Annotated in this window: 45 protein-coding genes and 1 pseudogene (2 of these 46 cut by a window edge); 35 read left to right on the forward strand and 11 right to left on the reverse strand. The window is 45.9% G+C overall.

Features of this window, described 5'->3' with window-relative positions; all coding sequences use genetic code 11:
• The 15 genes from ACL9RM_RS21400 to ACL9RM_RS21470 all read left to right on the forward strand — a co-directional run.
• Nucleotides 1-116, forward strand: the final stretch of a protein-coding gene (locus tag ACL9RM_RS21400) for an FHA domain-containing protein (protein WP_250266467.1). 433 nt of this gene lie to the left of the window's left edge; 116 of the gene's 549 nt are visible here — the last part of the coding sequence; its start codon lies beyond the left edge, outside the window; the stop codon is at nt 114-116.
• 67 nt (nt 117-183) lie between these two features.
• Nucleotides 184-711 carry an FHA domain-containing protein gene (locus tag ACL9RM_RS21405; RefSeq protein WP_069290165.1) on the forward strand — a complete coding sequence of 176 codons (528 nt, stop codon included), beginning with the start codon at nt 184-186 and terminating at the stop codon, nt 709-711.
• 35 nt (nt 712-746) lie between these two features.
• Complete coding sequence (locus ACL9RM_RS21410) at nt 747-1,577, forward strand: PP2C family protein-serine/threonine phosphatase (RefSeq protein WP_250266466.1); 831 nt, start codon at nt 747-749, stop codon at nt 1,575-1,577.
• A gap of 22 nt (nt 1,578-1,599) precedes the next feature.
• The gene (locus tag ACL9RM_RS21415) at nt 1,600-3,477 is read left to right on the forward strand and encodes a serine/threonine protein phosphatase (RefSeq protein ID WP_250266465.1); all 1,878 of its coding nucleotides are present in this window, start codon (nt 1,600-1,602) and stop codon (nt 3,475-3,477) included.
• Between the two features lie 47 nt (nt 3,478-3,524).
• Complete coding sequence (locus tag ACL9RM_RS21420; RefSeq protein WP_039272928.1) at nt 3,525-4,844, forward strand: hypothetical protein; 1,320 nt, start codon at nt 3,525-3,527, stop codon at nt 4,842-4,844.
• Nucleotides 4,841-5,530: an iron-dependent peroxidase gene (locus ACL9RM_RS21425; protein WP_103049362.1), complete on the forward strand. Its 690-nt coding sequence runs from the start codon at nt 4,841-4,843 to the stop codon at nt 5,528-5,530. The genes ACL9RM_RS21420 and ACL9RM_RS21425 overlap by 4 nt, the downstream gene beginning before the upstream one ends.
• Nucleotides 5,531-5,561: 31 nt before the next feature.
• Nucleotides 5,562-8,213: a molecular chaperone gene (locus tag ACL9RM_RS21430; protein WP_250266464.1), complete on the forward strand. Its 2,652-nt coding sequence runs from the start codon at nt 5,562-5,564 to the stop codon at nt 8,211-8,213.
• A 62-nt stretch (nt 8,214-8,275) separates the two neighbouring features.
• On the forward strand, nt 8,276-8,788 hold the full coding sequence (locus tag ACL9RM_RS21435; RefSeq protein WP_323873186.1) for an RDD family protein: 513 nt from the start codon (nt 8,276-8,278) through the stop codon (nt 8,786-8,788).
• A gap of 60 nt (nt 8,789-8,848) precedes the next feature.
• Nucleotides 8,849-9,001: a hypothetical protein gene (locus tag ACL9RM_RS21440; RefSeq protein ID WP_235308902.1), complete on the forward strand. Its 153-nt coding sequence runs from the start codon at nt 8,849-8,851 to the stop codon at nt 8,999-9,001.
• An 18-nt stretch (nt 9,002-9,019) separates the two neighbouring features.
• Nucleotides 9,020-9,790 carry a DNA and RNA helicase gene (locus ACL9RM_RS21445; RefSeq protein ID WP_235308905.1) on the forward strand — a complete coding sequence of 257 codons (771 nt, stop codon included), beginning with the start codon at nt 9,020-9,022 and terminating at the stop codon, nt 9,788-9,790.
• A 95-nt stretch (nt 9,791-9,885) separates the two neighbouring features.
• Nucleotides 9,886-10,503, forward strand: coding sequence for a hypothetical protein (locus tag ACL9RM_RS21450; protein ID WP_250266462.1), 618 nt, complete (start codon nt 9,886-9,888; stop codon nt 10,501-10,503).
• Nucleotides 10,500-11,924, forward strand: coding sequence for a phage baseplate assembly protein V (locus ACL9RM_RS21455; protein ID WP_235308909.1), 1,425 nt, complete (start codon nt 10,500-10,502; stop codon nt 11,922-11,924). The genes ACL9RM_RS21450 and ACL9RM_RS21455 overlap by 4 nt, the downstream gene beginning before the upstream one ends.
• Before the next feature lie 26 nt (nt 11,925-11,950).
• Nucleotides 11,951-12,373 (forward strand): DUF4280 domain-containing protein, encoded by a 423-nt coding sequence (locus tag ACL9RM_RS21460; RefSeq protein ID WP_010347323.1) that lies wholly within the window; start codon nt 11,951-11,953, stop codon nt 12,371-12,373.
• Between the two features lie 68 nt (nt 12,374-12,441).
• On the forward strand, nt 12,442-15,909 hold the full coding sequence (locus ACL9RM_RS21465) for an ADP-ribosyltransferase (RefSeq protein ID WP_250266461.1): 3,468 nt from the start codon (nt 12,442-12,444) through the stop codon (nt 15,907-15,909).
• Complete coding sequence (locus tag ACL9RM_RS21470; RefSeq protein ID WP_235308915.1) at nt 15,909-17,138, forward strand: ADP-ribosylglycohydrolase family protein; 1,230 nt, start codon at nt 15,909-15,911, stop codon at nt 17,136-17,138. The genes ACL9RM_RS21465 and ACL9RM_RS21470 overlap by 1 nt, the downstream gene beginning before the upstream one ends.
• A gap of 1,363 nt (nt 17,139-18,501) precedes the next feature.
• Here ACL9RM_RS21470 and ACL9RM_RS21475 read toward each other — a convergent pair.
• Nucleotides 18,502-19,533 (reverse strand): PocR ligand-binding domain-containing protein, encoded by a 1,032-nt coding sequence (locus ACL9RM_RS21475; protein WP_235308917.1) that lies wholly within the window; start codon nt 19,531-19,533, stop codon nt 18,502-18,504.
• Between the two features lie 189 nt (nt 19,534-19,722).
• Between ACL9RM_RS21475 and ACL9RM_RS21480 the strand changes: the two genes are divergently transcribed.
• The 4 genes from ACL9RM_RS21480 to ACL9RM_RS21495 all read left to right on the forward strand — a co-directional run bounded on the left by ACL9RM_RS21480 (nt 19,723) and on the right by ACL9RM_RS21495 (nt 25,122).
• Nucleotides 19,723-20,856, forward strand: a complete 1,134-nt coding sequence (locus tag ACL9RM_RS21480) for a glycerol dehydrogenase (RefSeq protein WP_061828720.1) — start codon at nt 19,723-19,725, stop codon at nt 20,854-20,856.
• Between the two features lies 1 nt (nt 20,857).
• Nucleotides 20,858-22,627 carry a dihydroxyacetone kinase subunit DhaK gene (dhaK, locus tag ACL9RM_RS21485; protein WP_250266460.1) on the forward strand — a complete coding sequence of 590 codons (1,770 nt, stop codon included), beginning with the start codon at nt 20,858-20,860 and terminating at the stop codon, nt 22,625-22,627.
• A 225-nt stretch (nt 22,628-22,852) separates the two neighbouring features.
• The gene (locus ACL9RM_RS21490) at nt 22,853-23,104 is read left to right on the forward strand and encodes a hypothetical protein (RefSeq protein WP_025723818.1); all 252 of its coding nucleotides are present in this window, start codon (nt 22,853-22,855) and stop codon (nt 23,102-23,104) included.
• Nucleotides 23,105-23,511: 407 nt separating this feature from the next.
• Nucleotides 23,512-25,122, forward strand: a complete 1,611-nt coding sequence (locus ACL9RM_RS21495; RefSeq protein ID WP_250266459.1) for a cellulase family glycosylhydrolase — start codon at nt 23,512-23,514, stop codon at nt 25,120-25,122.
• A 321-nt stretch (nt 25,123-25,443) separates the two neighbouring features.
• Here the strand turns inward: ACL9RM_RS21495 and ACL9RM_RS21500 are convergent, their stop codons facing one another.
• Nucleotides 25,444-26,448 carry an LLM class flavin-dependent oxidoreductase gene (locus ACL9RM_RS21500; RefSeq protein WP_250266458.1) on the reverse strand — a complete coding sequence of 335 codons (1,005 nt, stop codon included), beginning with the start codon at nt 26,446-26,448 and terminating at the stop codon, nt 25,444-25,446.
• Nucleotides 26,449-26,600: 152 nt separating this feature from the next.
• Here ACL9RM_RS21500 and ACL9RM_RS21505 point away from each other — a divergent pair, with 152 nt between their 5' ends.
• Entirely contained in the window at nt 26,601-26,924 is a 324-nt protein-coding gene (locus tag ACL9RM_RS21505; protein WP_025723814.1) for a DUF3817 domain-containing protein, read from the forward strand.
• A gap of 168 nt (nt 26,925-27,092) precedes the next feature.
• Here the strand turns inward: ACL9RM_RS21505 and ACL9RM_RS21510 are convergent, their stop codons facing one another.
• Both ACL9RM_RS21510 and ACL9RM_RS21515 read right to left on the reverse strand, forming a co-directional pair.
• Nucleotides 27,093-28,043: an acetylxylan esterase gene (locus ACL9RM_RS21510; protein ID WP_250266457.1), complete on the reverse strand. Its 951-nt coding sequence runs from the start codon at nt 28,041-28,043 to the stop codon at nt 27,093-27,095.
• A gap of 36 nt (nt 28,044-28,079) precedes the next feature.
• Nucleotides 28,080-28,343 carry a YkgJ family cysteine cluster protein gene (locus tag ACL9RM_RS21515; protein ID WP_196245371.1) on the reverse strand — a complete coding sequence of 88 codons (264 nt, stop codon included), beginning with the start codon at nt 28,341-28,343 and terminating at the stop codon, nt 28,080-28,082.
• A gap of 300 nt (nt 28,344-28,643) precedes the next feature.
• Here ACL9RM_RS21515 and ACL9RM_RS21520 point away from each other — a divergent pair, with 300 nt between their 5' ends.
• A complete protein-coding gene (locus tag ACL9RM_RS21520; RefSeq protein ID WP_025686368.1) occupies nt 28,644-28,901 on the forward strand; it encodes a GlsB/YeaQ/YmgE family stress response membrane protein in 258 nt (85 codons plus the stop codon).
• A 126-nt stretch (nt 28,902-29,027) separates the two neighbouring features.
• Here ACL9RM_RS21520 and ACL9RM_RS21525 read toward each other — a convergent pair whose 3' ends face one another.
• Nucleotides 29,028-30,329: an MFS transporter gene (locus ACL9RM_RS21525; protein WP_250266456.1), complete on the reverse strand. Its 1,302-nt coding sequence runs from the start codon at nt 30,327-30,329 to the stop codon at nt 29,028-29,030.
• 278 nt (nt 30,330-30,607) lie between these two features.
• Here ACL9RM_RS21525 and ACL9RM_RS21530 point away from each other — a divergent pair, with 278 nt between their 5' ends.
• From ACL9RM_RS21530 to ACL9RM_RS21540, 3 genes are all read left to right on the forward strand, one after another.
• Nucleotides 30,608-31,459, forward strand: coding sequence for an amino acid ABC transporter substrate-binding protein (locus tag ACL9RM_RS21530; protein WP_043882305.1), 852 nt, complete (start codon nt 30,608-30,610; stop codon nt 31,457-31,459).
• A 73-nt stretch (nt 31,460-31,532) separates the two neighbouring features.
• Nucleotides 31,533-32,201: an amino acid ABC transporter permease gene (locus ACL9RM_RS21535; RefSeq protein ID WP_013311442.1), complete on the forward strand. Its 669-nt coding sequence runs from the start codon at nt 31,533-31,535 to the stop codon at nt 32,199-32,201.
• 14 nt (nt 32,202-32,215) lie between these two features.
• A complete protein-coding gene (locus ACL9RM_RS21540) occupies nt 32,216-32,968 on the forward strand; it encodes an amino acid ABC transporter ATP-binding protein (RefSeq protein WP_061828725.1) in 753 nt (250 codons plus the stop codon).
• A gap of 120 nt (nt 32,969-33,088) precedes the next feature.
• On the opposite strand, the gene ACL9RM_RS21545 is transcribed toward ACL9RM_RS21540, so the two are convergent.
• From ACL9RM_RS21545 to ACL9RM_RS21555, 3 genes are all read right to left on the reverse strand, one after another.
• Entirely contained in the window at nt 33,089-34,243 is a 1,155-nt protein-coding gene (locus ACL9RM_RS21545) for an MFS transporter (RefSeq protein ID WP_250266455.1), read from the reverse strand.
• A gap of 260 nt (nt 34,244-34,503) precedes the next feature.
• Nucleotides 34,504-35,784, reverse strand: a complete 1,281-nt coding sequence (locus ACL9RM_RS21550; protein ID WP_250239969.1) for an AAA family ATPase — start codon at nt 35,782-35,784, stop codon at nt 34,504-34,506.
• A 1-nt stretch (nt 35,785) separates the two neighbouring features.
• Entirely contained in the window at nt 35,786-37,243 is a 1,458-nt protein-coding gene (locus ACL9RM_RS21555; protein WP_250266454.1) for an RtcB family protein, read from the reverse strand.
• A 544-nt stretch (nt 37,244-37,787) separates the two neighbouring features.
• Here ACL9RM_RS21555 and ACL9RM_RS21560 point away from each other — a divergent pair.
• The 5 genes from ACL9RM_RS21560 (at nt 37,788) to ACL9RM_RS21580 (ending at nt 48,662) form a co-directional block, all read left to right on the forward strand.
• Entirely contained in the window at nt 37,788-38,117 is a 330-nt protein-coding gene (locus ACL9RM_RS21560) for an ArsR/SmtB family transcription factor (protein WP_061828729.1), read from the forward strand.
• Between the two features lie 29 nt (nt 38,118-38,146).
• Nucleotides 38,147-39,928: a SulP family inorganic anion transporter gene (locus tag ACL9RM_RS21565; RefSeq protein ID WP_250266453.1), complete on the forward strand. Its 1,782-nt coding sequence runs from the start codon at nt 38,147-38,149 to the stop codon at nt 39,926-39,928.
• 509 nt (nt 39,929-40,437) lie between these two features.
• The gene (locus tag ACL9RM_RS21570) at nt 40,438-42,063 is read left to right on the forward strand and encodes a S8 family serine peptidase (protein WP_069290144.1); all 1,626 of its coding nucleotides are present in this window, start codon (nt 40,438-40,440) and stop codon (nt 42,061-42,063) included.
• Nucleotides 42,064-42,629: 566 nt separating this feature from the next.
• Nucleotides 42,630-48,134, forward strand: a complete 5,505-nt coding sequence (locus tag ACL9RM_RS21575) for a S8 family serine peptidase (RefSeq protein WP_250266452.1) — start codon at nt 42,630-42,632, stop codon at nt 48,132-48,134.
• A gap of 180 nt (nt 48,135-48,314) precedes the next feature.
• On the forward strand, nt 48,315-48,662 hold the full coding sequence (locus ACL9RM_RS21580) for a hypothetical protein (protein ID WP_023989817.1): 348 nt from the start codon (nt 48,315-48,317) through the stop codon (nt 48,660-48,662).
• Nucleotides 48,663-48,673: 11 nt separating this feature from the next.
• Here the strand turns inward: ACL9RM_RS21580 and ACL9RM_RS21585 are convergent, their stop codons facing one another.
• Nucleotides 48,674-49,261 (reverse strand): hypothetical protein, encoded by a 588-nt coding sequence (locus ACL9RM_RS21585; RefSeq protein WP_235308941.1) that lies wholly within the window; start codon nt 49,259-49,261, stop codon nt 48,674-48,676.
• 223 nt (nt 49,262-49,484) lie between these two features.
• On the opposite strand from ACL9RM_RS21585, the gene ACL9RM_RS21590 reads away from it, so the two are divergent.
• The 5 genes from ACL9RM_RS21590 (at nt 49,485) to ACL9RM_RS21610 (ending at nt 53,028) form a co-directional block, all read left to right on the forward strand.
• Nucleotides 49,485-49,856 (forward strand): DUF4190 domain-containing protein, encoded by a 372-nt coding sequence (locus ACL9RM_RS21590; RefSeq protein ID WP_025720792.1) that lies wholly within the window; start codon nt 49,485-49,487, stop codon nt 49,854-49,856.
• A gap of 93 nt (nt 49,857-49,949) precedes the next feature.
• Nucleotides 49,950-50,153, forward strand: a complete 204-nt coding sequence (locus ACL9RM_RS21595) for a hypothetical protein (RefSeq protein ID WP_049816899.1) — start codon at nt 49,950-49,952, stop codon at nt 50,151-50,153.
• A gap of 91 nt (nt 50,154-50,244) precedes the next feature.
• Nucleotides 50,245-50,841 (forward strand): RNA polymerase sigma factor, encoded by a 597-nt coding sequence (locus ACL9RM_RS21600; RefSeq protein ID WP_250260722.1) that lies wholly within the window; start codon nt 50,245-50,247, stop codon nt 50,839-50,841.
• Entirely contained in the window at nt 50,816-52,018 is a 1,203-nt protein-coding gene (locus tag ACL9RM_RS21605; RefSeq protein WP_250266451.1) for a DUF4179 domain-containing protein, read from the forward strand. The genes ACL9RM_RS21600 and ACL9RM_RS21605 overlap by 26 nt, the downstream gene beginning before the upstream one ends.
• A 41-nt stretch (nt 52,019-52,059) precedes the next feature.
• Nucleotides 52,060-53,028: a DUF5643 domain-containing protein gene (locus ACL9RM_RS21610; RefSeq protein WP_250266450.1), complete on the forward strand. Its 969-nt coding sequence runs from the start codon at nt 52,060-52,062 to the stop codon at nt 53,026-53,028.
• A gap of 69 nt (nt 53,029-53,097) precedes the next feature.
• Here the strand turns inward: ACL9RM_RS21610 and ACL9RM_RS21615 are convergent, their stop codons facing one another.
• Both ACL9RM_RS21615 and fabV read right to left on the reverse strand, forming a co-directional pair.
• Nucleotides 53,098-53,250 (reverse strand): DUF1540 domain-containing protein, encoded by a 153-nt coding sequence (locus ACL9RM_RS21615; protein ID WP_013311427.1) that lies wholly within the window; start codon nt 53,248-53,250, stop codon nt 53,098-53,100.
• 298 nt (nt 53,251-53,548) lie between these two features.
• A complete protein-coding gene (gene fabV / locus ACL9RM_RS21620) occupies nt 53,549-54,736 on the reverse strand; it encodes an enoyl-ACP reductase FabV (protein ID WP_250266449.1) in 1,188 nt (395 codons plus the stop codon).
• Nucleotides 54,737-54,925: 189 nt separating this feature from the next.
• Between fabV and ACL9RM_RS21625 the strand changes: the two are divergent.
• Nucleotides 54,926-57,671, forward strand: a pseudogene (locus ACL9RM_RS21625) (hypothetical protein); its annotated part runs 331 nt beyond the window's last position; the annotation flags it as partial.

Raw genomic sequence — 57,671 nt, forward strand, 5'->3', positions numbered from 1 at the left:
CAGGCTTGCGGTCTGCCAACGAAAGTGTAACCAAGAAGTTGGAAAGCGGTGAGCCATACCGGATTTACTCAGGTGATTTATTATATATTGCCAATACGAGACTGCTCGTTAAATAGATGAGGATACTGCAAAATCCTCAGATCGCTGAAAAGACAATCATGACAATGGGGGAAGGAACCGACTATGAGTTTGACAAGATGCCCGAACGGACACATGTTCAGTACACGAAAGCACGGAAATACGTGTCCTTATTGCAACACGGTAGTAAATGTAGCTGCACCCAAGAGCGCAGAGCCAGTGGCGAAAACAAACGTCGCAGGAGATAACGACAAAACAATGCCGTATTTGGGCGAGACGGTGGGCATTCATCCAGTAACCGGATGGCTGGTATGCATCGAAGGAGCACAGGTGGGTCAGGATTATCGCATTATGGCGGAGAAAAACTTTATCGGGCGCGCAGAGGAAATGCATGTCCGCATTATCGGGGACAACACGATTTCCCGTAGAAATCACGCGGTCATTGTGTATGATCCGAAGAAACGTAACTTTTACTTGTTGCCAGGCGATTCATCAGGTTTGGCGTACCACAATAACGAGGCGGTATATTCACCAGCAGAGCTGGCTGCCTATGACGTGATTCAGCTGGGACACAGCAAATTTATCTTTATCCCGCTGTGTGGCGCCCATTTTGAGTGGGATAACGAAAACTAGGACGGAATTGGGCAATGGTGCAGGGAGGTAATGATATGCAGCCTTATTTTGTTGTAAGTGGAGCTGCGGTACTATTCGCTGTTCTGCTCATGATCCGTATACGACTGACGCGAAGTTCCGGCAGCCGTACCGTGAGTGGAATTGAGATCGGAAATGGTCAAACGATCGGGAGCCGGAGCGAGCAGGATGATTATTTTTCCAGTATGAAGACACCTGTCGGTACGCTGGCTGTTGTCGCAGACGGTATTAGTGGGCTGGCCAATGGGCGTATGTCCAGTACCTTGGCTGTGACGACTTTTACGAAGGCGTTTGCCAAGCTGGAAGATGCAACGAATTTGAATGGATATTTTGCAGAGGCGGCAACTCAAAGCAATCGCGGCATTTTGCAAAATTTGAACGGACAGGGCGGAGGAACGACGCTGGCTGCGGTCATTGTGTGCGGCTATCAGCTGTATTACGGAGCGGTGGGCGACAGCTTGATTACGATTTACCGCAATGGTCATTTCCAAACAGTCAATTCCAAGCATACAGCAGAAACACTGCTGGAGGAACGAGTGCTTGCTGGACAAATGACCTCGGAGGAAGCCAAAACGAGTCCAGTACGCAATCAACTGGTCAACTACTTGGGCTATGAGGGCTTTGAGAGCATGGAAATGGGTAATGCACCGATTCGTTTGTATTCAGGCGATCATGTGCTGCTGTGCAGCGATGGCATTCAGGAGGCGCTGACGGAGATTGAATTGGAAGAGATTATGCGCAAGGGTGGAACACCGCAGGAAACAGCGGATGCCATGATCGACGCCATTAATGATAAAGGCTTTAAAAGTCAGGATAATGCGACAGTACTTATTTTGGCGATAGGATGAAACAAGAAAGACGGGGGTAGCGATGCGCAAGGACAACAGCGATTTTAGTACCGCCTTTGTGTCGGAAGCGGGCTCTTACATAGACAACCGGGACTATTTTGCATTCATGGAGACGGACGACATGGCCTGTTATGTCCTCGCAGACGGTCTGGATTCGGATCAGGAGCTGCGCAGCGCAGAAATGGTTGTCAAAACGGTGCTGGAAAACTTCATGGAGAAGCCTTCCATGTCCAAACGGCGCTTGATGAGAGATCTGCGTGAAGCGCAGGAATGGCTGCAATTTGAAAGCCGTCGCGTTCGGCTCAAAGCCAGTCTGCTGATGGTAGTGACCAACTATAACAAAATGGTGTATGTTTCGTGCGGTAATGTGCGGCTATATCATTTTCGCAATGGAAGGCTTAATTTTCGCAGTAAGGATCATAGTTTGGCTCAGTCATTGGCAGATGATGGACGCATTCCAGACGAAGCGACCAGCACACATGAGGAACGAGGTAATCTGCTGGAATACTTGGGAAATCCGAATGGAGTTCATGCCCATTACGCCAAAAAGACGCAGCTTGCAGATGGAGATGTAATCCTGCTTGCCACATCAGGGATGTGGGAGGATGTCGAGCTGGCGGAAATGCTGGGGGCGCTGGAGGAAGCGAAGGACCCGGTCATGCTGACGGACACCTTGGAAGAGGTTCTGCTAAGCAAACAGCATCGGACGGTGAATAATTACACGGCTGCGGCCATTTATGTAAATAAAGTTTTTCAGGAAAAGCCTAAAAACCGCCGCAAGTTGATCAAACGGATTTTGCTTGCGTTGCTTGTTTTTATTGTTATGGGCGGGGGAGCATGGATTACGCTGGCTCGTATGGCTGCGAATAAGGCAGCTGCACTGGAAACGATGATCGAATCAGCCCAAGCCGCAGACGATTATGCAAGGACAGGAGATTATGCGAAGGCGCTCAAGTCCTACAGCGAAGCGAAAAACGCGGCGGTTAAAATTAACGATAAGATTCATAAGCGACTGTATACAGCCGAGCAGAAACTATCTCAATTGCTGGTGGACGGAGACGGCTACGTGGAAAAGGCGGACTTTACCAAAGCTGAAGCCAGCTACGAGAAAGCACGGAAAAGCGCCGGGCTATATCCACCGTTTAATGTGAAGGATATTGAGCATAAAATCGATCAATTGGACAGCTATGCCGAGACAGCGAGCTGGATGAAGGACGGAGATTTAAAATTTCAGGGCGGCGATTACACGAATGCGCTTAAGCTATACAAGAAAGCAAACAAGGCTGCGATGGAATCCGGTTATACGTCCGCGCAAAAAGAACTGGAGAAGAAAATTACCGAGGCCAACGATAAATTGACAGCTATTCAGCAGCAGCTCAAGGAGATTCAAGCTGGCAAACTTCAGGCCAAAGGGGATCGGATGATGAAGGATCTCGATTATGAAGGGGCCATTGATGCCTATAGCGGGGCACAGGAAATTTATCAGGAGATCGATAAGCTCGAAAGTGTTCTGGCATTGGAGCGGAGCATTGCCAAGGCGGAGGAAAAGCAGAGCGCGGAACAGCAGAAAAATGGTCAGCTTCCTGCTGGATTGGGATTGTCTGACGGAGCGTTGAACGACACGGACGCAGGGGACACAGCGGGTGGAGCTTCATCTTCCGCTGCTGCAACCCCTGCTGCAGAATCGCAAACGAAGGCTGCGCCAACGGCTTCAGCGGGAACTACACCCGCGAAGAAGGAAGCCACTTCGGCTGCAAAGAGCATGGGTACAGGCGATGGAACTGCCCCTTCGGCCAAGGTGGATACCAACAAAGAGCAAGGAACTGCTGATTCCGCTTCTAAAGCAGCAGGGGCGTCTGATTCAGAGAACCAAGATCGGGCTGCTGCGAACGGAGGTTAAGTTTTTCATGATCAATGAATGCTGGAGCCGGAAAGGAGTGAGACGTCGTGAAAGAGCTGGTACAGGACCGTTTGAGCAAGATGGACGATTTAGAGCAGAGACGTTTACTGAAAAATATGATGGCGGGGGTATTTATGAACCTCGTCGAATATCAGGAAGAAATGACCCGCCAGCTAGAACGGCGGGTATTTGAGGAAATTGAGAATACGGAAGAAAAGATTGATGTGTACGTGTCATTGACATCGCGTGAGGACTATGACCCGATTCATGAATTTTTATATCCTGTGTTACCGTCTGATACCGAGGAAAAGCAGATGGACATCAGCCGTGTGGCAGAGGTGGTACGCGAAGGCGGTGCGATGCCGCTGTTTACGCTTTTTCTTGAGATGGAGACCGAACGAATCTCAGCGCTGGTGCGCAGCAAGCGAATTTTCTCAGGAATGTTGGTCACGGAAACTGGCAATTATCCGATTCGTTTTCGTCTGGAGCATAACCGTTCTTATATTTTGGAGATTGAGCAGTTATATCACACGTTTATGCAAAATGGCATGCCGTGGAAAACAATTAATCATCCGTACGCTTATAAGTTTGTGGACTGTGTATTGATTGGTGGAGACGGCGAGCCGGCTGCCCATGAAGAAATTCATGAAATTACAATTTCATTGGAAGAATTCGACGTTTTTAAGAAGGGCGACGTTTTTCCACTTTGGAACATTGAAAGGCTATCTCTAAAGAACAGCGGTTTTCCTATACCCGCTATGGATCGTGTGAATTATGAGCATGTGCTGCCTTTGCGAAAAACAGGTCCTGAGCATGGTTACTTGATTGACGGGACTGAAGGTGATATCCGGTATATCAAGCGTACAGAAGAGGAACTGACGATTGTCACACCACGTGATAAATCTGGCGAATGGAATGTGTTGAAGGTTACGAAGCCTGTTACAACGAGACTTAGTCGTCAGACTTATCCGTTATTGTCTAATCGGCGACAGGACAGCTTTTTGGGCCGCTATGCAGGAAAACAGGCCGTGATTGTCCGTGCCAAAGCGGAAATCATGCGTATCGTAAACTCGTTTGAAGCAGCGCAGGGGCTGGAGCTGGAACGTGTGGACATCTGGGGAGGTGCAGGGAGAAATGATGTAAGCAACCTTGTAACCAAAACCCAGACATATCCGTTAAATCCGTTTGTCAGCGATAACGTACGGACAGAGGAAGGCAAGCAGATCATGCGTTTGGGGTTCAGACGTGGTTCTGACGATGTTTCGCCAACCGCGCCTGCTTATATTTTATCCGATTTAATGAGCTTTCTGGTATCGGAAGTGCAGATGTATTTTCCGGAGTACAAGTGTGAAGGAGAATGGGTGTGAATTACGTCTGGGATTTGCTCATGCGCGCAAGGGAACAGGGGTTGGATGTAGATAAATTCCGCTTCGTACCCGCTGTCAGCTACTCTCCGTATATGGAGCTTAGTCTGGCAGAGTTGAATACTTCCCATTTGGAGCAGGTAGTGGAAATCAATCCGTACTACCGCTTTTATTCTATTTTTCGGGATCTGTTTCCACCGGATGCTGAAGAGTATCTGGAGCTGAGAGAATCGCTATTTGATATTATGATGCATTTTCTGGCGGAAATGGACTTGTATCAAGGGATGAATCGGCGGGAGTACCATATCCAGTTTGTTCGGCGTGATATTGCAGAGGGCATTTTTGGCCCGAAGGTAAAGGAAGGCTTTGGACAATTAAACCGTGAGGATCAGGACGCGATTGCTGAAGGATTGCTGCGCCTGTATGAGACGGGAGAAGCCGTACATCTGCTAAAAGAAACGATGCGGCGCGTCTTTCATCGCTCAATCATTTACACTAATTGTGAGGAAAAAGACGAATTACTCATCTATATCGGCCAAGAGGAGACGCCATTGTCACGGATTAAAGTGGATTTGATTCTGGATTTGTTTCTTCCGGCACGTTTTACGACGGAATTGTATTGGACAAGTCATTTCGGCATTTTAGAGGAAGATCCTACGATGAAAATAGACGCTATCGCCCTCTATTAAGACTAAATGGCTAAGAAAGGACATGTGAACGATGAACGGACCCTATACATACAGGTTGCTAGACCCGCTCACCGATCGAAAAAGCATACGCTTCACGGCGAAATACACGCGGGCGGAATTGGAGCAAATGACGACCTTTCAGTTACGCGGAATATGCGATAAGGAACGACTGGTCGAGGGATTTGCCAATCGCCTGGCACGTGAAGAATTGATTCGCGTGATTTTGCGATTTCGGAGTGCGGAAGAGCATTTACTCATCACAAGGCCGAATCTTGGTGGTTTTGAACGTATGGAATCGGCACTACAGCGAAACTGGAACGACCGTCGGCAGGAGAGCAGCGGTATCCGGGTTCCCGCCAAAATCACACTGTATCAGGGTGTACGCACAGGTCGCATGGACAACTACCGGATCGAATCCGATTTGCCTTGGCTGAGCTCATCTAATGTGCTGCTGGTGAATGCGACAGGAGAACTGTGCGGTGTTTTGAATTTGGTGAAGGATGAGGGACGAACAGGCGTATATTATCTTTCTCGTCATCGCGACGCTGAACTGCGAGAGACGTCCAATCATAGTTATAGCCTGCTATTTCTGCGAAGACAGGAATCAGAATATTTTTATAACCTCTACTATGGAGATAAGCCAATGCTGCCGCTGAAGCTTCAAGGTCACCGGGTTCCGGTGGCAGAGCTGATCATTCGGGGCACTGAAACTACAGATGCAGTACTTGCGATTGATTTTGGCACCTCGAACACCACAGCAGGTGCTTATTTGGATAGCTCCTACGTTACGGCTCCTGATACAGGTATGAGCAGCACGGTAAGGCTGAACGCCATCAATTATGTGTCATTCCCCGGCCCAGAAGGGGCAGAAGGCGACTGGATCGAAGTATTGCCGACTGCTATTCGCGTCGCAGACTGCTCCAATCCAGAACATATCCTTTATGTATTTGGGGAGGATGCACTACGTGGATCTGACGTGGCAGGCAGCCGTGCGACAGTATTGCGGGGGATCAAGCGGTGGGTCAACGATTATAAGCGAATCGAGGAATTAATGGATTCCGAGGGGAATACAGCAACCGCTTCCCGCAGTGATATTTTAGCTGCTTTTATCCGTTATGTGATTGCTACAGCCGAGCAGCAATTTAAGTGTCGGTTCCGCAACCTGCACTTTTCTGCTCCGGTCAAGTTGCAGCCCCAGTTTATAGAGATGTTTAGTGATATTTTGCCTGATTACCAGATTGAAGCGGAGGATGCGCTGGACGAAGGGCTGGCTGTGCTGTACAACACGCTGGCAGACCAGATGGAACGAGGGACTTTTGCGGACGGTGAGGAGTATCAGGCACTTGTCATTGATTGTGGTGGAGGCACGACAGATTTGTCTTCCTGCCGATTCCGAATTGAGGACGGACGTATTGCTTACAAGCTGGATATTCACACAACGTATGAAAATGGGGATACCAATTTTGGTGGAAACAATCTGACGTATCGGATTATGCAGTTTATGAAAATTGTATTTGCAGGTTATTATGCTGCCGAGACGCGCTTGCCTGACACCGATATTGATGCCCTGATCGGCATTCCTTCGGGAGATTTGTACCGTCATGTGGATGAGTTTGGTGTAGATGCTGTATATGCGGGACTGGAGGAACGCTACCGAGAGGCAGAGGCCATCTTGCCTACCGCGTTCAAACAGTATGAACATGCTACACGGGATGAATATCAGCGGGTACTGAGTAATTTTCATCTATTGTGGAGCGCGGCAGAAAATATGAAAAAGGAATTTTTTCTACGCACGGGGATCTTGCGCAGCCGCTTCGAATCCGAGCAGGTATTATCTGCTGAAAGCGACCTGAACATTGCAGTGATGGACCGTTGGCTGGTTTCAGTCATCGAGAACGGACGGTTTCGTGATGAATATGGTCTGCCTGATGTGGTGTTTAACATTCGGGAGATACAGCAACTTCTTAAGGCGGACATCTACAATATTGTGCGCAAGTTTCTGGATGAGTTTTATCTGGAGGGGCGCTTGCAGGATTATTCGATTATCAAGCTAACCGGGCAGTCCTGCCGGATTGACGTATTTCGCGAAGCACTCAAGGAATTTGTACCGGGGCGCAGTATTGAGTTTCGTCAAAAGGCAGAGGACCTCAGCCGGGTACCTGAGTTGAAAATGGCCTGTCTGCGCGGGGCTATCCGTTACCTGAACGCTAAAAAAATGGGCACGATTGAGCCTGTCATTACCAATCATATTCCTGCTATTCCGTACACGGTCAGCGCATGGACGCATACGGGGCGCGAGAAAGAGCTGATTGCGAGTTTGGAAAGCAACCGGGTACGCGGTTCCATTTCCCGGCCGTCTCATGCGGCTGAGGTAGAGTTCTTCCTGACGGCCGACGGCGGCAAGCTGCGTCAGCGTCATGTGTACCGTAGTCGGCCAGAAGCTTTTGAACCCATGCCGTATGAGGAAATTGCCGTGCTGTACGGGCGGGATATCCCGCAGGATGATACGGACTCCATCCGTAATGGGGAAACGAAATATTTTGTTTTTGTCGGAGATAGCCGCTGGGGCTTTTATGTAGTCCCGATTACCCGCCGAGATGAATTGCTGCATCTGGGACCCAAACGCTTTTTTGCTTTCGAAAATGATCTCTCCGAGCTGGATTTCTTTGACGGCACGAAATAGTAAATTAAGGATTTCACAAAATGCTGAAATCAGAAAAGTACACAACACTTGGAGGGGATAACGTGCTGTATGCAGGTTTTTGGAAGCGAACTTTGGCTTATATCATCGATAGCCTTATTGTATGGTTTGTATTTTTAATAATTGGATTGATCTGGCTTGTGATTCGGACCTTAGGGGATTGGGTACCGTCTCCGGCAGAAAGCTCTTTGATCTCAGATGGATCGACTTATACTTTTACAATGAAAACAATAGGGCAGACCTTGCTGAATTGGGGAGCTATATGGCTATATTATGCGCTTATGGAATCGTCCAAATGCAAAGCAACGGTGGGCAAGCTGGCTCTCGGCATCGTTGTGGTAAATGAGTTTAACCATAAGCTCAGCTTTGGACGTGCAAGTGCACGCTACTGGAGTAAGCTTCTATCAGTCATCATTTTGTTCGTCGGTTTTATTATGGCAGCCTTTACGGCGAGAAAACAGGCCCTCCACGATCTGATCGCCCGTACCTATGTTGTGGACAAACGCGAGCTGGACTATATCCTTCGTGAGCAGGCTCAACGCGGAGCCGGGATGTAAAGGTAGATAAATAGATTCTAAGATCATAATGAACCGTAGTCTTCAAACAGGGGGAGCAAGATGAATATACGCAGATTTTTAGAAAAGAATATTCGCCTATTTACTGGACTACTTGGAGTAAGCAAAGCTCAACCCATCGATGATGCAGTTCCTGTTCCACCTCCTGCGCCCGGTGTGAATCGGCTATCTGTTCCCCTAAATAAAGAAGAATAGAGAAAGGAGGGGAGCACCATGTTAACACATATCGTTCCGAAGTTTGAGAAGGGCCGTATTCTAAAAACCGAGATGCTGGAGAACCTGCGAGACTACCCACGCAGTTTTCTGGATATCCGGTATCAGGATTTTTCGGATGGTATTATCACCGGAATGAACGTAACTGTCGGGGAGAACACGCTGACCATTGGTAGAGGCATCGTGAAGCACAAGGATAGACTATACCTGCTGGAGCAGGAGCAGGAAGTGCCGTATGCGGCCACGGGGCGGCTATCGGTGTTGAAAATCAAATTTCAAGAAGAGCAATCCACTGCCGATTTTCAGCGTTATTTGGGTGAAATTGCTCTCGAAGAGGAACAAGTTAATCAGCGTGAGCTGGAATTAGGCAGATTTAAGCTCAAAACAGGCGCTCTATTACGATCTGATTATGTGGATTTTGCCGATTTGGCAACAGAGTTCAACACATTTAACCTTATTCAAGTACAACAGGCAGGTACAACTTTGCCGACGCTACCTTCCTGTATTTTCAAAATGTTCGCACGTGAGCTTATCAGTCGTGGAACGTCAGATCCACTTGATCTGTCCTTTGCGATGCTGTGTCTAAATCAAGGCTTTATTGAACGTGAAGCCGTTCTTCATTATTTGTCATCCCGATCAGGGACAGCTTACCGAGACTACGATTCCAGTAAGTTACATCAGGTCATGTCTCGTGTATTGGAGGAAAAAGGGGGACGCCGTATGAACATGGGTGTCGCTCGCTCAGGTGGTCAACGGATGCTGGTAGATTAGCAGTTTAGAGTCATAGTAGCTATTGAGTAAGAGAATCAATTTGGAAAACGGTCATATTATCGATGGGTTGATAATGAGGCCAAGGAGCTGATGATATGGAGTATATGGACGAGCAAATCTTAGCATTAATAAACTCATTAAAGCAAGAGAAGTTATCTGTATCTGTAAAAGACTGGTCAACGATTTCACTGCAGACGTTAATACATTTAAACGGTGAGACTGTTTCTTTAACTGAACGCATTTTGCTGAATGAGCGTATATCCATGACCATGCCGAAAACGTTTAAGAAAATGGAGGAAGAAGATGCTTTGTTAAAGTATCCATCTTGCCATCGACCGGGACTTATTTTTACGAATAATACGGGTACAACAAATCTTACATTTAACCATACATCAAGTGAGCTTTCGGAGTCCGAGATGGAGCCATTTAAAAATGAAATGGTCAATATTCTTAAAAATACAGAAAAGCTTATGGAATGGTACGGAGACGGCATTATCAATATTAAAAATCAGTTGGCTGGATATTGTGAATTTATAACGCCCACTTTGAGTACACCGCTCTACAATCTGGCTTGTTTTGTCACATTAGAGGAGCGTGCTCTTATCATTACTTTTAGCTGTATGGAAGAAGAGGTTAAACTGTGGCGGCCGATAGCAAAAGGTATGATGGGGTCTTTAGAAATTCAGGCCAACAGGGAAGGTGAACTAATATGAAGGTTTTAAGTACAACATACAGCAATGTGCAAATTACACCCTATCAATTAGTTAATCTACAGGAGTTGACAATTGAGAAGCAATTGAACCATCACACACGTTTAAAATTTACTGCTGTTGTACCCGAAGAACTGAAGGACACCTACGTAGAAATGACTGAGGCAGATTCTTTAATCGAGGTATCCCAGATTACAGAGGAAGGCGAGTATTTATTGATATTTAGTGGTACAGTGTTGGAGATTGAAGTGAAATTCGTACGAGGGGTATACTATCTTGAAGTTGAGGCTATATCTCATACCTACAAGCTTGACATATGTAAGAAGAGTCGTTCATTTCAAGATAAACATATGAAAATGGCTGGATTATTGAAGGTTATTGCTAACGATTATCCTGGAATTGATATTATTGACTCAGCAACCGCAGGAGCATCATTAAATCAACTAACAATACAGTACCGCGAAACAGATTGGGAATTTCTTAAACGGATCGCTTCACGTTATCATACATCTCTCATGCCAGCTTCTACGTTTAGCACCCCTAAATTCTATTTTGGTGTGGAAGAAGTTAATGCCCCAGTGAACTTGGAAAATTATCATTATACCATTAGTAAACGTATGTCTTCCTTCCGCTATTTTTCTGAAAATGGTACAGCTACTATCCAAGAAAACCATTTTATAGACTATATTGTAGAGACTAATCATGTCCTTGAACTAGGGAATCAGGTTACTTTTCATGGGAAAACCTTGTTTATATATAAAGCACTAACTGAAATGAGTAAAGGAATATTGAAGTGTATTTATACATTGACCTCACATGAAGGTCTTCGCCATAGGGAAATTTTTAATGAACAAATGATCGGTTTATCGTTGCAGGGTAAGGTTATAGCGCTTCAGAGAGACAGAGTTAAGGTGCATCTTGAAATAGATGTAGTTCAAGCTAAAGATAAAGCGCATTGGTTCCCTTATGCAACAGGTTATACAGCTGAAGGACATAGTGGATGGTACGTTATGCCTGAAATAGGTGATACTGTAAGAGTGTATTTTCCAGCACATCAGGAGCAAGAGGGTTTTGCTAGTAGTTCGGCCCGTCAAGATCGCACTAAAGATGGATACAACAAGATTGACAGTCCTGATACCAAGATTTTTCGTACACCGCATGGCAAGGAAATTCGAATGACACCTGATGAAATCGTAATTACAGGTAAAGATGGGGCCATTTTTATCCAGTTGAATCAAGGAAGTGGAATTCAGATTGTAAGTGACAAGGCTATCAGTTTTTCTGCTGGAGGAAATATTCATATGAGTGCCGGTAAAAAAATAAAAATTTCTGCCGGAGAGGAAGTTGCCCTATCTAGCCAGAGCAGCAACATCGTGCTCGGTGGTGATACTAGTGTAATCGGTAGTGAAGTGAAAACAAACTGATTGCTTAAAGTATAGGAGGTAGTAGGATGGCAGAAGAACAAATGATTTTACAGGCCAATTCAGCTGACAAGAAAGGTTACGTTGTTGCAGGAGCAATATTAAAATGTAGCTTTGGTACGCAACCGACGCGACTCAAGCGTCCATTTAGTCATGGAGTGTATATCAAGGATAAAGCGCAGATGAATGTGAGTGACTATTTGCCGGGTGATAATATTTCAGGTTTCGGACGTTGTTTCAGCCTTACTAATCCCGCAGTTTTAAATAGCAATATGGTTGATATTTACGGTGTGAAAAAAGCCCCCTGTATTCCAATGATTACAAAGCCATGGATAGGTGGAAAAAAAGATGTCTTGGTAGAAGGACAGGCTTCGCTAACAGACCAGTGTTCAAACTCATGTTTATACTGTGGGTTCATAAGTATTGAGAACGATGGCCAGAATTTGGATTGAATTTTTAATCCCAATAGATATTTTGCAATTTTTTTAGGTGATGTTGTAAGAGAGGGGGAATATACTCAGTGAGCCAAGTTGAGAAAATATCGAGTTATCAGAGTTTAGAATTTGTCGGTATTTATCCTATACAACATATAGAACAACTGCATATTGAACGAAATTTAAATGATCACGCCTTCCTACGAATTCGGGGGATTTTTCCAGAAGGAGAGCAGGCTCGTTTGATTCAAATGGAGGGTGCCTCCGAGTCTGTAGAAGTGTTTCAAAAAGATGAACTTGGTAAGCGTGTAAGGATATTATTTCATGGAGAAATTACGCATGTGGATTTGAAAACAGTTCGTGATATTTATTATATTGAGATAGAAGCGGTATCACATACGATTCAACTAGATATAAAGCCTATTACCCGATCCTTTCAAGATCAGAATCTAACCTATGATAAGTTACAAAGACAGATTCTTTCCAAGTATGAAGGATCGGATATTATTGATACTGTATCTCAAAATACCAAATTAGGAGAATTTACTCTACAATATAGAGAAACGGATTGGGCTTTTTTAAAACGTATGGCTTCCCGGTTCGGAGGTGTTTTGGTACCAGAAGTTGCTGCTGAAACACCTAAGTTTTGGTTCGGTATACCTGAAGGGAATGTAGGTGAATTAAATGAGGTGGTATACAGCACAAAACGAAGTTTTGCAGCAATAGGAGAAACAGAGGACACGATTGAGACATCAGCCTCATTACATATGACCTGTTATACTGTAGAAAGTGGACAGTATTTCCGACCGGGAGATCACCTGCGGTTTCGAGGCAAAGAGCTTGTTGTAACCCGGATTGTATCCAAAATACGAAGTGGATTACTATTGCATGAATACACATTGGTCCAGAGCGAGGGAATACATCAAAACCTCTATTGTAATGCCCAAATTTGTGGGGCGTCCTTGGAAGGTAAAGTTGTCGAGGTTATGGGAGACCAAGTGCGTGTACATCTGAGCATTGATGAACGACAAGATAAGAGCAAGGCAACGTGGTTTCCTTACGACACAGGATTCTCAGCAGAGGGGCATACCGGATGGTACGTTATGCCTGAGCTAGGTGATACAGTACAATTGCAATTTCCAAATGAACGAGAGTCGGAAGGATTTGTGAAGAGTTCTGTACGGCGTAGTAAGTCATCCACTCCCAAATTGACTGATCCTGACGTCAAGTATTGGGGGACAAACCGAGGTAAGGAACTGAAGCTAAGTCCATCTGAAGTTTTGGTGACGGCGAAGATGAGTAAGGTGTATATCCAACTAGATCAAAATGGAGTGCAAGTTCAAAGTGAAGGTGAACTGTCCATCTACGCTGGAAGGACGTTGACGTTGGATGCAGGTACTAAACTGAGTATGCAGGCTGGGGAGTCTATATATATGCAGGCAGCGAGAAGCAGTTTGATACTTGATGGAGAGACTGATTTTCGCTCATCTCAAGTCAATCTGGATGGAATTATAAAGCGTCCTGTATATGTTGCCGATCTAGCTCCTGTACCAGAACCTCCACTCATGACGGTACAAGCCTATAATGAAATGAAGGCATCTCAGAGCAAGCCTGCTCCTGGGAAAACCGTAGCCAAGATGAACCCGAAGTCGGGGATTTTGGACGGAATACTTAACAAGGTACAAACGTGTCTAAGTGTAGCAGGTATGATTCCCATAGTTGGATCTGTGGCAACGGCTTTAAATACGGGCGTAAACGTATATAAAAAGAATTATACGAAAGCAGGTTTATCGCTACTGGCAAGCGTACCTAAAAATGTTGCTCCTCCTAATCCATTGAATGCCCATTATCTATTGACTAATTCTTTACTAGCTCGTGGGGCTGCGGGGGATAAGAAAGCATTAGATGAATGGGTAAAGAGAGTGAATGCACTACCTAAACCACAAGAGAAAATCTCAGAGTATGAGAAAAGACAAAGGGAGCTAACAGCCACTTACCCTTCAAACCCTACATTGAAATGGATGAAGAAGAATATTCTAGTTCCTGGGGTTGATGGGATTAATTATTTTCTACTAGAAACTACTGCGGGTAAAGCAATTGAGCGTTTCAGTACTTCATCTGCTGCTGCTATTGGCAGTCCCGTAGAGTATGAGGTAGCATCAACGGGAAATGAAACGGTAGATAAAATAGGTGATTTTGCAGGGAACGTTGCGGGGAACTTTTTAACTCCGACTGGATCTGGTATCAAAGGGCAAGGATTTTATTCAGGTACAGTCAAAATTGCAGAAAGCACTTTGGCCACCAAAGCAGGACAAGCTGTTGAAAATAAATTAGCAAACGGTATAGGGAAAGTAATGAATAAAGAGGTATCCCAAAAGATTTCTAACGGGGTTCTTACAGGGAGCATATCTGGTGGATTACAATCTGTTGGCCTTTCTCTGACCCATGATCGCTCAAAGAGTGACGAATTAGCAGAAGCCTTAGTGACAGGGACGACACTTGGAGGGGCGTTTGGTGGAGCTTTTGCTGGATTAGGCCCTTTAGTGAAATCGAACATGGGAAAAGTGTACACATCGGCAAGACAACTCACAAGTAACGGCAAGACTTCTCAAATGCTATCGTTGCTCAAACAAAGAATGAAAGTTCAAGCTTCTCCCAAGATCAATCCAGCTAAAGCTATCTCCAATGAGGTGAAAGTTACTACCAAACCAGCCAGAGTTAGGCCTCGTCTTAGCACAGGCGGAACAGGTAAGTATAAGGTTACTTCTCCCAAGGTCAATCCGGCGAAAGTCATCTCCAAAGAGAAGATGAATGTTACTACCAAACCAGTGAAAGTTAAACCTCGTCTGAACACAAGTGGAGCAGGCAAGTATAAGGTTACTTCTCCCGAGATTAATCAGACGGGATCTATCTCCAAAGGGAAGATTAATATAGCTGCCAAGCCATCCAGTTCAAGTATTAAACTTACAGCTCCCAAAGTGAGCAAACCACAGGAGATGCCGCTTGAAACTAAGGGGACGGGGAAAGTTGAAACTCATGATCCAATTCATAATCCCGAGAGTTGGATTAATTCGTTAAGCGAAGCTGAAATTAATGCGTTAATAAAATATAAAGGCAATGATATTTATAAGGAGTTAAATAGAGGGCTTCGGTACGACAGTTTGAATGAAAATCTTAAAAAATATGTACCATTATTAGATTCAGCAATAGTCAAAGGTATATTGTCAGAAGACATGATATTATACCGAGGTTTTAGTAGTAGAGAAATAGGGGATAATTGGAATAGGATTATGGAAATTCAATCCTTTAAGTATTCTGATGACGCTTTTGTCTCTACAAGTACAAATCCAGGTGTAGCAGAGATGTTTGCTATGGCTCACGATGATGGAATTTTTGCTATAATTAAAGTTAAAAAGGGTACTTCTGTAGCTAATATTGGGGCTCTTGATGACATCGAAAGTGAAATATTACTTGGACGGGGACATAGCTTTAAGATTACAAAAGCTTGGGAGGAAGACGGGATGAAAAATATTGAATTGGAGCTCGATAACTAATGGTACCAGAGTCAAAAGATAACAAAAAATTGACTATGACTCAACGATGGGAACTTGATGAAGATATTCAAGTAAGTAGTGTTTCGCAGTGTTTTTATTGTACTAGTTTTAAAGGCAATGACAGTTGTTTAGCGTTTCCACAAGGGATTCCTAGGGAAATTATAAATAATTTAGTCCTTCATAGATCAAAATATTTAAATGATAATGGTATAAGCTTTTCTCCAATTGAGGAAAGATACAGAACAACTAAATTTAAGCCTCTGAGTAGTAAAGGGAATACAGTAATACCTAATACAGTATTAGATGGTTTGATGGGGGTGTGTGTCGGAGATGCATTAGGACTACCGGCGGAATTTAGTTCAAGAGCTAGTTTGAAAAAATCCCCTATTTTTGATATGATTGGTTACGGAACTCATGAACAACCAGCAGGAACTTGGTCTGATGATAGCTCTTTGACTTTCTGCCTAGGAGATAGTCTATGTAATGGTTATTATATTACTGATATTGCTGATAAAATGAAAAAATGGTATGAACAATCATATTGGACTCCGCATGGTGAAGTGTTTGATATTGGAAGAACTACATCAGAATCTGTAAAAAAATTAATTGAAGGTAGGCATCCTTCAGAGACTGGTGGTAAGCAAGTTAATGATAACGGTAATGGATCATTAATGAGAATTCTCCCGTTATCATTTTATTTACAACATGTTGGGGATGAAGAATATAAGTATCAAGTTATTCATGATGTATCAAAGATTACACATGCTCATCCTAGATCAATTTTAGCATGCTCAATATATGTTGAATATGCTTTATTACTTTTAAAAGGGCTCTCCCTTCAAGAAGCTTTTAATATTATGAGGAACAACATTTTGAATTTCTTTTACAAGAAAGAACCTTTTTCCCTTGAACTTGAATTTTTTAAAAGGATACTTATAGAAAACTTAATGGAGCTTGATGAAGAAGAAATAAATTCCTCAGGGTATGTTATTGACACATTAGAAGCAAGCTTTTGGTGTTTGTTAACAACAAATGATTATAAAAGCGCTGTATTAAAGGCTGTGAATTTAGGTAATGACACTGATACTACTGCTGCGGTAACTGGTGGTTTGGCTGGTATATATTATGGAATTCAGCAAATTCCCATTCAATGGATTAACAAGATAGCAAAACGAGAGATGATTATTGAGTTAGCAAATAAAATGAATAATATATTTAAATGTATTTAAAGGAAAAAATAATATGTATTAATTTTTAGTGTAAATTAAGAGATGATATTGAATATAATAAAAATCCTTGTGAGAATGGTCGTCAATACCTAACTTTGCTGACATTAAGAGAATAGCCCTTCAGCAATAAGCTAGCCGTGGTTACTTAACGGGCGTCAGTTTCTTTACTTGATCCTTGCTAAATTTTTTAGTATCGTAAAAATACTGATGGATAGCGTAAGTGATACATTATGAGTACATCTTGATTTCAAGAAAATGTTAATTTGTTTGTCATTTAGTAGTATTAAGAAGTTTGTGTAAATTTAATTGCATGAAACAATAAGTTTGTCCAACATATACAATAATCCAATCACTTAAAACCTGAATAATAGGCTTGGTAACTTTCAAAGGCTTATTCCAACTTGAACAAAGAGGAGGAATGAGTCTTTTTGCATGTTCAAAATCACAAAAAGAAAATAACAAATCAGGTACTAGAAGTAAAAGAAACATTGGGGTTAATCGCTCAAGCCCAAACAGAGTATGAAGCGATTATAGGGCAGTTAGTGCGGTTGCTACGACGGTGGAAATAACAACATTGAAACAGACATGTTAAATAGACGATGAGAATAGATATGTATGCCCCCGATAGTAAAAAGGGCATCACGAAGATTCTGACTAAGGAGGTGGAGACGGGAAAGAGGTCCATTGTATGGTTCTGTGGGCAAGGACAAGCTGGAAAGTGCGCCTCTCAAGGACCGAAAGCTCAAGATGAGGCTAGGATTTTTTTAGGAAAGTTTGTTATGCGTCCAGAAGCATTTGCAAAGCCTTTAAGCAACGTGTTGAACGAAGGCTGGTAGTTAGGCCGAATGCAGGTGATTATGCGCTTCCACTGGGGCTAATGCTGAAATACAAATTGCACTGTATAAGCTAACCGATTGAAATGTAGCCTTTTTTGGCTCGTTTCTCAGTTGCGGTGGCTGATTACATAGATTCCACTCAGTGCCGAATAAATAGATTTGTCTTAGAATCACCAACATTGCTTTGTTTTACCTGTAGGAAGTTTTCATGAATTAAGATGTACATACAGAATGTCTGAAAAAAGTTCTATTAAACGCAATAGCATTCCATATGGTAGGTTAATTAATATTCAGATACCACCATGATTGATCTGTTTTTTCTACGTTTACCGACGCCAACCATGTGCACAATGCACCTCAAAATGAGCGGGGATGAAGGGATTAAGCAGTGCAGATTCAGTAAACATGACGCAAAACATAATCTCAGACAGCCTGAAAAGCACACCTGGATACGTAACTTGAGCACAACAATATGAACAGATGATCATGGTGACGTTAGACCCGTGAATCATCTGTTTTTCGTTTTCTTATCCTTTGTAATACTTTCGGTACACCGCGGGCGTTGTGCCTTCATACTTTTTGAATATTTTAATGAAATACCCCGGCTCATTGAAGCCGAGCTCGCTACTGATCTGGGATACCGGAATATCTGTAGCTTCGAGCAACTGCTTCGCCCATTTAATCTTCAGGCGGGAAAGATAGCTGGAAAAGTTCTCTCCCGTTTCCTTCGCAAACAGCCGACTAAAATAGCTTGGGCTAATGTGGCATAAGTCAGCCAAGGCTTTCAGAGAAAAAGTTTCACCTTTGTGCTCAAAAATATATTCGAAGGCGGGTTTTAGTACGGGATTTCCGCACGAAATATCCACATCTCCTGAGGAATTCAGATAGGCATCTGCTAAGAAATTATTCATTTCTTTCTTAAGGTTTTCGATATGCTCCAACGAGTAGCCAGGAAGGATCTCGGACAACTGTGGAGTGGACTGTGTGGCCGACGCCTTCTCGAACATTTCTGCGAGAAGATTTTTGTTCATCGCTTCTTCAACAATATAATTACACAATAAGGATAACATGCTGGAGATCGTCTGAATTTCCTGATAGGTCATGGACGGTAGATCGGCGTAGTCGTTCTTAAGTTCTTCCCATTTGGAACTGTACAGTTTTTCATTTTTTGAGGTGAGGATTTGCTCGAGATGTAAGGCGCTCGAAGGATCGGCTAAGCGGACCTGACCTGCCATGACGGCGCCGATGTACTTATCGTCGATAATGATCGGTACCGCGATGTCGATGATATCATAATGACAGAGATAAATATAAGGTTTGTTGGAACGCACCGCTTCAAGTCCACCGCGAGAATCACATTTTTGGCAGTAGGGAAGGAGATTCTCATCTTGGCGAACCTTCTTGCAGAACGATTGGCATTGGCTGTGGCTAGTTACGGGATTCCCTTTATAATCGACGGTGAGAATGGCTAATTTGGTAACGGATGCTAATGAATCTTGCAACTGCTCCCACTTTTTCAAATCAAAGATTTTCTGGATGCTCAAATGTTCACGTATCAAGATTCTCATCCCTTATAGGTAAATTATTCTGTAAGCAATAACAAAAAAGTACAATTCGTGATCTTCAGTGCAAAAAAATACGATTGTAAATTATAATATATTCCTCGATTCCTCCAATGTAAAGTTTACATGGTTCGGTTATAGTCTTAATCAGAACGAAGCCAACACAATCATAAGGAGGAATTATAGATGAGAAAAGCTTTTATCAGCCCAAGCAAATATGTACAAGGTGAAAACGAATTGTTGAATTTGGGTTACTATGTGAGCACCTTCGGCAAATCCGCTTTACTGATTGCGCATCCTGACGATGTGGCGCGGGTAAAAGATAAGCTTGATTCCACTTTGGGTAAATATAACGTAACCTTTATTGAAAGCGGTTTTATGGGTGAGTGTTCCAGACAGGAAGTGTCTAGACTTCAGGAAATTGCTACTGCGAATGGATGCGATTGTATCGTAGGTCTCGGCGGTGGAAAAGCGATCGACGCGGCGAAATGCGTGGCTCAAGGGGAAGCGCTAATCATCTGTCCGACGATTGCTGCGACGGATGCACCGACAAGCCACTCGGCCGTTCTTTACACCCCAGAAGGCGCTTTCGACGATTACGCCTATTTTAAGCAAAGTCCGAGTGTCGTATTAGTCGACACCACCGTTATCGCTAATGCACCAACCCGATTCCTTGTATCAGGCATGGGTGATGCACTGTCAACTTACTTTGAAGCCCGTGCGACTTCTCGTTCTTACTCCAGGGTCAATGCCGGACTGCCTAACGGAGTGCGCGAAGGACAGTGTGCGCCAGCAGTAGGTACGAATGCGGCGATTGCACTTGCAACGCTATGCTATGAAATGCTGTTGAAAGACGGTGCCAAAGCAAAAGCGGCATGTGATGAAAACCAAGTTACGCAAGCACTCGAAAATATCATTGAAACTAATATTTTACTCTCAGGCCTCGGCTTCGAAAGCGGCGGACTTGCGGCGGCCCATGCAATTCATGATGGACTCACGATTTTGGAAGGCACGCATCATTATTATCATGGAGAGAAAGTTGCATTCGGCACGATCGCACAGCTGGTGCTCGAAAACGCACCCACGGAAGAATTACATCAGGTCCTTGATTTCTGTTTAGCCGTCGGTTTACCGGTCTGCTTGGCTGATATCGGCGTCGATCATATCAGCCAGGAAGAACTCATGGAAGTAGCTGCAAAGGCTTGCATTCTGGAGGAATCGATTCATTCCATGCCGTTTCCGGTCACAGTGGAGCAGGTTGCAGCGGCAATCGCTGCGGCCGACCGTATCGGGAGCCAGTACAAAGCGGAGGTAAAGTAGCATGAAAAAGGTCATCAACCGTGCGGAAAATTTGGTCCTTGAGATGTGCAGTGGTATTGCGCTTGCGCATCCCGAATTGGAATTTCTGCCAAAATACAAAGTGCTCAAGAAAAAGGAATTGAACGCGGAGAAAGTAACGCTCATCAGCGGCGGTGGCAGCGGGCATGAGCCCGCCCACGCCGGCTTCGTTGGCAAAGGGATGCTCGATGCCGCGGTCTGCGGTGATGTCTTCGCCTCTCCTTCACAAATTCAAGTATATCAGGCCATCCGAGCAACAACTGGGAAAAAAGGTGCGCTGCTGATTATTAAAAATTACAGCGGCGATATTATGAACTTTAGAAACGCCGCCCATTTGGCCACTGAAGACGGTCTGGAAGTGGACTATGTAAAGGTTGAGGACGACATCGCTGTAGAAGACAGCCTATATACAGTCGGACGGCGCGGGGTGGCGGGAACGGTACTCGTCCATAAGATCGCGGGTGCAGCGGCGGAAGAGGGCCGGAGTCTGGCGGAAGTTAAAGCAGTGGCCGAGAAAGCTGCTGCGAATGTACGCAGTATCGGATTCGCCCTGACTTCGTGTACAGTGCCGGCGAAGGGCACGCCAACATTAGAGCTCGGGCATGATGAAATCGAGTACGGCGTCGGCATTCACGGCGAGCCTGGGACCAGCCGTGAGAAGCTGACGGATGCGGATACGCTGGCAGGCAGAATGGTAATCGATCTCCTTCGAGACATGCAGATCGAAACTGGCTTCAGCGGAGAAATCGCCCTGTTGATCAATGGTTTCGGCGGTACGCCTCTGCAAGAACTGTACCTTTTCAACTATTCGGTCACTCGCGAACTAGCAGCGAAGGGGATCACGATCGATCGCACTTTTGTCAACAATTATATGACGAGTATCGATATGGCAGGTATCTCGGTTTCCATCATGAAGCTGGACAACGAACTGAAAACGCTCCTCTCCTATGAAAGCAACGCACCTGCGTTCAAGGTGGCTGGACCTGTTGATCATGTCGAATTCACGGATATTTCAACTGTAGCAGACGAAAATCGGCAAGTATCCTTTGGGGTAGAAACGGACCCTGCCTTCGCGGTTATTGAGAACAACAAAGTTACGTTAAACAATCTTATCTACCTAGTCGATAAGATGAGTGAGGTTATCATCAAGAATGAGGTATTTTTCTGCGATCTTGACTCTCATGCAGGCGACGGAGACTTTGGCATGAGCGTTGCTAAGGGATTTCGTCAGCTGAAACGGGAATGGAGAGACATCCTGAATCAAGATTCTTTGACGATGGGAGCCTTTCTTCATTCATGCTCGCTCGTCATCATGGAGTACTGCGGTGGCGCTTCGGGTCCGATCTGGGGCTCAGCATTTCGGGCAGCGGCACGATCTGCGGGCGAACGAACCGAACTAACCGAACTAACCGTTTCTGAATTCGCGGATATGATGCAGGCTGCGGTGCAAGGCATACAATCGACAGGCGAACGTTCTTTCGGCAGAGGAGCCGCCGTTGGCGATAAAACGCTTATAGATGCATTAGTGCCATGTGCGGATAGCTGGGTGGAGAGCGCGAAATTAGATTTTGACGTGAAGACAGCCTTTATAAGAGGTGCTCAAGCCGCTGTATCAGGGGCCAAAAAGACGGAAGACATCGTGGCGCGCATGGGCCGTGCTGGAACGGTAGGAGAGAGAAGCCTTGGTTATCCAGATGCGGGGGCTTATGCGCTTGGAGTGATTTTTACGGAGCTTGCTGAATGTTTGAACTAATTCTATAAATCCAAAATTACTGGCCGAACACTTCGTTTAGATAGCTATTCCTGCCTGTAACACTCGCTAATTCTTAAAAATTCAAGGTTTGTTCATTGCAATTGATGTGCATTAGGTTTATAATTTCAGACGGATTCAAAGGGCTTATCCCGGAATCCATGGGAGTTCATCCCATCTGAGCTAGCTTACTGCATGCTCAAATATGAATTAAGCGAGGGATTTACAATGAAAACCTGCTGCACCATCCAAGTTGACGAAGACAGTTTAGTTATTGATTTGCCAGAAGAAGGAACCACGCTAGAGTCCCTGCTCGGTGATATTGAGAGCTGTGGAGGTAGTGAAGAACCTTGGCTGCAACTTATTGACAAGGTAATAGGTAACTCATCTGAGACTGTACTGACAGATCAAGCGACGGATGGCGGCGATATGAAGGAAGATCAGACGACCAAAGAACCTCAAGCAACTGCTCAGGGGTAATAGGGAGATCCTACGTTAAGACGAAATTTGTAACATTAATCGATCACATATAAGATCATCTATAAGACTGCTATACCGAGCCAAGGCATCGGGAAGCAGTCTTTTTTTATCAAACAACTAAAAATTCTCCGAATTTTGCAATCGGTAAATGAGTCTTTTGTCCCTTTAGTATTCTATAGTAGCCAACCAAGCAGAACACATCCCAAAACCGTGACTTCCTGTTCATTTTCTATCATAAAGTCGAAATGTAACATGAAACTAACTATAATAGTAGTATCATCCATATACAGGTAAGTGACATCGATGTTTGGACCTGATCCTCTTGTTATATGAAGGAGGGGGCGAAAGAGCGGAGAACAACGTACTGATAAGTCTCATCTACTTTATAAAAAGGAAGGAATGTGTAAATGATGAATGGGCAATGGGTCCTGCCAAGGATCGCAAAAAGAGTAGCGGTGATGCTAACAGCAGTATTGCTATTAACGTTAACGAACGGATTCAACTGGAATACGCAAACAGCAGAGGCTGCCGGGACGACCCCTGTGGAACGTTACGGACAACTTTCAGTAAAAAATGGTAAACTGGTGGATAAAAACGGTAAACCTGTACAACTCAAAGGGATTAGCTCTCACGGCGTCCAATGGTTTGGGGATCTGGTAAATCAGGACTCTATGAAATGGCTACGGGACGATTGGGGCATTTCCCTATTCCGGGTTGCACTGTACACTGAAGAAAATGGTTATATTGCCAACCCTTCTTTGAAAAATAAAGTGAAGGAAGCGATTGAGGCAGCACAGAAACTGGGCTTGTACGTCATTATTGACTGGCACATTCTTTCAGATGGCGATCCGAACATTCATAAAAATGAAGCCAAAGCTTTCTTTAATGAATTTTCGACTCAGTACGGCCATTTGCCTAACGTAATCTATGAACTTGCCAATGAGCCGAATGGGAATGTGAACTGGAACAATCAAATCCGACCTTATGCGTCTGAGGTATCTCAGGTTATTCGAGCTAAGGACCCGGACAATATTATTATTGTAGGAACAGGCACATGGAGTCAGGATGTACATGATGCAGCAGACCATCCACTTCCAGACAAGAATACAATGTATACCGTACATTTCTATGCGGGTACGCATGGACAGTACTTGCGCGATCGGGTCGATTATGCGCTGAACAAAGGCGTGGGCATATTTGCTACCGAGTGGGGTACAAGCGATGCTTCGGGTAACGGTGGTCCGTTCCTGAATGAATCCAAAGTATGGACTGATTTTCTTGCAAGCCGTGGAATCAGCTGGACTAACTGGTCGCTGGCAGATAAAAATGAGACCTCTGCTGCGCTGTTGCCTGGTGCTGACCGTAAGGGCGGATGGCCTGATTCGCAATTGTCGGCTTCCGGCAAATTCGTAAAACAGGCGATTCTGGAAGGCTCCAGCAACAATGGTGGAGGCGGAAACAACGGTGGGGATAACGGCGGAGATGGCAATACTGGCAATACTGGCGGTGATAACGGTGGTGGCAACAACGGCAACGGAGGAAGTAAACCAGGCAGTAACGATCAAGGGATTGTGCTTCAGTATCGCACTGGTGACACGAACGCCAAGGATAACGCAATCCGTCCTGAATTTAATATCAAAAACACAGGAAAAACAGCTGTGAAGCTGAGTGATCTAAAAATTCGCTACTATTACACAGATGAAAGCAAACAAGCTCAACAGTTTTTTGTGGACTGGGCTAGGATTGGCACTGAAAAGGTAAAAGCAACTTTTGTAACATTGCCGAATCCAAAGTCCAAGGCTGATAAATATGTGGAGATTTCTTTCACAGATGGAGCGGGAACGATTCAGCCCGGCGGGGAAAGTGGAGAAATTCAACCCCGGATTCATGCTGCAAATTGGAGTAATTTAGATGAGACCAACGATTACTCCTATGGTGCTACCCAAACAGCATTCGCAGACTGGGACCATGGCACTGTATATCAGCAGGGTAAGCTGGTTTGGGGTATAGAACCTTAGAATTTAACCGTTACTAACTTTATCGAAACGAGTAAAGGTATGGGACTTTAGGGTGCAATCTTTCCAAGCTTTGGAGTATAAAGCATACGTCTTTGGTATATGGATACTGGAACTTTAGGAGTGAACGACCCACCCTTTAGTGTTGGTTTATATACTACCAAAGTACCATATGATATTCGACTTTTGTAGTGCTTGAATTACTTCCATAGTGCAGAGGGGTTGGTTCCAATGGACCCTTCTCTACGACAAACCCCCGCTGTTGCCATCATAGGCAGGCGGGGGTTTTTGTGTTTCTGAAGCTCAGCCTCCGTTTATTTGCGTCTATCCCAAATCAAAAGCTTTGGCCAGCAGACGGTAGGACTGAACACGTTTATCAAAGTCATGAATGGATGAAACGACCAGCAACTCATCGGTACGATACTGCTCAGCCAGTCTTAGCAGTTGTTCCTTACACTGCTCAGGGGTACCAACAACACGCCAGGCTGCAGACTGACGCAGCCGCTCACGATCCAACTCCGTGTACGGATAGGACATTGCTGTTTTCACCGACGGAAGAGAACTCATTTCTTTACCTTGCATGAGCAAAAGGAAATACAAACTAGCACTGGACGCCAGCTGCTCAGCTTCCTCTTCGGTTTCCGCGCAGGCCACCGTAACTGCCGCCATGGAATGGGGCTTATCACCTAGGATCGAAGGCTGGAATTGCTCGTGGTAACGTGCGGTAGCTTCTACACCACCTGGAGTCCCGAAAAATTGGGCAAAGGCATAGGAGGCACCCATCATCGCGGCCAATCTGGCGCTCTCTCCGCTGGAGCCGAGCAACCATAATCCAGGAACGGTCGATATCATCGGGGAGGCATGAAGACCGGCAAATCGATGATTGTCAGGCACCGAATCATGGAAGTAATCGATTAAATCGAGAATCTGCTGTGGATATTGTTCGACAGATTGGTACTTGCCTTCCTGCAGGGCACGAGTAGCCAGGGGTAAACCACCGGGAGCACGCCCTATTCCCAGGTCGATGCGTCCTGGATGGAGCGCCTCCAGCAAGCGGAAGTTTTCGGCGACTTTATACGCGCTGTAGTGTGGCAGCATAATACCGCCTGAACCCACACGAATGCGCGATGTGTTAGCAGCCAAATGCGCAATCAGCACCTCAGGGCTGGAGTGCGCTAGTGTTTTGGACGCATGATGTTCGGATACCCAATAACGGCTATATCCCAGTTGATCAGCTTCACGCGCTAAATCTGTTGTATTGGATAATGCATCCTGAGCAGTACCGCCCTCAGGAATATGAGACTGGTCCAGTATACCCAGTTTAAGCATTTATAATCACCTCTTACACAACTGTATCAAACACTACTCATTAGGTCAAAATTCAAAAATGGATAGGTTGGAGTTTGGGGACCTTTTCGTTATAATAAAGGATGTGTAAAGGATGAGAGAACATCCTTGCTTATGGAGAGGGGATTACATTTGTGTTAAGAACACCTTTGGGGCGTGTCCGACTCATGCTCTGGATTCAAGCTATAGCTTATTTGGCGATACTATTCACCCACCAGCCCCTGCAAGCTGCGGGCATGACCCAGGCGGTTATGGTAATTGGTAACATATACCGGGTGAGCTTTTTGTTGCTCCTCGTTGCTTTAATTTATGGAAAAACAGCACTGCACTGGTCTATACGGCGGCCTCTTTTTATTATGTTTGCCTCCTTCATCCCGTTTGGTCTGATGATTATGGATTTTGTTTGGGTGCGAAAATGGACAGGGGATTCGGCAGCAGAACAGCGAGCTGCATCGTAATCTTAGAAGATTTGTTTCGTGTGAGTTGTCGAGGAGTTTGTCGGGCGTAAGCGGGACTGGCCCCGATGCAGTAGAAAAGAACATTACGCAGTTTGATGCGTGGTGTTCTTTTTTTGTGCACCGGAGGAATCATTCTATATATTGTACTTTCGAGCGTTGGAAATCGAATTAAGAAAAATGCTGAACTAAAAATTCTGCCGTTTTGCGTCTTTGAAAGCCTTCAACCCAATGTCCGGTAAACGGATAAATTTCAATCGTTTTCGGTGATTCAATACGGTTATAAGCGGCGAAAATCGTCTCTGGCATACACACCGTATCCTTGAACCCTACCGATACCATGATCGGGGTACGAATGCGATGAGCCAGATTCATCACGTCAAAATAACTTAATGTATGTAGTACCTGCTCCAAATGCTCCGGAAATCGGTTGGCGAATTCAGCTGCTTCCGTCAGGGAACTGGTAGAATTCATCATACCAAAATCCATATGACACATATTGGGGATATCCGCTACCGTAATGGCAGCTTTATCGCTGAGCGTAGCCACCATTAATGAAAGTCCGCCGCCCTGACTGGCGCCACTGATTGCGATTTTAGCCGAATCGACATCCGACTGCTCCGCTACCCAATCTACGGCTCTAAGGGCATCGGTTGTAATCGTTTTGTAGTAGCAGGTATCCTTGTCCAATATTCCTTTCGTTACCCAGCCTTTAACCGTACCATGAGGATCACCCAGACGGTCTCCCGTTTCTCCTCCCTGGCCACGCACATCTACGGCCAATACCGCAAAGCCAAGCATGAGCCAAGAGGAATAATCTTCAGGATAGCCTTTTCCGCCTGTATAGCCATGAAACAGAACGATACACGGCAACTTTTGATCTCCGGCAAATCGGGGGCGTACATACCAGGCATGCAGAGGCGTATCATCGACACCCTCAAAAGTAACTCGGTAAGCAAGAATATGAGGATATGGCGTTTCTACGAGAGTTTTGAACGCATGTACAGGTTTGGCGTGAACTTCTTCCAATGTTTTGGCCCAGAATAAATCTATATCCTTCGGGGCGGTAAGATCGGGCCGATATTGCTTCAATTCGGCAATTCTTTTTTCAATAACATTCATAATTAAGATTCTCCTTCATATAGAATGAACTTCTCCTTAAGATTTACCCGGTAAAGTTGACTCCTCCAGCTCTCTCAGCAGCTCAAATGCTCTTTCATTAGTGCTTCCACACGTATCCTCATCAGCATGGAATCCACTGCATACAACTGGGCGCTCAGGTTTGCCAAACAATCGGCAACGGTAATCGGAAGTTAACTGAGGGCAAGGAACACCAGCTGGTTTTCCATCTGGCATGCCAGGAATAGGGGAAGAAATCGTAATGGCAATACAGCAGGCGGCACATCCTACTCGACACTCCAGTTGGGGTCACTCCTTAATTAATCTGTTATTTTTGTAACTTATGCATGAAGTGACATTAATGAAGCCATAATGTGAGGATGGCACAAAAAAAGCAGGAATACAAGGATAAGCGCATATTAGACACACTTTTCACACAAGGGGTGTATAAATAGTCGTAGAGGCACGTAGGATGGTATCAAGCCCCTAAATCAGTGTTTCGTTCGGTGGTAATATTAACCAATTGTCTTCTGTGTGTTCAAAAGGAGTTCGAGTGGTTAATAATAGAACACAACGATAAAAACTTAAACGAGGTGACGCAAAATGAGTTGGTTATGGGCATTGATTGTTGGTGGTATTATTGGTTGGTTGGCAGGAATTATCGCAGGTCGTGATGTTCCGGGTGGCGTGATAGGTAACATCATCGCTGGTTTTATCGGTGCATGGTTGGGTAGCTTGATTCTGGGAGACTGGGGTCCTGAAATCGGATCGTTCTACATCGTTCCTGCATTAATTGGTGCGATTGTGCTGGTCGTGATTGTAAGCTTGATCTTCCGTTCCGTTGGACGGAGCAGGGGTTAACTTTACGAATCATTGAATAGACTAGCCCCTATGGGGATTAGGACTAAAATGAAAAAAGCTGCTTCCGCAAGGTTCGAAAATGAACCTGTGGGAGCAGCTTTTTTTGAGGAAAATGACGAATTTTTCCTATTGAAACCGCCTGATATGAGGAACACTTAGAACGCCCAGCACGATACACATGCCGATGGTTGCAAACATGCCAATTGTGAACATACCACCAAGCTTATCTGCCACAGCACCTACTGCCAGATAGCCGACAGGGAGCAGGGCAAAGGAAAACATTAGATCCAGACTAGCTACACGTCCAAAAGACTCGGCTGGGACTAATTCCTGGAGGCTTGTCTCCCAGATAATCGCAAATATCATAATGCCAAATCCTTCGAGCATCATGCTCATAATCAGTCCTGGCATCCAGGTGACTACAGACAACAGTAGTAAAGCAAGACCGCTAACAAAAGCTCCTAAGTAAGCGAGTAGACCGCGATGCTTCCAATGCTTGCGTGATCCATACACAAAGGCCCCCAGCATGGCGCCAATGCCGCTACTTGCCATCGCAATGCCGTATACGACTGGACTGTAGCCATGATGAACCTTGAACAGCCACGGAATGAGTACAGCGATAATGCCTGAATAACAAATATTAATGAAGGAAAAGGCAAGAATCGTAATCCATAGCCAAGGATGGCTTTTGAGAATGATAAAGCCTGTGATAAAATCCTTGAGAAAATGCTGCCTACCCTGATCTTGCTGTTCTGGATCTACCTGACCTTTGCCGATGATGGAGGCCAAATGAGCGCTTAACATCCAAAAGCAGGCAAAAGATATCAGATAAGCGATAGAATCCAGCCCAAAGCCGACACCCGGTGAGGAAAAAGATACAATGAAGCCTCCTAACGGAGGGCCAAGTAGACGAACGGCTTGTATACTGATCTGACTAAGCGCGTTGGCTGCATTGCGTATGTCAGGTGTGAATACCTGTGCACGTAAGGCAGAATAAGCAGGATTAAAGATACCGTCCATCAATCCGTACAACGCTAGGCCAACGAATAAAACCGGCAATTTCATTCCGCCTGTAAACATCAGCACCGCCGCAATGAACATCAGTCCAAACCGGGCGATATTCGTAAACAGAAGGAGACGAATTCGGTCAATTCTATCCACGATCATGCCTGCGAAAGGCAGAATAAGTACGTTAGGCAACATATAAACAGTCATCGCCAGTCCCATAATAGTAGTCGAGCCTGTTAGGGAATAGATAACCAGTGGCAAAATGACTGTGGTGACTGAGCTCCCCAACATTGCGATCCAATGTCCAAGCCACAACAAAGTGAACGCTTTGGATTGTTTTAAAGGTGAAGTGAAGGTAGCCCAGGCCGAGTGACTTCCTTCAGGTGATGTAGAGGATAAGGTTGATTTTTGGGTATCCATGATCACACTCCGGTATATTTCTAAACTGCATATTAAAACCTATTATACGAAATCTCTAACGTAAGGGTACAGAAAAAGTTGCAGTGAGGGGAGTTATAATGAATAGCCTGCCAATGAAAGAGTCAACCTAGAATAACTTTAGGCTGCAAAGATATATAGCTTACCTTTTGCATAGGGATTATTGGATAAAAGCATTGACGCGTGAAAATGAATGATGTACTATTCAATGACCAGCCGCGTGCTAGGTTATCAAGAAAAAGGGAAAGAGTGTGGATACCATGAAAAAATTTAGTTTTTTGCCGATTGTACTCATCGTGATGGCATTGCTGGTTTCGGCCTGCGGTAACAACGATAAAGGCGCCAGTACCAATAATGCATCTACCGGAGATAACGGATCTAATAATGGAAAAGCAGATACTACTGCTACAGCTACTCTTGAATCTGTAAAAGCAAGCGGCAAGCTAAGAATTGGCACGGAAGGCACCTATGCTCCGTTTACCTACCACGATGCTGCAGGTAAACTGACAGGCTTCGATGTCGATATTGCGACTGAAGTGAGCAAACGCCTGGGTGTACAACCGGAGTTTATCGAGACGCAATGGGACGGCATATTCGCAGGGTTGAACTCCAAGCGGTTTGACACGGTGTTCAATGAAGTATCCATTACAGATGAGCGCAAGCAAAAATATGATTTTTCTGATCCGTATATTGTCTCCAAGGCAGTTCTGATCGTAAGCGAAGACAATACAGACATCCAGAAATTTGCTGATCTAAAAGGGAAAAAGGCTGGGCAGTCCCTGACCAGTAACCTGACTCAAATCGCGAAAAGCAACGGCGCAGAAATTGTGGCAACAGAGGGATTCAACCAAGCCATTGACCTCCTGACTTCCAAGCGGGTGGATGCGACCGTCAATGATGGATTATCCTATCTTGATCTGAAAAAGCAAAAGCCTGACGCACCAATTAAAAAGGTGGACGAATCTTCAGATGCTTCACACAGCGCAGCTGTATTCAATAAAGGCAGCGAAGATTTGATCAAGGAAGTAAACAAAGCGCTGGCTGATATGAAGGCTGACGGTACGTACCTGAAAATTTCCGAGAAATATTTTGGAGCTGACGTATCCAAATAATAAATGAAGACCCAACGTTCGCCAAGTCGAACCGAATCTTCCCAAACCTATCTTTTCAAAGGATGTCTGTACAATGGATGATCGCCAAATACAAATCATTATCGATTCATTATTGCCTCTGCTAAAAGCAGGGGTTTCTTTTACGATTCCGCTCACGCTTATCTCCTTTGCTCTTGGACTCGTGCTGGCGCTGATTACAGCGTTGGCCCGGCTGTCCAAATGGAGAATACTCAAGCTGATTTTCGGCTTCTATGTATGGGTGATTCGAGGAACTCCTTTGCTGGTGCAATTGTATATCATTTTCTATGGTTTACCTTCCGTAGGTATTACACTGGACCCGTTTATTGCTTCAGTGATCGGCTTTACTCTCAGCGTAGGGGCTTATAGCTCTGAAATTATACGTGCGGCTATCATATCCATTCAGGAAGGCCAATGGGAGGCGGGGTACTCCTTGGGGATGACGCGATGGCAAGTATTGCGTCGTATCGTGCTTCCGCAAGCATCCCGTGTGTCCGTACCTCCGTTGGCTAATTCATTCATCAGCTTGGTGAAGGATACCTCACTGGCTGCGACCATCACCTATGTGGAAATGTTCAGAACGGCTAACCAGATTGTAGCTACCACATACGAACCGCTATTGGTGTATACCGAGGCGGGAGTTATTTACCTGCTGTTTAGCACCATTTTGACTGTGCTGCAAAATTACCTGGAGAAGCGACTAGGCCGTTTTTCCGTCAGATAAAGGAGATTGTACCGGTGATCCAAATTCGGAATATACACAAATCGTTCGGCTCGCTGGAAGTGCTTAAGGGTGTTGACGTGACGTTGGATAAGGGGAAAGTGCTTGTTATCATTGGTCCTTCCGGCTCTGGTAAAACAACGCTTTTACGCTGCTTGAATTTGCTGGAGGTTCCTGACCAAGGAGAGATCCAAGTAGGGGATATTGCACTGAATTTTGCGAAAGGAACGAAGCTCCGGCAAGAAAACATTTTGGCGCTGCGAAAGCGGACAGGGATGGTATTTCAATCCTACAATCTCTTCCCGCATATGACAGCCGTACAAAATGTGATGGAGGGACAAGTCACGGTTCAGAAAAAGAGCAAGGACGAGGCGCGCAAACGTGCATTGGAATTGCTAAAAAAAGTGGGGTTGGCTGATAAAGCGGAATCCTATCCGCATCAGTTATCGGGAGGACAGCAGCAACGGGTCGGTATTGCCCGGGCAATGGCGGTCGAACCTGAGGTACTATTGTTCGACGAACCGACTTCTGCGCTTGATCCTGAGTTAGTAGGCGAGGTGCTCAAGGTCATAAAGCAACTGGCCGCTGAAGGAATGACCATGGTTATTGTCACCCATGAAATGAAATTTGCAGCCGAGGTGGCGGACCATGTGATTTTGATGGATCAGGGTGTAATCGTTGAGCAGGGTACGCCGCATGAGGTTTTGGAGCAGCCGACCAGTTCGCGGGCTATTCAGTTTTTGAATCGTCTAAGCGGGGAAGCAGAATAAAGGGAATTTGAGTGTTTGTTAAATATAAGCGATTAGACTGAATAAAAAGGCAGCTACAGGCGTGCGTTGAAAAAATAGCCCCGCACCCGTAGCTGCCTTTTACTCATCATTTGTCCTCTTTTATTTCATTTTTAATGTAAGCAAAAAAGTACCCAATAGAATACAACAGCCTGCTATGAATGGTGCGAACATATTTGTATCAAATAAAAATCCCGCTAGAGTGGGGCCGACAATATTCCCGACACTCATATAGGCATTATTCATACCAGCTACATATCCTTGCTCATTCCCTGCCATCTTCGATAATTGTGTATTAAGAGCTGGACGAAGCATAGCGGTAGCAAAGAAAATAAGGGAAGTGAGAAGGAAGATACTCCAAAAATCTATGGCGAAGAGAAACAAAATATAAGCAGCTGAGGTGAAAAGAAGCGAACCTTTGATCACCCTTTGTTCACCAAACTTATTAATTATTTTAGCAACAACTAGTGCCTGCATACCGACTCCGATCACAGCACCTGCGGTTAGAATAATTGAAATATCTTGCGGCGAGAATTGGAAGCGGTTCGTTACATATAAACCAAGAACAGATTCAAAATTAGCGAGTCCAAAGGTCATCACCAGAACAAGTACAAAGAGCATCGCATACTTTGACTTTAACGATGTCACATATTGTTTGTACATAGATTCCTTCCGAGCAATTCTTGCCCGAACTGCCTTCATTTGTTCTTTCGACAAACTTTCAGGTAAACAAATCATTGAAAAAATAACTGCAATAATAGCCGCACCCGTTGCTATATACAGCGGCACTCTCGTTCCATATCCTGCAAGAAGACCACCAAGTCCAGGACCGATGACAAATCCGAATGACATGGCTGCGGCTAGCAGGCTATTTCCTTTGGCTCGTTCTTCGGTTGTTGTAATATCCGCCACATATGCCATCATGGGCGGAATAATCAGGGCTGCTGCCATTCCTTCCAGAAGTCTTGAGGTATACAGCATCCATAACTCATCTCCGATAGCAAAGATAAATTTAGCTACAGCAAAAACAATGCCACCTACGACGATGAATACTTTTCTCCCATATCGATCAGACAGTTGCCCAGTCATTGGAGAGAGCAGGAATTGTGTCACTCCATAGGCTGCTACCAATAAACCGATCGCCCGCCCACTGGCACCAAATTCATTGATCAGTTCTGGCAAGATGGGGGTAATTAAACCAACGCCCACCATAACGATGAAGATATTAATCATTAGGATTCCAAGTATTCTTTTCATGCAAAAAACCTCCTGATCCATTGGTTTCTGGATAGGAGGTAGACGTACGAACAAGCAGATACACTGCTCCCGTCAAAGAAGCAATGCGCTTATCGTGAATACCCAAAGCCTACACTAATCCTATCCAGAAAATTCGTAAAATTACGATTATTTCTTTGGTGGAATAGGATTAGTAGATCATTGGCTTAAGGTCACCCTTTCGATACTTTATTGTTTATCAACATAACATAAATTTCTTTATAAGGCAATAAAAGGATGAATCAGAAGAACCCAACACGTCCTTCGGCCACGTTTTTTAACCAGTCCTGCTTACGGCTCTTATCGAGCTCGCCTCGCATACCTTTGATAATCAGTTCAATATCGGCTTTTCCCTGCTCATGCCACTCCAGAGCCGTGCTGACATACAGTTCTCCGAGCTGAGCCAGGGAAAAACCGTCAGTCATGGCTGCCGCCTTCTGTGTACCTGTTTCCCCTGCAAAAACAAGGAAGTTACGCAGCTTGAGATATGCCAGTCGCAGCGCTTCGTCAGGCAAACTGATTTCATAGGCCCGATCGAAACGCCCTGCCCGGTTCATCAGACCCGGGTCGATTTTTTCGGGATAATTGGTCGTTCCGATCAGGAAGATGCCCTCCTTGGATGTAGCACCGTCGAGGGTATTCAGGAAAAAGGAACGCACCTCCTGAGGCATGGAATCAATGTCCTCAATGACTAGCACCATCGGAGCCAGGCGAGTAGCCGCCTCGAACACCTCTTTGACCGATTCACTGGTTGTATACTCCGTAATTTGCCAGTAGGCTGCCGGACCCGGTACACTGCTGGCAATAGATTTTACAAGTGTTGTTTTACCGTTGCCCGGATGGCCGTATAGCAGAATGCCACGCTTATAAGGAATGTTATAAGTCTGATAGAAGGTACGATCCGCTTCAAAAAACTGATCGAGTGATCGGAAAATATCCCGTTTGATTTCCGCTTTCAAAATCACGTCATCCCGCGTAATTGCGCGGGTTATCGGCTCTGCCTGCCGAGAAAGTCCACGGCTTGTGTCGGTAAAAACGGTGACACGCTTCATATTCTGCTTACGTTCACGACCGCGTACTCCCGCGAGGAAGCCTTGCAGCTCCTGGTCGCCTATCGCAAATACGTAATCTTCATTGTACACGCCATTCTCACGGAAAAAGGGAACTCGCGCCAGCGCGATGCCCCACTTGGGGTAGGCGAATACATTATTACGCATCGACAGATGCACGCCGTATTCAGGAGTCGGTCCGTCATCGTCATACTGGATGGTGCGTTCCTCCAAACGATCGAAAACCCGTGCCACATGTTCCAGATCGGGACTGCCTGAACGAATATCTTCCTCCAGCAGATCCCAATACTCAATATTGGGATCGTCGCTGGCATACAGCACGTATTTTACGCCGTAGCGGTTATAGAGTGCTTCACTGATACCGTCGATTAGACGGGCATAAGCGGCATAACCGGTAATGCGTCCATCTGTACGTTCATCAAATTCGTAAATAGCTGGGATGTCTATACTCAAATTATTTGGCTCCTTTCAGGGCGGCCAGCGGCTTGCATTTGGCTACAACTGCTGCGAGTCCTGCCCCGGTGACACTTTCGATAATATCATCTACATTTTTGTAGGCCTGTGGAGACTCGTCGATAATGCTTTCCAGCGATGCCTGATTGACCACAATTTCGTCGTCTGTTCCTACACCCAGGGCCCCTGCAAAATCGTCCACACTGACGAGTCGTTTGGTCGCAGAACGCGAGCGAATCCGGCCTGCTCCATGGCAAATGGAGTGGAAGTTATCCTGACCGCCCGGTAAACCTACCATAATATAAGAGGCTGTCCCCATAGAGCCGGGGATCAGGGCTGGATGCCCGGTCGCCTGATAAGGCCGCGGATTGTCGGGGTGTCCTGCTGGAAGAGCACGCGTAGCACCTTTACGATGCACAAACACGCTGCCGTGATCCGGATGGGATTCCTCCCAAGCATAATTGTGCATTAGATCGTACAAAGTACGCAACCCGCACTTTGTACCAAAGACATCGCGGAAGGCTTCACGCACGGAGTATGCGATGAGATGTCGGTTCACCACAGCATAATTCAGCGCCGAATACATCATATCGACATAATGTGCAGCCTCGGGGTGATCCAGCGGTGCGAATACTAGTCTTGGGTCGGAGGTACCGAGCCCGAGACGGCTCATTGCCTTGGCAATGGCAGAGGAACTGGCCTGGCTGACTGCTCCACCCCAAGCCCGTGATCCCGAATGAATCATCACAGCCACCTGACCGTCGAACATCCCCCAAGCTTCAGCTGTTTCGCGGTTTTCCTCCGCGATTTCAATCGCCTGAATTTCGACGAAGTGATTGCCTCCGCCCAGCGTGCCGAGCTGTCGGTGAGCCCGATGCCACGTACGATCTTCGACAAGATTCAGCACCTCCTCGTCAAAGGAGAACTTACTGTGCTCTACATGGGTGAGTGAGGTGGATTTCTTAGGAGTGTAGCTGTCCGGAATATATTTGTTGGGTAAGCCGTGCAGACCCTTGCGTACAATATGCTCCAGTCGGATATCCGAATAATGCCCGCGCTGGTGGGCTTCCATGGGCAAGTATTTGTCAATGGTTTTGACCAGCTTACGGCGCAGCTTGGTTTCCTTCAAAGCATCCTTGTGCAGATTGGTCAGGTGTACGCGCATGCCGCAGCCAATATCACTGCCAACGATGGAGGGAGATACATAGCCGTCCTCTATTCCCCATACAGCAGTCGTACCGATGCAGGTTCCGACGCCTACATGTACATCTGGTGTGTATCCCATATAGCGGATACCCGGAATTTGTAAATTGTTATTAGCCATCTCGAACACCTTGTAATCTAGTGAGGAGAAAAGTTGCTGAGAAGCATATACGGTCAGATCACCTGCCGGAAGCTTCATCAGATGGCTGTATGGTCCTTCATGCAAGGACGAGTCGGTTGTATGTTGTATATTCATATAAATGGGTAGTTCCCTTCTTCAAGTAAATTCATAAATACTTGCATAAAAGATTAAAAAAACAAAAAAAACCGCAGACTTGTCGTCTACGGCTTCCTGCACCGAAAGTGTCATTACATTTTATGATCAACACATCATAAATACGTAAAATAACCTGTTCTTCCAATAGCATAAAAAAATAAAAAAGCCTGGCTAATCACGCCGTCAGACAGCGTGATATCACCCATCATGTCGCCCGAACGGGGCCGATGAGACGAAAACCCAAATATGTGGTTGTATCATGCTGTCTGTCTGTCGTTATCATGTAAAGCTCAGTCATGTCTGTCGGCCCCCTTTTCTTAAAGTTAATTGCTATGTTAATGGAAACCTGTGGAAGCTGTCAACCCTGAAAGGTAGAAGTGTGGGGAAATGTGACTTTACTCACGGTGAAGTGTGAGTAACATCATAGTTCAATTGGCCCAAAGCTGATATTGTACTAAATATTCAAATATTCAGATATTGTTGAACGTTTATAGGACAATTCTGTGAGGGGGACGGAGCAGGCATGGAAGGAGATCTCCAGAAATTTAAGGCCGACTTTTTCAAAGCATTGGCTCACCCTCTGCGCATCCGCATTTTGGAGGTGCTGAGTGAAGGGGAACGGAATGTGAACGAGCTACAGACTGCGCTCGGTTCCGAAGGTTCTGCCGTATCGCAGCAATTGGCCGTTTTACGAGCCAAAAATTTGGTGAACAGTTTCAAGGAAGGTACATCGGTCGTGTATTCACTACGTGATCCGCTTTTGAAGGAGCTGCTTGCGGTGGCGCGGCGGATTTTTGACAATCATTTGGTCGAAGCGATCTCGTTGCTGGAAGGTATACGTAACGAGAAGTAATGCTATTACAGAAAAGAAGGGTTACAGGAATGAAGTGGATAGGAAGGTTCGAAGGCTATAACGCAGGGGCTTTGCGTAAGGATCTCATTTCCGGAAGTATTGTAGCGATTGTGGCGATTCCGCTTGGTATGGCGTTTGCCATTGCATCAGGAGTAAAGCCGGAATATGGGCTGTATACGACCATTGTTGCGGGAATTTTGGTTTCGCTGCTGGGAGGGTCAAAATTCCAGATCGGAGGACCTACGGGTGCATTTATTCCGATTTTGCTGGCTATTGTCATGCAATACGGTTATGAGAACCTACTCATAGCCGGTTTTATGGCGGGCATTATGCTCATTTTAATGGGTGTGCTAAGGCTGGGGGCACTGATTAAGTTTATTCCCAAGCCAGTAACAATTGGCTTTACGGCCGGAATTGCTGTGACGATATTCAGCGGTCAGATTGCTAACTTTCTCGGCTTGCGCGGGGTAGAGCGGCATGAAACTTTTCTGCCTTCCATGGCAGAGCTCATCCATCGACTTCCTTCACTGAATGTATATAGTATCCTGACGGCTTGTATCTGTCTTGCCGCGCTTATTTTGGTGCCTAAAAAATGGCCCAAGATACCCGGCTCACTGGTTGGTCTACTCTTGTCAACACTGGTGGCAGCTTTACTTTTTCCAGGGCAGGTGGCTACGATTGGCTCTGCGTATGGCGCAATTCCAGCATCTTTGCCTGAGTTACATATTCCTGCGATGACGTGGGATTTAATCGTGAAACTCTTGCCGCCAGCACTTGTTATTGCAATGCTGGGAGCTATTGAATCTTTGCTTTCAGCGGTGGTAGCTGACGGTATGACGGGAGCCCGGCATAACAGCAATCGTGAACTGGTTGGACAAGGGATAGCTAATTTGCTGACACCGCTGTTCGGTGGCATTCCTGCGACAGGTGCAATTGCCCGCACCGCCACAAATATCCGTAACGGTGCTGTTTCTCCTATGTCAGGCATCGTACATGGGTTCGTGGTGCTCCTCATCCTGGTGCTTTTCGCACCTTATGCGTCTAACATTCCGTTGGCCAGTATGGCTCCGGTGCTGATGGTAGTAGCTTGGAATATGAGTGAGCGCAAGCATTTTGCGCACATTCTCAAAACGCGGACAGCGGATTCTATTGTGCTGGTTGTCACCTTTTTGCTGACAGTTTTTACGACGCTGACAACGGCTGTGGAGGTAGGTTTAATTCTGGCAGTTGTATTGTTTGTTAAACGTATGAGCAGTACACTTTCAGTAGATAAGGTACTTCCTGATCCTTCTGTAAAACATGAAAAAGTAGGCGCCCATATGGTCACAGATCAGCATGATTGTCCACAGGTGGCTATTTACAATGTGGAAGGCCCTTTATTTTTCGGTGCAGCCTCGGTATTGGAAAACTCAGGTGTGGGAGGTCGGACTGACCACCTACAAGGGATTTTGTTGTTGCGTATGGGGAAGGTCCCTTTTATGGATATGACGGGAGAAGGTAACTTTACCGCATTAATTCAGAAATACCGGCAGTCTGGCGGAACGGTGCTTGTTTCCGGGCTCCAGCCTCAACCGCTGGCATTACTACAGAAAACCGGATGCTACGACATGATTGAACAAAAGCATTTTTTCGAACATACAGGAGAGGCCCTGACGGCTGCCCTTGCGCTGGTGAATCAGGATCATTGCTGTGGATGTAGGCAAATGGCTTTCCGAGAATGTACGAGTCTGTGCCGCAGATCGCAGCAAACCAAATCTTCCTTTGCAGATGGAGCCGTTTCGGTTCCCATACCTGTAAATAGCGGCAGATAAAATTTGTTGCTGAATGCCGAAAAATCTCTTCTAATCCCCGAAACCAAGTGCATAACAAAGACTTGCATTTGCTTCGAAAATGGAAGAGATTTTTCTCTTCTTAAAGAAAAAAAGGAATAAAATTCAAAAAAATGCTTGAATATCTGATTTTATGACACTATACTAGATTCAAAAGATACCATATGTTTCATTCTTTTGTTTTAAATTGTATTTTAATACTTGCACATTAACCTCCTCGATTACTTCTAAATTTCTTATCCTACCTTTCTCTTCATTTTTTTCACTTATCATTTTCAAACTTGTCCACCTGTTTCTACCCGATGCTCGTTCTTTACGGTCTGCACCAAGGGTTGTTCACCTCAGAATGATGACCTATGGATATCACCCCGGCGGAATCTATATTTTTTAAAGGAGGTGAGTACCAGAGGCTATTTTGTGAGCTTTTGACGTAGCTGCCCGGAAGGTTGTTCTTGAGAATTAAAAAACCAAGTAAAGGGAGATGGAAAGTATTGATTAAGTCGAAAAATATCAAAAAGACGCTGTCGGTCAGTTTTACTGCTCTTCTTGCTTTTTCTCTGATTTCTCCGGTATATGGTGATTCCAGCACAACCACCTCAGCAGGAGCATCGACGATTTCCGCCAAGGTTTCTGCCAAGCTGAACCAACAATTCAGTGCCAGTGAGTATGTCACCTATCTGGTTAAATTAAAAGATCAGGTAGATACGGAGTCAGTTGCCAAGCATGCTTTCCAAAAGGCCTCTGCAGAGCAGATTTCACCCGCTGCTGCTAAGCTTTCTGTACGTACAACGGTTGTGAACTCTCTCATGGATACAGCAGAAAAAACGCAACAATCCGTGGAGGAATACTTAAAGAAGGAAGTCAATAACGGAAACGTCAAAAAGTACAAGAGTTACTTTATCGTGAATGCATTTGCGGTAACCAGCACGAAAGAGGTCATGGATAATCTCGCCACACTTCCTGAGATCGACAAAATTTTACCGGACGAAAAGCGGGAACTGCAAAAGGTAGAAATAGATAAGGATGCCCAGCCCGTAGTTGAGGAATCTACAGCTGACCAAGCGGTTGCAGATCAAGCCGCTGTAGATACGGCTGTGACGGAAGAGAATGCGCAAAAATCAGTGGAAGAATCCGTGTATAAGGATGCTGTAACGCCGAGCCGTGTCGAGTGGAATATCTCTAAAATCAAAGCACCACAGGTTTGGGCCAAAGGCATCGACGGCAAAGGCATTGTAGTCGCCAATCTGGATACAGGCGTTGAATATACTCACCCGGCGTTGAAAAGAAAATGGCGTGGTCTGAATGCTTCCGGTCAGGTCGTTAATCCAGAACTGAGCTGGTATGATGCGGTTGATGGAGCATCACTGCCAACTGATTCAAATGGACATGGTACACATACGATGGGTACGAGCGTTGGATCGGACAGCAACGGTACGAATGAAATCGGTGTTGCCCCTGGCGCCAAATGGATTGCGGTTCGAGTATTCAATCCAGATACGACCGACTCCATCTTACTGGACGGTGGACAATGGATTCTTGCTCCTGTAGATAAAAACGGTAAAAAGCACCCTGAGCTTGCACCGGATGTGGTGAATAACTCTTGGGGCGGCGGACCTGGCCTGGATGAATGGTATCGTCCAGTCACCAAGGCGTGGAGAGCGGCTCAGATTTTCCCTGAGTTCTCCGCAGGCAACACAACATTGTCCAATCCGGGCGGACCTGGGTCTGTAGCCAATCCGGCAAATCTGCCGGAAGCCTATGCGACAGGAGCCACGGACATTAACAACAAGCTGGCTAGCTTCTCGCTGCGCGGTCCTTCTCCTTATGGAGAAGTGAAGCCTGAAATTTCGGCTCCTGGTGTCAACATCCGTTCTTCTGTACCGGGTGGAGTGTATGAGGGGGGATGGAACGGTACCTCCATGGCAGGCCCGCATACTGCTGGATTAGCGGCATTACTGCTTCAGGCCAAGCCATCGTTGACTGTGGATCAACTGGAGGATGTTATTTCAAAAACAGCGACGCCGCTGACAGACAGCCAGTATCGGACTTCACCGAACAATGGTTACGGATATGGTCTGATCGACGCGCTTGCTGCGGTGAACTCCGTACTTAAGTGAGGATTTTGCAAAAATCCCATAAGCGACTTCCAATGAACAAGATATAGAGCGAAAGATAGGATTAAGAAAGACCCCCGAAAATCCCTTTGAGCGGCTCGTACAGAGATTGCATACACCTGTTAACCGTGTAATGCACTATTACATAGCCGCAAAAAAGGGGTTTCGTACATAAAAGAATATAAAAGTCATAGAATTTCAAGAAAAATGCAAAAAAATGACTTGTATATCTGTTTTGATAACTTTATACTATTCCATAATATATGATTATATATCAATTTTTAATATAAACTGTAATGATATAACATGTTTTTCTTCGAAGTTCTCCTGCTTTTTCTCCTTGGTTTCTACTAAATTTCATCGCTTCCTATTGGAATTGTAAACTCACCTATGAAGTACCACCATCTATGAACAGCCAAATATTTTTGTGCCTCTATATTCTATGAAGGAGGTGGTCGCCAACCACATCGTGTTGCGCAACCCGTGTGTTTGATGTGTAAGGTATGAGGTCTTACTCTGTACAGGTTATTCCAGAAACATTAAACCTAGTAAAAGGAGTGGAGAAGTAATTGATTAAACCTAAACGATTCAAGAAACCACTATCTATCGGACTATCTTTGCTAATGGCCTTTTCCTTTGTTCAACCTGCTTTGGCGAATAACACACCGGATGGCTCCAAGCTGGAGCTGAAATCAGCCTCGCACAAGGTCACGACCGCGAAGGTATCCCCGAAACTGACCAAACAGTTTGAGGAGAATAACTATGTTACCTATCTGGTCAAATTAAAAGAACAGGTAGACACCAACAAGGTTTCCAAAAATGCACTCCAAAAGGCCTCACTTGAGAAAATAACACCTTCCGCTGCCAAAATGGCTGCGCGCAGCCATGTGATCAGTTCTCTGCGTGAAACGGCTTCAAGAACCCAATATGGGCTTGAAAATTATTTGGATAAGCAATCAGAGAGCGGCGGAGTGAAGGAATATAAAAGCTTTTTTATTGTCAATGCATTGGCTGTAACAAGCACCAAGGAGGTGCTGGATCATATTTCGCAGTTGCCTGAGGTCGATAAAGTCTTGCCGAATGAAACGCGTTATCTGCAAAAGGTGACGGTTGACAAGCAAGCAGAGGGAGCAAATGCCAAAACGGCTGAAACAGCGACAGCAGCAACGGCGAAGTCTGCAACGGTAGAGAAGGCTGTAGAGCTGGAGAAGGACGATGGCAAAACATCGGCTAAGCCTGGCAATGCAGGTAAGAACGCTGTAGACCCATCTACGGTGGAATGGAACATATCCCATATTAACGCGCCACAAGTGTGGGAAAAGGGAATTGACGGAACCGGAATCGTGGTTGCCAATCTGGATACAGGTGTAGATTATACACATCCGGCCCTTCATCGCAAATGGCGGGGGCTGGACGCGGCAGGCAATGTCGTGAATCCCGAGCTGAGCTGGTACGATCCGCATAGTCATGCAACGCTTCCGGTCGATCAGGAAGACGATTCCCATGGTACACATACGATGGGCACGATGGTCGGCTCTGAAGAGAACGGAACGAATCGAGTTGGCGTTGCACCTGGTGCGAAGTGGATTGCGGTTCGGATTTTTAATCCGGAAACGACGGATGCGATTATACTGGATGGCGGTCAATGGCTGCTTGCGCCAAAAGATGCCCAAGGGAATCTTCATCCCGAGCTTGCTCCAGACGTAGTGAACAACTCGTGGGGAGGTGGACCGGGTCTTGATGAATGGTTCCGGCCTGTGGTTCAGGCATGGCGGGATGCTCAAATCTTCCCCGAATTCTCCGCAGGTAATACCTCTCTTTCCAATCCGGGCGGACCTGCCTCGGTAGCCAATCCGGCAAACTATCCGGAATCCTTCGCTACTGGAGCCACGGATAGCAATGATAATCTGGCCAGCTTCTCATTGTTAGGACCATCACCCTATGGTGAGGTGAAGCCAGAAGTTTCCGCACCGGGTGTGAATATCCGGTCATCTGTCGCTGGTGGCGCCTATAAAGGTGGGTATAACGGTACTTCCATGGCGGGACCTCATGTTGCGGGCCTTGCAGCTCTGTTGCTACAAGCGAATCATTCGCTTACCGTAGATCAGCTTGAGGAAATTTTGATGAACACAGCTACACCGCGCACGGACAGCACATATCCTACTTCGCCAAACAATGGCTACGGACATGGTGTCATTAATGCGCTGGATGCAGTCGGTTCGGTCATGCAAGGTCTGGGCTCCGTGTCTGGTAAAGTTGTAACGGGTGGCGACGATCTGGAAGCACCTGTTCTCGAGCATACACCGCCCGCAGCGGCATTCGAGGGTATTGATATACCTCTGACTGCTCATGTAACGGATGATGTCGGCGTGACAGCCGTTGAGGCCTTTGCCAAAACAGCAGGTACGTCAAACTATGTATATATTCCGTTGGAACGGACCTCCGGCGACAGCAAAGATGGTACATATCAAGCGTCTATCCCGACTTTTTTGGTGGACAGCGCTGGTCTGGAATACTATATTCGTGTAAATGATTATGGTAATAATGGATTTGAAACTGAAGTATACAAGGTTAAAATCTCCAAAGGTGTAAAACCAGGCTACACACAAGACTTCGAAAAAGACATTGCCGGTATTAATATCGGTGGACAGGGCAGTGTTTGGAAATGGGGAACTCCGACAAGCGGCCCTAAAAGCGCACATTCGGGTACAAAGGTCATCGCGACTAATCTCGAAGGCCAATATCAGGCCAACTCCAACAGTTATTTTATGGCCCCTCCGATTGATCTGACCGAGAGCTCAAAAGGGGCACTGGTCAGCTTCAAGCATTGGTACGATCTTGAAAACAATTCTGATTTCGGCAAAGTGTACGTAGCAACCACAAACAATCAGAATGCGTTTGAGCAGGTATTATCGTTTACCGGCACCAGCAATGGCTGGAAAACACAATATCTTGATTTGCGGGCATTCGCGGGTCAAAAGGTATACCTCCTGTTCAACTTTACGAGTGACAATACGGTTGTGAAAGATGGCTGGTATATTGACGATCTGTCGATTCAGGAGCCAGACACCGTTGCACCTGCTGCGCCGAGCAATTTGACTGCTGAAGCAGATACTGTGGGCAACGTCACACTGGCCTGGAATGCTTCCTCCGATGAGGATGTAAAGCAGTACAAGGTGTATCGTTCTACCCAATCAGGCAAAAATTATACTTCCATCGGTACAACCTCAGCACTGACACTCACAGATACCATCACGGTCGGTGGAGCGACCTATCATTATGCAGTGGCGGCTGAGGATTATAGTGGCAATGAAGGAATCAAGTCGAATGAGGCTTCTCTGAGAGTAGACGTGCCAGATACGCTGTATAGCGATCATTTTGAAGGCAGCTCGGATAATGGCTGGACTCATTCCGGTACCAAGGATGAATGGGAACGCGGCATTCCCAAGGAAGTAGGACCAGAGAGCGCACTGTCCAGACCCAATGTGTGGGCAACCGATCTTGATAGCAATTATGAGAACGGAGCTGAATTTTCGCTGGTTTCTCCCAAAATTAATTTGCAGGCTGTACGCAACGCAACACTGACCTTCAATCACTGGTTTGAAATTGAAGCCGGCTATGATTACGGTTATGTGGAAGTGTCCAAAAACAATGGCGACACGTGGAGCGAGCTGGGCAAGTTCTCTCACAACACGAACGGGAAAAAGTGGACTCCAGTTTATTACAATCTGGATAGCTACACCGGCAATGAGATTCAAATTCGCTTCCGTTTGAAATCGGATAACAGTGTGAACAAGAACGGCTGGTACATTGACGATTTCCGTGTGCTGGGTATTCCAGCTGCGACAGTGACCAAGGACATCGTACCTGAGTCGAATATCAAGCTGGAAAAAGCGGAAGAACAATTCCCGCTGTACAAAATTACAAGCACTGAAAAGAGTGAATTCCAGGAGAAAGTGAAGCCGGCAGAAACAACGGTGGATAGTGGACGTGTCGGGCTCGACAGTCTTCCAGCCAGCGCTACGGTTACGGTATTGGAAACCGGACGTTCGGTGAAAACGGATCCGACTACAGGCAAATACAGCTTCACTCATGTAGCGGGCGACTATACGCTGAAGGCTGAAGCCTATGGTTATGTGCCTCAAACGAAAGCAGTCACGATTGAGAATAACAAAGTCATCAGAGCAAACTTTAGTCTTCAGGCCGTACCTCACGGTACGATTCACGGGGTCATTACCGACAAGCAATCCGGTGAACCGATCCAAAAAGCGAAAGTGTTGGTGCTGGAGGATGCACGTATTGCTCCGGTAGAGACGAATGAGGCTGGAGAATTTACGCTGGACGTGCTGGAAGGAACATACACATTGTCCATTTCAGCTGAGAATTATTATAGCGACAGTGTATCCGTTACTGCTCCTGCGAACGGTAGTGTGGAAGCGAATGTCACGTTGAAACCTTTCATCGGGTTCCAGGGAGGCATTGCCTACGATGACGGGACAGGAGAAAATGCTAGAGCCTTTAACGCGGCAGGCAATTCATGGGCAGTCAGAATGACGCCTGAGTCGGAAGTGGCTCAAGTGACAGGAGCATCGCTTTTGTTCTGGAACTCTGCCTTCCCGAATCCGGGAGGAACGGCATTCCAATATTCTATCTATGACGCCTCCGGTGCGGCAGGAGCACCTGGACGATTATTAGCTGGTCCATTCGACGGGACTGCCGTAAGGGATGAGACACAATGGACGACGGTGCAGCTTCCAGAGCCGGTGACGGTTCAAGGTGACTTCTACATCGTATATACACAGTCTGCTGTAGGCACACAGTCGCCAGGTCTTGCTACAGATGAGAGTGGCCCGAATGCACTTCGCAGCTGGCAAGGTGTAAGCGGAGCATGGAGCCAATCACCTGAGGAGGAAGGGAACTACATGATCCGGGCTATCGTCAGATATCCGGTGAATGCTCCAACGATTACGACTCCTACGAAGGCTACGTATACGCAGGAAGAGTCGATTACCGTAACAGGAACTTCCCCGGCAGAAGGAGCCGATATTCAGCTCTTTAACGGTAAGGAACTGGCTGGCACAACGAAAGTGAAGGATCGTCAGTTCAGTTTGTCGGTTGATCTTCAGCCAGGTGCTAATCCGCTAAGTGTTCAAGCAGCGGTATACGGCAAATTAACGGATCGTTCCGAAACGGTAGTTGTGACGCTCGATCAGACTAAACCGGGTCTGATCCTGACTTCTCCTGATGAAGGAGCCCGTACGAACGCGGGTGTAGTTAGTGTTATCGGTACCGTGTACGACGAGTTCCTCACCGAATTGTCGATTAACGGTGAGCCCGCTGAATTTGGAAGTGATGGCAGCTTTAACAAGCGATTGCTTATCAACGAAGGCGAAAATCAAATTACGGTGACGGCCAAGGATCTTGCCGAAAACGAAACAACCGTTACGCGCTCGGTGTATGTCGATTCAGCTCTGCCGAAGCTTGAAAACATTAGCCCTGCTGAGGATGTGCGTATTACTCCAGGGCAGTCGGTACGAGTATCCTTTGACAGTGCATCCGGTTTGGAGGCGTCCTTCCATGTGGAGCTGCCTTTCAACCTGTCCACTTTGGGCCGCAACGATATTCCATTAAATGAAACTTCGTCAGGCCACTATGAAGGTACTTATTTCACTTCATCTTCTCTGAACCTGGAAGGCGGAGTCATCGTGATCCGGGTAAGGGATGCAGCGGGAAATGAAGTGGAGACGGAGGCGCCGGGAAAATTGTATGTAACCAATGGTGGAGGACAGAACCCTGATCCGAATCCACCTACATCCAATGAAAAGCCAGTAGCCATTATTCAGGCTAATGAATCAGCTAAGAAGAACAAAAATGTACAATTTAACGCCAAAGCTTCCCGTGATGTAGATGGTGAAATCGTCAGCTACAGCTGGAATTTTGGCGATGGCGATACGGCAGTCGGTTCCAAGGTGAAGCATAAATTCACCACAGCTGGAACGTATACCGTAGAGCTAACGGTGACGGATAATGACGGCGCAAGCGGTAAGACTGTGCATACGATCACGATCCGTTAACAGCCAGTAGGAAAGGGAAGGCTTCTTTTAGAATAGCAATGAAGGCCCACAGCAAGCCACGGTTTATAGAGGCTGCTGTGGGCCATTTTTAATTGTCGAGCCGTTCAGGAAGCGATACAATGAATAATGCTCATAAAGTGAATCGTTTCACAATAATATTTTTTAGCAGGAGAGGATTATATGATTCATTTGCAAAAAGAAAGCGGACGTATCCGTCTTGTGCTGGATGCCTATTTTATGGGGGAAGATATCATTGTACTCATTTCTGGCGGTGATCAGCCGCATTTGGGAACGATTACAGCAGGGGCCAGGCTCGAGCCGATTCAAACTGTGCAATTACAAAACCATAAGGAATTTTATATTACCGAAGAAATTGCAGTTCGCTTGCGAAAAGAGTTTGCGGGCAATTTTGCCATTTGCTGCGGGGCACATTTGGATCATGCAACCAAGGACGAAATCAGAGTGCTGACAGATATGGCTATACAACTGGGAAAAGAGCTCATTGGAGAACTCAAGCAAGCACGCTAGTAGCGACCTTTTTAAGTGAACTCCTGAAAGAGCAGATTGCGATAGGGATACTTGCTAAAGGGATACTTAAAAAGCAAGGCAAAGCCATCATCCTCAATTTGTACGGATTTCAGCGCAGAGGATGGAATTAAACTACGGATCATGACATGAACTGCACGCTGGTCTTGTCTGTTGATCGCTTTAGCTAAGGCAGAAGCAAAACATGGATTGCGTGCCAATTCGCGATACAGTGGAAAAACGGCTTTTGCGATGGCGCGATGAACTCTCGGCTCAAACGTAAACTGCACAGTCCCCGGTGGAATCGTCGTTCCATTCGTATAATAGAGCATCGGTGGCTGAGCTAAAAAGGAAATGAAGTAGCCGATGCCATTCGTGCCTAAGCCTTGTTTGGCGGCAAATGGCGCTACTGAGCAGAGAAGGGATTTCATCCGATCCAAATTGCCCTGAACGACAGCTCGTGACCATTGGACGGCAAAAGCACGTCGGGTTGCAATAGCTTTGTAAAAAGGCAGCATGGCAGCGGATATTTTCCTAAGTGTTTCTGCATTTAAACGTTTGTGAGGCGAGCCCTTTCTGCGGGATGTTGCACGATATAGCATAGCTCCGACCTCCTTGGCAGGATGCTCTCATGGAGCGCAATTGATCTGTAACAGGTAAAATACTGTATGCCCGGTTACCTCAAAAAGTGCTAATATCGCTAGGTTTCTTCTTTTTAACGTTCTAATTTAAAAAATTGAAATAAGTACTGTCCTGATTTGTAAGATTGTGGTACCCTAGAACTTATATAATTGCTATTTTACTTATTGGAGTTGAATTTAACGGATGAGTGATTTGTACAAGGAGCCTCGATCTTCCGATCCTTTTCAGGAGACGAACGATTATAACGCCCCATTTAACCCGCCCCCAGTAGTTCCACCTACGAATAGTAAAGCTGTTGCCTCGATGGTGCTCGGGATTTTATCTGTGGTCATTCCCTATATCGGGTTGATTATCGGAATTGTGGGTATTATTTTGTCCAGTCTTTCCCTGAAGGAAATTAACCGTCATGGCGAGCAAGGCAGAGGTATGGCCATTGCTGGATTGGTATGTAGTATTATCGGTACACTGATTTATACACTGATCATCATTTTTATAGTTATTGTTTTTATTGTAGCGGCCTCCAGTGGCGATCCGGATATTTTTTCAGACATTTAATGAATTGAAGAATGCTTGAGTCAGACAAACCATTCACGATTTGACTATTGGATGTTATGATAAAAGGAGTCCAATGAAGGAGAGTGAAGCCGTATGGCACGTACTCAAACACAAAAAGCGCTGAGCAAGGCAAAACGCGCTGGAATCTATTGTGCGGCACAGAGCCGCAAAACGAATGACCATTATGGCGAGATTTCACAGCACATACGAATGAAGCCGACCAAGCAAGAACAATTACAAAAGGTCAAGCACAAGAAGCGAATCGTTCAGAGCGACGCTTCTTTTTTTTGTCTTTAGCGAGAATTTTTTTTGATTTTATAGAAGTTGTCACAATCAGGAGACAGTATTCGTTATACAGATAATGACGGACACACAAGGAGGTGATCCTATGGAACGGTTCAGCCCCGGGGCCAACGACCATACAGAACATGTAGAATCCGTCGTGGAACGCGTCAAAGCTGGCGATCAACAGGCTTATGCCACCATCATACGTACTTATGAAAAGCAGATATATATGTACTGCTATTACATTCTGAAAAACCGCGAGGAAGCGGAGGATGCGGTACAGGATATATTTATCAAAGTATATCAGGCAATAGGTAAATATAGACAGCAGGTTTCCTTTTCGGCGTGGCTTTATAAAGTAGCGTACTATCACTGCCTGGATCAAATTAGGAAAAAAAGCCGCTGGCATCGATTAATATCGATCCAAAAAGAGCAACAGCAACAGCAACATCTAGATGATTACTATCCATCCGATGATGAACGCGAAGTCGATGAGCTTCTAATGAATCTGAATTCGGAAGAAAGAAATCTTGTGCTGTTGAAAGCTGTTGAGCAGTACAGCTTTGAGGAGATCGGAGAAATTATGGATTGCAAGCCCGCGACTTTGCGAAAAAAGTATGAACGGTTACGCAAAAAGCTGATTCAGCAGAAAATGAAAAAAGGAGGGCTAACGAATGAGCGCATGGCAGGATCAAACTGAACACGAGCAAATGGAGCAAATCCGTCGCACGGTCCAAAATAAGAAGATGCCTCAGGTTAGCTATACGGATGACATTATGAAGAGGTTGGGGGAAATGGACAGGGGGAGCGGGAAGTTAACGTACAAAAAAGGCACATGGACCAAAAGAGTGGCCGTTAGTGCGTCTGTAGCGGCAGTGTTGGGAGGACTGGTGTTGGGAAGCGGTTTTGTGTCCCCAGCTATGGCCGAAACGTTAAAAAACATCCCGTTGATCGGCAGCGTATTCCAATATAATTTTGACAGAAGCTTGCAGCAAGCCAGTAAATCTGGATTGACGACGACACCCCATTTGAGTGTATCCCGCGATGGAGTGACCTTGAACATCAAAGAGGTTATGTTTGACGGAACACGGCTGGTGTTCATGATTGAACGCCAAGGGGTAGAAGATGAGAGGATTATGTCCCCTTATTTGCCCGAGGAAGCCGTGAGTGTCGAGGGGAATACATTGGAGAAGGTACCCGTGGAAAAGCAAAAAAAGGGGTATTTGTTCACACCTAAGGTCTTTATTGAAGGACAAAAGATGGTGTACGGTTCGTTTACGGACGCGGTTGGCAAAAAGGAAGACGGCAAGCTCATCGACAATATGGCTATGTATGAAATCACCAAAGGACTGTCGGAGAAAAATCTATCTGACGAATTTGAGATTACAGTAAAAGTGAATGTGAGCGGCTTCCATGAGCCATTTGAATTTCAGGTGCCGGTGAAGAATTTATCCAAAAACAAAATTTTGCTGAAGCCTGATAAGACACAGGGCAGCGGAACGTTCAGTTACACGGTGAAGCAGATCGAGCTGACTCCGGTAACAACCCGTCTTATTGTGGACAGCAAGGGCAAAGTACCGAGCACCGCGGAGCAATCAGGCGATTTTAGTGCGACTAAAATGTATTACGACATTGTGGATCAGGACGGAAATCAGCTGGAGCAACATATGTTAGGTCTGTTCCATCGCAGTCCTGATTCCGAATACCATGAGGATGAAGCATACAGTCCATTTACAAAAACACCGACCTCCATTACGATCAAGCCGTACACTATGACGGTTAAGAAGGACTGGTCTGTGATAGAGGATCAAGAGGAAAATTGGGCCAAAACATATCATAAGGATTTGGAAATGACGATCCCAGTCCCATCTCAATGATAAAACAACCCAACCCGGACGATAAAGGAGAGGAAATACGAATGAAGCAATATATTAAAGTGAAGCGTATAATATTCAAATCGGCTATTCTAGCTTCAGTAACTATGATTATGGGTACAGGAGTGACGATTTCCGATACTGCATGGAAAATCCAGGCAGCAGCTATACAATCAACTGCCCCGGCGGCAAGCGCAAGCAGTCTGACACGGGATGGCGTCACACTGACGGTCAAAAAGGTGAAATATGACGGGATTCGTCTGACCGTGCAAATTGAACGCAAGGGGATCAACAAGATCAGTACAATGCCTCCTTTCAGCAAGGACAAATCCCGGAAGTTAGAAAAGGGTTACCTAATAGATCCTCAAATATCTATTAATGGAGAAAAAATAAGTTTATTGAGAGTCTCAAACGCGGTATTCGACGAAAATAAAAAAATGTTGGATAATACATTAGAAATCGCAATAGACAAAGGATTATCTGAAAAAAATCTGCCAGACTCATTTGAAATGGCATTAAAAATCAATGTTAGCGGCATTAAAGAACCATTTTCATTTAAGGTGCCTGTGCAGAATACGGTGAAGGACAAACTGGTCCTTAAGCCGGAAAAAACGCAGAGCAGCGGAGATTTCAGTTATACCGTCAAGCAGATTGAGCTCTCCTCGGCCAATACCCGGATCATTATTGACAGCAATGGTAAAGTGCCAAGTACATCCAAACAGACTGGAAATTGGAGTGCAACCAAGATGTATTATGACATTGCGGACCCGCAAGGCAAACTGATTGCTCAAGAATTGATGGGGATTTATAACAAGGCTCCGGCGCTTAATTATCACGAAGTTGAAATGTATGCTCCGTTTGCAACCAGACCCTCTTCCATCACCATCAGGCCGTATACGCTGACCGTCAACAAGAAGTGGAGCGAATCGTTCAGGCAACGCTTCTTTTGTGCTTCGAAAGATTCAATCCATTACTGCGAAAAAGGACTTGATAATAATTATCATTCTTGTTAGAATATCATAAGAAAGAAGGAACCCGGGCATGGGCTCCTTCATTATAAAACTAGGTCTGAAATCAAAGATTTACTTGGCTTCGAAGGTTTTGCAGTCTGTTTCTTCGGATTTGTGAGTGTCTTCAGGTCTGTTGCTTACGATATAAATGGAGCTAGCGCTACATTTATTTTCTTGGGCCCAGTACGTACATGAATTGACTTCACACAGAACGTCTTTTGCCATGTTGTACACCTCCTTATATGGTTGTGATGGGCTGAGCAAATAGTATCACGGTCAGTCAAGGTAGGACTTGTCCAACTGTGTTTACCCTCTTGTTAGGAAGAGGGATTTTGCTATGCCTACTTGTACAATATCAAATGAAATTTAAAATTGCAATGTTTGCTTCATTTTGCAGTTCGAAGCGGACACAAGTGTCCCTTTAAATTAAAAAACAAAAGCTGTCCTCCATGCAGAACGAAATGTTTCTCTGCTGGAGAACAGCTTTTTTTGTTTTTCTGACATAATGACGATATGAAAAGACTTAGCGCACGTTAGGAATATTTACGATGGGATCGATGTCAGCATCATAGTCTACGCCCTCGAACTCAAAGCCGAACAGTTGGAAAAATTCGTGACGATATCCTTCAAGATCTGACAATTCGTAGATATTGTTGGTCGTCAGCGCCTCCCATATCTTCTCAACCTCTGCCTGTACGTCTTCGCGCAGTTCCCAATCATCAATACGAATACGTCCTTCTTCATCTACAGGAGTTTCTGGTGCGTACAGACGCTCAGCAAACAGGCGGTAGCTCTGTTCTACGCACCCTTCATGCAGCCCTTTTTCCTTCATTACCTTATATAAAGCAGAAATATACAGAGGAACGACAGGGATAGCGGAGCTAGATTGGGTAACGAGTCCTTTGGTGACTGCGACGAAGGCGCGTCCGCCTGTAACTTTCAGCTGATCGTTCAGCTGATGCGCTGTCTCCTCCAAATGATCCTTTGCACTTCCGATACTGCCTTCTCTGTAGATGGCTTGCGTAATATCTGAACCAATATACGAAAAGGAGAAGGTCGTTGCAGTATCAGCCAATACACCGCCTTCACGCAAGGCGTCAATCCACAATTTCCAGTCCTCACCACCCATAACCTCTACAGTTGCTTGTACTTCTTCTTCTGTTGCGGGTTCAAGCGTCACGCTGCTGACTTCCCCGGTGTGGAAGTTAACGGTCTTGTTTGTGTAAGGCTTACCAATAGGTTTGAGCACGGAATTAAACGTTTCGCCTGTGCGAGGATTTGTACGGCGACCTGAAGCGACACTGTAAACCACCAGATCGACTTGTCCCAGTTCTTCGCGAATGGCTTCCACCGTTTTGGCTTTGACCTCATCCGAGAAGGCATCGCCTATCACGCTTAAGGATTTAAGCCCAGCTTCCTGAGCAGCTTTTTCAAATGCAGCAGAATTGTACCAGCCTGCCGATGCTGTACGTGTGGCCGTAGCATTACTAGGGCGATATACACCAATTGTATTGGCACGCGCACCGAAGGCGGCAGTAATGCGAGAAGCCAACCCATATCCGGCAGATGCCCCGATCACAAGTACATTACGGGGTCCCTGGATAGCAGGACGGGCCTGTACATAGTCAATTTGCTCCTGAACATGTTGGGCACAGCCCACCGGATGAGCAGTGGTGCAGATAAAGCCACGTGTTCTTGGTTTGATAATCATGTTATTGTAATTCCTCTCTTCTTGTAGCGATCTTCACCCTTACTATTTTAACTTTTAACTATTTTTTTTCAAACGTGGATTTCAGTAAGTACCCTTTTTACCCAAAAGTGTATCCTTGCACGGGGTGGCAAGTGCCTAAGGGCCTGCATATGATGCTGTAACGATAAATACGAGAAGGGAGAGAGCTGCTTGAAGAATAAGAGCCGCAAAACCATAAGAAACAAAAAGCCGCTCTATAGTGTAATTGACCCGGATATGAATGAATTAAGTATGATACAGCGTGTGAAGCCACAGCCTGCGGGGAGGGAGACAGAAGCAAGACTTCATCAAGTTGCTTCTCCGCCTCCCCCAACCAAAGAGGAGCCGGAGCTACAGACTGTTGTCGAACCTGAAATCGAGGTTTCGCATGAGACAGAGGTTGAAGGTGCGGATGCAGAGGAGACTCAAGTGTCGATAGAGGAACCCCAAGAGCTAGAACCAGAACCACAACCAGAGCCGGAGCCAGAACCAGAACCTGATCCAATTGATGTGGAGGAAATTTTGAGCAATAAGAAGGCCCCACATGTAAACAATGCTTTCATCTATACAGACGATTTGAGCGATTTCGCTGTGACGGGTGAGAAGATCGCTCCCGCTTCCATAGATTTCAGCAAGCTGAAACAAGAAAGCATCCACACGGAATCTCTGGCGGATTATGCCGTTCAAACGATTAAGATAGCCGACGGTGCTGTGACTTCTTCGAAGATTGCCGCAGACTCCATTACGGTGGAACATCTGTCGGACGCATCGGTGTCAGGCAGTAAATTGCAGGATCGCTCCATCGGCGGTGAAAAACTTCGAGATGGTAGCATCACTCCTGAGAAGCTGGCTGATAAGATTATCAGCGGTGATCATATTGCGAATGGCTCCATTGAGAGCCGTCACTTCAAGCAATGGATCGTGTCTTCAGATATGCTTCAAGATCAGTCGGTCACCTCGGATAAAATTCGCAGTGGTACGATTCAATCGAACAATTTGGCTAATGAAGCTGTCGACAGCTCCAAGCTGGGTGATCAATCTGTGACCACTTCCAAACTGCGGGATGGTGCTGTGGATGGAGCTAAAATCCAAGCTGGCAGCATTGAGAGTGCACACCTGACCGAGCATGCCGTTCATGCAAGGCATCTGGCCCCCGGTTCGATTAATCGCAAGCAGCTATCCAATGGAATTGTGGGTAAGGAACAATTGGAGGAAGGCGTTGTTAGCGGGCGTCATCTGGAGTCTGAGGCAGTGACCAGTGCGCACATTCAGGCTGGAGCGATTGAAAGAAAGCATCTGAGTCCTGGCTCCATCGGGGAAGAGCAGCTTGGAACGGGCCAAGTGACAGCCCGCCACCTGGCGGATCGGAGCATTCAGTCCAATAAACTGGCAGATCAATCTGTAGGCTCATTGCAAATTGTCGATCAATCCGTCACTTCATCCAAAATATCGGATCAGAGCATTTTACCACACAAAATTGCCGACGAGGCGGTACTTACCAGACATATTGCTACAGCAGCCATACAAGGTCCCCAAATTTCTCCGGAGGCAGTCTCTTCCGTACACCTCCAGTCGGAAATCATTCGAAAAGATCATATTGCATCGGAGGCGGTTACGGAGCAACATTTGCATTCCGGGGCTGTGACGAGCGAGAAATTAGGGAAGGGAGCAGTGCTGGAACACCATGTGGCGAATCAGGCTATCAAGGAAAATCACATTGCCTCGAGCGCGATTAAGTCTGACAAAATTGCTGACGAAGCAGTGACAGAACCTAAAATTGCCACAGGAGCGGTAACTGGAAATAAGATTGCCCCTCAAGCCATTACACACGCACACATTGCAACGGGGGGAATTCGTGAAAACCACCTTGCCGACAACAGTGTGGGTGGAAAGGCATTGCAGGCTCAATCCGTCGATTCGACCCATCTGGCCCAGAGTTCTGTGCTGAGCAAACATCTTGGGGAAGACAGTGTTGGAACCTCGGCTTTGCAAGAACAGTCCGTTACTGCGGACATACTAGGTGAAGGCGCTGTTCAAACCGCGCATTTGGCCAGCGGAGCGGTGTACTCCCATCATTTGCAGGATCATGCCGTTACTTCACTGAAACTATCGCCGGAAAGTGTGGCCACGGATAAAATCAATGATTTGGCGATTACGGCTCCTAAGTTAGCTGAGGGTAGTGTCACTTCCTCTAAGCTGTCTGCTCGTTCCGTGCAGCCGTGGCATATTACGGATAAAGCGGTGCAGAGTAACCATCTGGCTGTTGAAGCGGTGGAGGCGAATCATCTCGCTCCGGAATCCGTCAACTCTAATCATTTGCAATCTGCATCGGTCCAAACCAAACACCTCGCCCCCGACAGTGTATCGGGTCATGCACTTCAGTCAGAAAGTGTCACCTCTGAGAAGCTAGCGGCCCGTGCTGTGCAGGCTTCCAATCTGGCAGAAAACAGCGTGGGTCCCGGACATTTGGCTGCGCAAGCCGTACACACTCAGCATTTGGCTGCAGGAGCAGTACAGGAGACGGAATTAGCCCAGAACGCTGTAAAGTCTGTACATCTTGCGCCCGAATCCATCCAATCGGAGCACTTGCAAAGCGGGGTCATTCAGGGAGAGCATATCGCATTGCAGGCTATAGCGACTCCGGCCTTACAGGATGAATCGGTCACCTCTGCCAAACTGTCGGAGGGAAGCGTAACTCCCACCAAACTGTCTGCCCATGCCGTGCAGTCCGGACATATTATGGACGAAGCTGTACAAAGCAACCATTTGGCTGTGGCGGCCGTGGATTCGGCACATCTGGCTGCAGGAGCGGTCACCTCGGTGCATCTACAGGCTTCCTCGGTGCTCACGAGACATTTGGCCCCGGATAGTGTGTCCGGTCGTGCGCTTCAAGCGGAAAGCGTCACCTCGGAAAAGC

Origin of the sequence: Paenibacillus sp. S29, from assembly GCF_049319765.1 — a bacterium.
In the GTDB taxonomy this organism is placed as follows: domain Bacteria; phylum Bacillota; class Bacilli; order Paenibacillales; family Paenibacillaceae; genus Paenibacillus; species Paenibacillus polymyxa_B.

Excerpts from the sequence above, each read along its gene's own strand:
- ACL9RM_RS21405 (WP_069290165.1), top strand. The coding sequence starts at position 184 with ATGAGTTTGACAAGATGCCCGAACGGACACATGTTCAGTACACGAAAG.
- ACL9RM_RS21410 (WP_250266466.1), top strand. The coding sequence starts at position 747 with ATGCAGCCTTATTTTGTTGTAAGTGGAGCTGCGGTACTATTCGCTGTT.
- ACL9RM_RS21415 (WP_250266465.1), top strand. The coding sequence starts at position 1,600 with ATGCGCAAGGACAACAGCGATTTTAGTACCGCCTTTGTGTCGGAAGCG.
- ACL9RM_RS21430 (WP_250266464.1), top strand. The coding sequence starts at position 5,562 with ATGAACGGACCCTATACATACAGGTTGCTAGACCCGCTCACCGATCGA.
- ACL9RM_RS21440 (WP_235308902.1), top strand. The coding sequence starts at position 8,849 with ATGAATATACGCAGATTTTTAGAAAAGAATATTCGCCTATTTACTGGA.
- ACL9RM_RS21445 (WP_235308905.1), top strand. The coding sequence starts at position 9,020 with ATGTTAACACATATCGTTCCGAAGTTTGAGAAGGGCCGTATTCTAAAA.
- ACL9RM_RS21450 (WP_250266462.1), top strand. The coding sequence starts at position 9,886 with ATGGAGTATATGGACGAGCAAATCTTAGCATTAATAAACTCATTAAAG.
- ACL9RM_RS21455 (WP_235308909.1), top strand. The coding sequence starts at position 10,500 with ATGAAGGTTTTAAGTACAACATACAGCAATGTGCAAATTACACCCTAT.
- ACL9RM_RS21460 (WP_010347323.1), top strand. The coding sequence starts at position 11,951 with ATGGCAGAAGAACAAATGATTTTACAGGCCAATTCAGCTGACAAGAAA.
- ACL9RM_RS21470 (WP_235308915.1), top strand. The coding sequence starts at position 15,909 with ATGGTACCAGAGTCAAAAGATAACAAAAAATTGACTATGACTCAACGA.
- ACL9RM_RS21480 (WP_061828720.1), top strand. The coding sequence starts at position 19,723 with ATGAGAAAAGCTTTTATCAGCCCAAGCAAATATGTACAAGGTGAAAAC.
- dhaK (WP_250266460.1), top strand. The coding sequence starts at position 20,858 with ATGAAAAAGGTCATCAACCGTGCGGAAAATTTGGTCCTTGAGATGTGC.
- ACL9RM_RS21490 (WP_025723818.1), top strand. The coding sequence starts at position 22,853 with ATGAAAACCTGCTGCACCATCCAAGTTGACGAAGACAGTTTAGTTATT.
- ACL9RM_RS21495 (WP_250266459.1), top strand. The coding sequence starts at position 23,512 with ATGATGAATGGGCAATGGGTCCTGCCAAGGATCGCAAAAAGAGTAGCG.
- ACL9RM_RS21500 (WP_250266458.1), bottom strand. The coding sequence starts at position 26,448 with ATGCTTAAACTGGGTATACTGGACCAGTCTCATATTCCTGAGGGCGGT.
- ACL9RM_RS21510 (WP_250266457.1), bottom strand. The coding sequence starts at position 28,043 with ATGAATGTTATTGAAAAAAGAATTGCCGAATTGAAGCAATATCGGCCC.
- ACL9RM_RS21520 (WP_025686368.1), top strand. The coding sequence starts at position 28,644 with ATGAGTTGGTTATGGGCATTGATTGTTGGTGGTATTATTGGTTGGTTG.
- ACL9RM_RS21525 (WP_250266456.1), bottom strand. The coding sequence starts at position 30,329 with ATGGATACCCAAAAATCAACCTTATCCTCTACATCACCTGAAGGAAGT.
- ACL9RM_RS21530 (WP_043882305.1), top strand. The coding sequence starts at position 30,608 with ATGAAAAAATTTAGTTTTTTGCCGATTGTACTCATCGTGATGGCATTG.
- ACL9RM_RS21535 (WP_013311442.1), top strand. The coding sequence starts at position 31,533 with ATGGATGATCGCCAAATACAAATCATTATCGATTCATTATTGCCTCTG.
- ACL9RM_RS21545 (WP_250266455.1), bottom strand. The coding sequence starts at position 34,243 with ATGAAAAGAATACTTGGAATCCTAATGATTAATATCTTCATCGTTATG.
- ACL9RM_RS21555 (WP_250266454.1), bottom strand. The coding sequence starts at position 37,243 with ATGAATATACAACATACAACCGACTCGTCCTTGCATGAAGGACCATAC.
- ACL9RM_RS21560 (WP_061828729.1), top strand. The coding sequence starts at position 37,788 with ATGGAAGGAGATCTCCAGAAATTTAAGGCCGACTTTTTCAAAGCATTG.
- ACL9RM_RS21565 (WP_250266453.1), top strand. The coding sequence starts at position 38,147 with ATGAAGTGGATAGGAAGGTTCGAAGGCTATAACGCAGGGGCTTTGCGT.
- ACL9RM_RS21580 (WP_023989817.1), top strand. The coding sequence starts at position 48,315 with ATGATTCATTTGCAAAAAGAAAGCGGACGTATCCGTCTTGTGCTGGAT.
- ACL9RM_RS21585 (WP_235308941.1), bottom strand. The coding sequence starts at position 49,261 with ATGCTATATCGTGCAACATCCCGCAGAAAGGGCTCGCCTCACAAACGT.
- ACL9RM_RS21590 (WP_025720792.1), top strand. The coding sequence starts at position 49,485 with ATGAGTGATTTGTACAAGGAGCCTCGATCTTCCGATCCTTTTCAGGAG.
- ACL9RM_RS21595 (WP_049816899.1), top strand. The coding sequence starts at position 49,950 with ATGGCACGTACTCAAACACAAAAAGCGCTGAGCAAGGCAAAACGCGCT.
- ACL9RM_RS21600 (WP_250260722.1), top strand. The coding sequence starts at position 50,245 with ATGGAACGGTTCAGCCCCGGGGCCAACGACCATACAGAACATGTAGAA.
- ACL9RM_RS21605 (WP_250266451.1), top strand. The coding sequence starts at position 50,816 with ATGAGCGCATGGCAGGATCAAACTGAACACGAGCAAATGGAGCAAATC.
- ACL9RM_RS21610 (WP_250266450.1), top strand. The coding sequence starts at position 52,060 with ATGAAGCAATATATTAAAGTGAAGCGTATAATATTCAAATCGGCTATT.
- ACL9RM_RS21615 (WP_013311427.1), bottom strand. The coding sequence starts at position 53,250 with ATGGCAAAAGACGTTCTGTGTGAAGTCAATTCATGTACGTACTGGGCC.
- fabV (WP_250266449.1), bottom strand. The coding sequence starts at position 54,736 with ATGATTATCAAACCAAGAACACGTGGCTTTATCTGCACCACTGCTCAT.